Below are 55,325 nucleotides of genomic sequence, written 5' to 3' on the forward strand. Positions count from 1 at the left end.
GAGGGCTGGATTGTCCCGGGCTAGTTGTCGCCGACTCAGGCCGCGAGATACGGCTCACAGACCCGCTCGATTCCCTCTTCGAACGATATTTTCGGCTTCCAGCCGGTTGCCGCCGCGAATTTCGACGCATCCGCCATCGTGTCGTAAACGTAGACGTTCGACGGGATCGGATTCTCGACGTACGACGGTTCGACCGCGGCCCCGAGTTCTTCGTTGAGCAGGTTGACGACCGTGTTGAAGTCGTAGCGCTCGCCGGTCCCGAGGTTGTACGTTCCCGTTAGCTCGGCATCCGCCGCCCGCTCGAGCCCCCGGACGACGTCGGATACGTGCGTGAAATCCCGCGTCTGAGTGCCGTCACCGTAGAGCACCGGTGAGCGGTTGTGAGCGATATCGTCGGCGAACTGGGCGACGACGTTCGCGTACTGGCCTTTGTGACTCTCGGCGCCGCCGTACCCCTGGTAAACCGAAAACAGCCGTATGCCGGCGAGGCTCATCCCGTATCGGTTCGTGAAGTACTCGGCGTAGCGTTCGCGGGCGAGTTTCGACGCCTCGTATCCGGTTTCGGCCTCGACGGACATCGACTCGGAGGACGGCTCCGTTCGGCTGCCGTACACCGACGAGGTCGACGCGTAGACGATCGAGTCACAGCCGTCCCTGCGGGCCTGTTCGACTGTGTTGACGAACCCTTCGACGTTGATTCGCGCGCCGCGGGCCGGTTCCGCCTCGTGCATCGAATACGACGACATCGCAGCCAGATGAAAACAGACGTCGACATCGGTCGGGAGATCCGGATCGAGCACGTTCGCCTCGACGAACTCCACGCGATCAGTCAGATTCGATGGCGTTCCCAGCGAGCAGTCGTCGACGGCGATCACGTCGTTCGCCCGAGCGAGGTGATTGGCCAGATTCGATCCGACGAACCCGGCCCCACCAGTTACCAGCACACGCTGTCCGTCCATAGCCGTCACACACCGCCGATCGACAAAAACCATTGACGTGTTGACGATGACTGATCAACAGAGTTACGACAGCCAACGTAACATCTGAGATCGAAGGCGCTACCCGGTCAACCCATCGGGTTTAAGGAATTCAATTACGAAGGGTTCGCTATGTCATCGATCGAACTCACCCCCAGCCAGAAAAAAATTTTGCGGGCGCTAACGAACCTGCACAAAGAGTCCGAGGATGCGATCAAAGGCGAAGAGATCGCAGCGCAGGTCGACCGGAACCCCGGCACGATCCGTAACCAGATGCAGAGCCTGAAGGCGCTCCAGTTAGTAGAAGGGGTCCCCGGACCGAAAGGGGGATACAAACCGACCGCCGCTGCCTACGAGGCTCTCGAGATCCAGCAGATGGACGAACCCGCCTCCGTCCCCCTCGAACACGACGGTGAGGCGGTCGAGGGCGTCCTCGTCGAGGAGATCGACCTCTCGAGCGTCCACCACCCGGAACTCTGTCGGGCCGAAGTGCACCTCCAGGGCTCGATGAGCGACATCCACGAGGGTGACAGCGTCACCGTCGGTCCGACGCCGCTATCGAAACTCGTCATCGACGGCACCGTCGACGGGAAGGACGATACGAACAACATCCTCATTCTGCGTATCGACGACATGCAGGCGCCGGCAGAAGAGCCGGCACACTGAGCCCTCGTCGCTTCTGTTAGTCTTTCGCCCGATAGCACTCGAGTCACTGCCGAGGCCTGTACGGAACTGTCGGAAAACGGACCGGGGGTCTACTCGTCGCTCGCGTCGTCGGACTCGTCACTCGAGATGACGTCGACGCTCGCGACGGCGTCACCCGCGTCGACGTTCATCAGCGTGACGCCCATCGTGTTCCGGCCGACCGCCGACACTTCGCCCGCTCGCGTCCGCATGATCTGGCCGCGCTCGCTCATCATCACGAGGTGATCGTCCGGCGTGACCGCTTTGACTGCGGCCACGCGACCGTTTCGATCGTTGGTCTTGATGTCGATGAGTCCCTTCCCGTAGCGGGACTGGGTCCGGTACTCCGAGAGAAGGGTGCGCTTCCCGTAGCCGTTTCGCGTCACCGTCAGCAGCGCCCGCTCGTCGCCTTCGTCGGTGGCGACCAGGCCGGCGACGGCGTCGTCGTCCTGGAGTTTGATCCCGTTGACGCCGCGGGCGTTCCGGCCCATCGGCCGAACCTCGCTCTCGTCGAAGCGGATGGTCATCCCCCTCTCGGTCGCGACCACGAGATCCTTCGAGCCGTCGGTCACCTCGACGTCGACCAGTTCGTCGCCGTCCTCGAGGGAGGCGGCGATGATCCCCGTCGAGAGGATGTTGTCGAACTCCTCGCCGGCCGTGCGCTTCACGTAGCCGTGTTTGGTCACCATTGTCACGCACTCGTCGGCCTCGAAGGCGTCGGTGTCGACGATGGCGGTAATGTTCTCGCCCTTATCGAGGTCGAGGATGTTGACGGCGGACTTCCCGCGGGCGGTACGACCCATCTCGGGAATCTCGTACGTTTTGAGCTGGTACACCTGGCCGTGGTTCGTAAAGCACAGCAGGTAGTCGTGGGTGTTCGCCTGGAACACCGTCGTCACCCTGTCGTCGGGCTTGACGTCGGCGCCGATGATCCCCTTGCCGCCCCGGCCCTGCGGATCGAAGGCGTCGGCTGGCATTCGCTTGACGTAGTCGTCCTCGGTCATGACGACGATCACGTCCTCCTCCGGGATGAGGTCCTCGTGGGTGACCGTTCCGTGGTCCTCGACGATCGAGGTCCGGCGGTCGTCGTCGTACTCGTCTTTCACCTCGAGCAGCTCGTCGGTGATCACCGAGTCGAGTTCGACGTCGCTCTCGAGGATCGTCTCGAGGCGTTCGATCTCGGCTTCGACCTCCCCGTACTCGTCTTCGATTTCGGCGGCCTCCATCGAGGTGAGGCTCCCGAGTTGCATCCGGACGATGTGCTCCGCCTGCCGCTCGGAGAAGTCGAACGTCTCGCGCAGGCCCGCTCTCGCAGCCGATCGGTCCTCGGAGTTGCGGATCAACTCGACGACGTCCTCGACGTTCTCGAGGGCCTTCAGCCGGCCCTCGAGGATGTGGGCTCGCTCCTCGGCCTCGTTCAGGTCGTACTCGCTGCGTCGGCGAACGACCTCGCGACGGTGGGAGACGTACTCCTGCAGGGTTTCTTTGAGCGAGAGCACCTTCGGCTGGCCGTCGACCAGCGCGAGGTTAATGACGCCGAACGTGCGCTCGAGGTGGTTCTCTAGCAGTCGGTTCTTGACGACCTCGGTGTTCGCGCCGCGTTTGAGTTCGACGACGACCCGAACCCCGTTGCGGTCGGACTCGTCGCGCAGGTCGGAGATCCCCTCGATATCGCCCTCGTTGACGTCGTCGGCGATCCGCTCGACCATCCGGGCCTTGTTGGCCTGGAACGGGAGTTCCGTGATGACGATCCGCTCACGACCCGATTTCCACTCCTCGACCTCGAACTCCGCACGGACGCGAATCCGCCCGCGACCGCTCGCGTACGCGGAGTAGATGGCGTCGCGACCGACGATGTTCGCCCCGGTCGGGAAGTCGGGGCCCTTGACGTGCTCCATCAGGTCCTCGACGGTCGCCTCGGGGTTCTCGATGAGTTCGATCGTCGCGTCGATCACCTCGCCGAGGTTGTGTGGGGGAATGTTCGTCGACATCCCGACGGCGATCCCCGAGGAGCCGTTGACCAGCAGGTTCGGGAACGCCGCGGGCAGGACGTCGGGTTCCTGGAGGCGGTCGTCGTAGTTCGCAGAGAAGTCGACGGTGTCCTTCTCGATGTCCTCGAGTAACTCCTCGGCGATGGGGGCCATCCGCGCCTCCGTGTAGCGGGGGGCCGCGGGCGGGTCGCCGTCCATCGAGCCGAAGTTCCCCTGGCCGTCGACCAGCGGGTAGCGCATCGAGAAGTCCTGGGCCATCCGGACCAGGGTGTCGTAGATCGCCTGGTCGCCGTGGGGGTGATAGTCACCCATCGTCTCCCCGACGATCGAGGAGGACTTGCGGTGACTCGAGCCCGAGGAGACGCCCATCTCGTGCATCGCGTAGAGGATGCGCCGATGGACGGGCTTGAGCCCGTCCTCGACTCGCGGGAGGGCGCGACCCGCGATGACGCTCATCGCGTAGTCGATGTATGACTGTTCCATCTCGTCTTCGATCCGGACCGGTTCGACGCTTCTGGCGTCGATGTCGGTCGGGTCGGGTACGTCTGAACTCATGTAGATTGCGTAGGTGTGTTTTGAGTAACCGGGTCTAGATGTCGATCCACTCGGCTTCCGGCGCGTGGTCCTTGATGAACTGCTTTCGCGGCTCGACGGCGTCGCCCATCAGCACCGAGAACATCTTGTCCGCGGCGGCGGCGTCCTCGACGGTGATCTGCTTGAGGATGCGGTTCTCGGGGTTCATCGTCGTCTCCCAGAGCTGCTTGGGGTTCATCTCGCCCAGTCCCTTGAAGCGCTGGACCTGGGAGGGGTTGCCGTCGCACTTCTCTTCGACGATCTCGTCGCGTTCGGCGTCGGTCATCGCGTCGTAGGTGTTCCCACGGTAGCGGATCCGGTACAGCGGGGGCTGGGTCGCGTAGACGTAGCCGCCCTCGAGCAGCGGGCGCATGTGGCGGTAGAAGAACGTCAGGAGCAGGGTACGGATGTGTGCCCCGTCGACGTCGGCGTCGGTCGCCATGATGATCTTCTTGTACCGAACGGCTTCGGGATCGAACTCGTCGCCGATGCCAGCGCCGATCGCGGTGATGATGTTGCGGATCTCGTCGTTCTCGAGGATTCGATCGAGTCGGTGTTTCTCGACGTTGAGGATCTTCCCCTTGATCGGAAGAACGGCCTGGAACTCGGGATTTCGGGCCTGTTTCGCGCTGCCGCCCGCGGAGTCACCCTCCGCGATGAAGATCTCGGCCTCGTCCGGGTCTTTCGTCTGGCAGTCAGCGAGTTTTCCGGGGAGGGCGGTGGAGTCGAGGGCGGACTTGCGGCGGGTCAGCTCCTCCGCCTTCTTCGCCGCCTTGCGGGCCTTCGCGGCCTCGACGGCCTTCATCACGATCGCCTGGGCGGTATCGGGGTGTTCCTCGAAGTAGGTGCTCAGCCCGTCGTGCATGCCGCTCTCGACGATTCCCCGCACTTCGGAGTTGCCGAGTTTGGTCTTGGTCTGGCCCTCGAACTGGGGATCGGGGTGTTTGACGGAGATCACTGCGGTCAGCCCCTCGCGGATGTCTTCTCCTCGCAAGTTCTCCTCGAGGTCCGAGAGCAGGTCGTTGTCGGTCGCGTAGTCGTTGACGACGCGCGTGAGCGCGGTCTTGAACCCGGTGAGGTGCGTTCCCCCTTCGCGGGTGTTGATGTTGTTCGCGAAGGCGTGGATCGATCCCTGGAGCTCCTGGGTCGCCTGCATCGCCACCTCGATCTGGATGTTCTGGTCCTCGTCCTCGAAGTAGATGACGTCCTCGTGCATCGGCGCCCGCGTCTCGTTCAGGTAGGTGACGAACTCGCGGATACCACCCTCGTACTCGAAGGTCTCTTCGATGACTTCGCCGTCGGCCGCTTCGACTTCCGCCTCGCGTTCGTCGCAGATCGTGATCCGGACGCCGGAGTTGAGGAAGGCGAGTTCCCGAAGCCGGTTCGAGAGCGTCGAGAAGGAGAACGAGGTCGTCTCAAAGATCTCCTCGTCCGGCCAGAACGTAATCTCCGTTCCGGTGTCTTCGTCGGGATCGAGGTCGCGAACCCGTTCCATATCGCCCTGGGGTTCGCCGCGTTCGAAGGCGTGGGTGAACACGCCGCCGTCGCGTCGAACCTCGACCTCGAGGCGACCCGAGAGGGCGTTGACCACCGAGACGCCGACGCCGTGGAGGCCGCCGGAGACCTGGTAGGACTTGTTGTCGAACTTCCCACCGGCGTGGAGGACGGTGAGGATGACCTCGAGGGCGGGCCGGTCGTACTCCGCGTGGGTGTCGACCGGAACCCCGCGTCCGTCGTCGGCCACGGTCACCGCGCCATCGTCGTGGATGGTGACGGTGATCTCGTCGCAGTGACCTGCCAGTGCCTCGTCGATCGAGTTGTCCACCACTTCGTAAACGAGATGGTGGAGCCCTCGAGAGTCTGTAGAACCGATGTACATCGCCGGCCGTTTTCGCACGGCCTCCAGACCTTCTAAGACCTGGATTTGTCCGGCTCCGTACTCGCTTTCCTGGGACATGAGAAACCTGCTTTCGGTTAGTGGGCGGGGGGTAATAAAAGTCACGTGTACGCGCTCGCGCGCGAGACGATGTTCACTTTCGCTCCGGTAGCGCACACCTTTTAGCCCCACCGCCGATATGAACAGACGATGACGTCGTTTCAGTCGACACTCGGCGAGGAGGAGGGGATCGCCGAAGAGCTGGCGGAAAACCAGCGCGCGATCTCCATCGCCGAGTTCTTCGAGAAGAACAAGCACATGCTCGGCTTCGACAGCGGCGCTCGAGGCCTCGTGACGGCCGTCAAGGAGGCCGTCGACAACGCGTTAGACGCCGCAGAGGAATCGGGCATCCTTCCGGACATCTACGTCGAGATCCAGGAGGACGAGGACTACTACACCCTGATCGTCGAGGATAACGGCCCCGGGCTGACGAAGGATTCCCTCCCGAAGGTCTTCGGAAAGCTGCTCTACGGCTCTCGCTTTCACGCTCGCGAGCAATCTCGCGGCCAGCAGGGGATCGGCATCTCGGCCGCCGTGCTCTACTCTCAGCTGACCAGCGGGAAGCCCGCCAGAATCACCAGCCGCACCCAGGGCTCCAGCCAGGCCCAGTACTTCGAGTTGATCGTCGACACCGACGAAAACGAACCCGAGATCAGCGTCGACCGCGAGACGACCTGGGACCGGCCCCACGGCACCCGGATCGAACTCGAGATGGAGGCGAACATGCGCGCCCGCGGACAGCTCCACGACTACATCAAGCACACCGCGGTCGTCAACCCCCACGCGCGACTCGAGCTTCGCGAGCCGACGGCGCACTTCAAGTTCGAACGGGCGACGGACCAGCTCCCCGAGGAAACCGAGGAGATCCGTCCGCACCCCCACGGGGTCGAACTCGGCACCGTGTTGAAGATGCTGAACGCGACGGACTCCCAGACGGTCTCGGGCTTCCTCCAGGAGGAGTTTACCCGCGTCGGGAAGAAGACCGCCGATTCGGTGATCGACGCCTTCCGCGACCGCCACTACGGTCGCGAGATGTCCTGGTCGCCACCCGGCACCCACGAGTCCGCCGACGTCGAGGCAATCGTCGAGGACGCCACCGTGAACAAGGGCGCCGAACCGACGGCCGCCTTCGCCGCGACGGTCGCCGACGCCGTCTCGAGTCGCGACCGAATCGCTCACCACGAACTCCGGGAGCTGATCGCGACGGCTGCGGAGTCAGCCGAAGCAGAACACGACACCGCATTCGGTGACACCGTCAGGGAGAACGTTCTCGAGGCGGTCTGGACCGCGCTCATCGACGCTGATCCGGCGGCGGAGGGTGCACTCGAGGCTGACGAGACCGGCGATCAGAACGAATCGCGCCTGGTCACCGACCTGTACGCGCTCGCGGATGACGCGACGAGCACGCGAAAGGACGATGAGGTCATCCACGCCTTCGCCGACCGGCTCGCCGGCAAGTTCGCGGACGAGGAAGACGTCCGGCACCGGCTCACCCGGCGGGAACTGCGCGCCTACGTCGACCGCGCCGCGGAACTCACCGAGGAGTACGACGAGGTGGCGTTCGGCGACACCGCCCGCGAGAACGTGGCCGAGGCGATCTGGGACGTGATGGTGACCGTCCCCGACGATCCGCCGCTGGTTCGCGAACTCGCGGAGGACCGCGACGCGACGAGCAATCTCGTCGACGGGATGCGGGCGACCGACATCATGGCACCGCCGACGCGGTGTCTCTCACCGATCACCGACGACCTCATCGAGGCGGGGCTCAGAAAGGAGTTCGAGGCCGATTTCTACGCGGCAGCGACCCGCGACGCCGAGGTTTCCGGCGGCGATCCGTTCATCGTCGAGGCCGGTATCGCCTACGGCGGCGACCTCGGGGCCGAGGGCAGCGTCGACGTCCTCCGGTTTGCGAACCGCGTACCGCTGGTCTACCAGCGCGGTGCGTGTGCGACCACCGACGTCGTCAAGTCGATCGGCTGGCGCAACTACGGCCTCGACCAGCCCGGCGGCTCCGGGCTGCCGAACGGTCCCGCGGTCATCATGGTCCACGTCGCCTCGACGAACGTGCCGTTCACGAGCGAGTCCAAAGACGCCGTCGCGAACGTCCCCGAGATCGAAGACGAGATCGAACTCGCGATTCGCGAGGCCGCCCGCGAACTCAAGAGCTACCTCAACAAGCGCCGGTCGATGCAAAAACGGCGGAAGAAGCAGAACGTCCTGGGGAAGATCCTCCCCGAGATGGCCGAGAAGGTCGCAGAGGTGACCGGCCGAGACGAGCCAGACATTGACGACGCCATCGGCCGCATCATGAACAACGTCGTCGTCGGCCGCCAGATCGAGGCAAACGGCGACGGGAACCGGATCAGCGTCGTCGTCGAGAACCACTCCGGTACGACGGAATCGCTCGAGATCACCGACATCGTCTCCGCCGAGCCGCGGAACCTGAGCAACGGCGCGACCGTCGTCGAGATGGACGAGGAGTGGTTCGTCAAGTGGTCCCCGGACGTTTCGAGTGACGACGAGGCGGTCCTCGAGTACGAGGTCGATGCCGACGCGGCGTTCGATCTGGACGTGAAAGGCGTCGAAGACGAGAAACTCACGGTGTCATCATGAGCACGAAAAACGACGAGCAGGCCAGAGCGCAGTTGATCGATCTCGCCGCGCAGTTCTACGACCAGTTCGAACTGGGCGAGATCCCGAGCATGTCGATTCCGACCCGGACGAAGAGCAACATCGAGTACGACGAGGATAGCGGCGTCTGGGTGTACGGCGACCGACAGTCGACCCGATCCGCGAACTCCGTTCGCGGCGCCCGGAAGCTCCTCAAGGCGGTGTACACCATCGAGTTCCTGGCGAACCAGCTCGAGGAGGACCGTTCCTCGACCCTGCGTGAACTCTACTACCTCTCCGAGAGCTGGGACAACAAGGAGGCCCAGTTCAACGACCAGGACGAGTCGAACCAGCTGATCGAGGACTTAGAGATCGTCTCTGAGGTCACCCGCGAGGACTTCCACATGCGGCCCGAGGAGTCGGGGGCGACGATCATGGGGCCGCTCCACCTGCGCGAGCAGACACGCCGCGGCGAGCGGGAGATCCACTGCCAGGAGGACGTCGGCGAGGGCGGCTACCAGATCCCGAACAACCCGGACACGATCGAGTTTCTGGACTCCGACGCCGAGTTCGTGCTCGCGGTGGAGACCGGCGGTATGCGCGACCGGCTCGTCGAGAACGGCTTCGACGAGGAGTACGGCGCGCTGATCGTCCACCTGAAGGGCCAGCCCGCACGGGCGACCCGACGGATCACCAAGCGGCTCCACGACGAACTCGACCTTCCCGTCACCGTCTTCGCCGACGGCGACCCGTGGTCCTACCGGATCTACGGCTCCGTCGCCTACGGCTCGATCAAGTCCGCTCACCTCTCGGAGTACCTCGCAACGCCAGAGGCCCAGTACATCGGTATCCAGCCCGCCGATATCGTCGAGTACGACCTTCCGACGGACCCGCTGTCGGACTCGGACATCAACGCCTTAGAGAGCGAACTCGAGGACCCGCGCTTCCAGACCGACTACTGGGAGGAACAGATCGAGTTACAGCTCGAGATCGAGAAGAAGTCCGAACAGCAGTCGCTCGCCGCTCGCGGACTGGACTTCGTGACGGAGACGTATCTCCCGGAACGGCTCAGTGAGATGGACGTCATCTAGACGTCTATCGAACCGCGGTTTCGGGAGATGCTGCCGGAACGACTCGAGGCGATGGACGTCAGCTAGGCGCTTCTCGTCCCACGATCAGGCTCGCTCGAGGTCGACGTCGTGATCGGACCCCGGGACGAACTCGCCGGGCCCCGATTCCGTCCGGCACTCGTCCGACGGTGACCCAAAGGCTCGTTTCTCCGCGCTAACGCAGTGACGACAGTAGACGTTCGTCCCTTCTGAGGTCGTCAGCGGAACGCCGAACAGCGCGACTTCGTCGCGGTAGGTTCGCTCGAACCCAGCGCCAACGGAGTCGCCACACTCGATACAGTCCGCGCCGGGGTCGACGATCCGGCGCTCGTCGGTTTCGCGTATTCGGCCGTGTCTGCTTACCGGGCCTCGGTCTGCGAGTCGGCGCTTCGACGGCGGAAATGTGGTGAACCCGGCAATGCTGAAGACGAACGCGAACAGGAACACCAGTGTTGCGAGTACCGTCCCTCCACTCACCATCCAGAAGAACAGCCCGATGGCCGTGAACATCGCGGCAAATCCCCAGAGAAACAGGGTCACTATCGTGCCCATGGCTCGCTCTGCGATCGAGGGACTGGTTCGCTTCGATGAGTCGACAACCCCGTCCGCGTCGACGACCGTCCGTGTCGGGCTTCCGAAGTAGGAGTAGCCGGCATAGAGGACGTTGGCGATCCCCATGGTCCACGTGAGGGTAAACAGCGCGATCACGACGTGGGTCAGCGCACCGCCGAGCGACCGCTTGATCAGCACTGCGTGGCTTCCGGCGTCCTCTTCTACGTCCCACCCTTCGTCCAGTGCAATCCGAATGCGACGCTCGAGGACGTCCCGGTCGGTGAACTCCTCGTCGTCGGACTCCGCGGCCCCGGTGCTCGTGGCGGTCCCGCAGTTCGGACAGAAGTTCATCGTCTCGCAGACTCCCTCGCCGCAGTTCGTGCAGTACGCGGGCGGGGGATCACTGTCCATACGAGCGATACATCTTGCTGATAGCTAAATCCTTCGACAGGACGGCCGCAGAGCGACGAAAATCGGTGTGGTCGAGCTACTCGTCCAGTACGACCGGCACGCCGCGTTTGGCGACGTCGACGACGAACGCTTCCTCGTCCGTCTCGAGCGCATCGAACGTATTGTAGTGGATCGGGAGCACGAGTCCCGGTTCGATGGTCTCGGCGAGGTCGGCGGCGTCGCGGCGGTCCATCGTGAAGCTGCCGCCGATCGGCGGCAGGAGGAGGTCGACCGCGAGTTCCTCGTGGACGGGGAGCACGTCGGAATCGCCGGGCCAGAAAGCGGTCACCCCGTCGATCGTGACGCCGTAGCCACACCCCTCGCCCTCGGGGTGGTAGGGGTTCCCGTCGTCGTCCGTGTAGGGGCCGCTGGCCTCGTTGTACGCCTGGGTCGTGTAGAGGTCGAGCGGGCCGAGCACGAAGCTCTCGTCGCCACGAACGCGTTCGATCTCGTAGGGGAGTTCCTCGGGCTGTTCCTCCACCCGATCGATTTCGTCTGCGTCGATCGCCTCGTGACAGAGCACGATGGCGTCCTCGTGGGCCACCCGCCGGATCCCGTCGGGGTCGTAGTGGTCGTCGTGGGTGACGAGCACGAGGTCGCCGTCGCGGGCGTCGTACTCGTCCAGGACGCCGTACCGGCCGGGGTCCATGTAGACGACCGTGCCGGTCTCGCCCTCGAGGCGGACGGTCGCGTAGCCGAGCCAGTCGACGGTAACGGCACCGAATCTAACGGTCATGGTCGTCACTTCACGCGAGTCGCCGAAAAACGTTCGGCTGGCGGCACGTCGCGGAGTGGTCTCGAGGCGTCGCGATCAGGGGATCCGAACCGTATTCTCGAGCGTGCCCACGCCCTCGATTTCGACTTCGATCTCGTCGCCGTCCGCGAATTTCCCGACGCCTTCGGGGGTGCCGGTGGCGATCACGTCGCCCGGTTCGAGGGTGAGGTAGCTCGTGATCTCGGCGATGAGTTCCGGAATCGGGAAGATGAGTTGCTCGAGCGACCCGTCCTGGCGCTGCTCGCCGTTGACCCACGAGCGGACGGACGCATCGTCGGGAACCTCGTCGGGGGTGGCGAGCACGGGGCCGACGGGGGCCGCCCCGTCGAAGGCCTTCCCGCGGACCCAGTTCTGTTCCTGACGCTGATCGTCGCGGTTCGAGAGGTCGTTGACGCAGGTGAAGCCCTCGACGACGTCTATCGCCCGTGCTTCCGGAACGTCCCGGCACTGTTCGCCGATCACGACCCCGAGTTCGGCCTCGTAATCGATTCGTTCCTTTCCGGCGGGGACGGTGATGGTATCGCCGTGACCCGCGAGCGTGTTCGGCGGCTTGAGAAATAGCATCGGCCGGTCGGGGACGTCGGAGCCCATCTCAGCGGCGTGGTCGGCGTAGTTTCGACCGATACAGACGATCTTCGACGGCTCGGAGGGCGGGAGGACGTCGATCCGGTCGGACTCGAGGTCGTAGCTCTCGTTACCGAAGTGGACGTGCCCGCTGTCTAACTCGCCGCGTCGGACGGCACCCGCCGGGTCGCGAAATCGGACGAACTTCATGACTGGCGAGTCGCGGTACGGCGTCAAAAGGATTGAGGTGCCGGCCGGTCGCACCGATTGGAATGTACACGATAGAGAGGCGGATTCCAGGCAACGGACAGTCGACTCCTGCGGTAGCAGCGTGACGGGGCTCGATCGGCCACCGCGAGTGAGTGTGTGCCAGTCCGGAGACGGAACGGAACGCTTTTTATTAGCCCGAAGTAAGCGTCGAGTGCAGTTCGCTCCGGTGTCCTACGGAGCATCGCGACGTGGGGCTCGGCGCGTACGACGAACGCTCCGTTGGTGTAGTCCGGCCAATCATTTCGGCCTTTCGAGCCGATGACCTGGGTTCAAATCCCAGACGGAGCACTTCTCGGCGAACAACTCGTGAGCGGCGACTGCGCCCTGGATTTAAATCAGAGAAGTCACACGCAGCGTAGCGAGTACGTCTTCGCGTGGTTCAAATCCCAGTCGGATTTTTGCGAACGTACTGGATCAAAAGCCGACGCTCAGGGGTCCAATTACGCTCTCGGAATCCTCTGAGACCGTATGCACGACTCGACCGATCGCTGCGTTTCGGAGAAGACGAAACGACTCGAGTGCAGTCCGCTCAGAGATCGCTTAGCGGTTACTCGGCGAGTGCGTCGTCGTACTCGCCGGCGTCGACCTTCGCCTTGAACTCGCGGGCGTCGACGCCCTCGATGGTGACGCCCATCGACGCGCAGGTGCCGACGACCTCCTTGGCGGCGTTTTTCGTGTCGTAGGCGAGCAGATCCGGTTTCTTCTGCTCAGCGATTTTCGTGACCTGATCGATCGAGAGGTCGGCGACGAACTCCTTCTGGGGTTCGCCGCTGCCGGTGTCGAAGCCGGCTTCGTCTTTGACGAGCGCGGCGGTCGGGGGGACGCCGACGTCGATGGTGTAGGAGCCGTCGTCGTCGTAGTCGACGGTAACGGGGACTTCGGTGCCGTCGAATGCGGCGGTCTGGTCGTTGATGTCAGAGACGACCGCCTGGACGTCGACGGGGGTCGGACCGAGCTCGGGGCCAAGCGGCGGGCCGGGGTTGGCCTGGCCGCCGGGGACGAGCACTTCGATAGTTCCAGCCATATCTCACAGAACCCGCGCGCGAGTTTTAAGGGTTGCTTCTTCGTGCCGGCTGCCCTGCAGCACACCCGAATCAACGGTCTGAAGCCCCCTCCCGACCGGTAAACGGCGCCACGAGCCATCCCCGGGAACGGTCGGGTGGACCGCACCCGAATCCCGCTTCTCACTCGGTGCCTGAGTGGCGGTCGCTCACCAGTGCTCGGTGTCTCAGAGATGTAACGCGTCCCGCACGTGATGCCTGGATTCGGTAACGTCTTCCTGAGCGAATGCCCGTTCGAGGTGCCCCTCGATGCTGATCTGGCTCGTCGCCTCCCGTGGAACCGATCCCCCACGCCGGCCCTTGTCAGTAGCAGGCGTTACTATAATCTCGAGCAACATATCAATCTGAATCACTATATCTATTGTCTATCGGTTGGACTTTCAGCATATTATTCGGGAAGAGTCTTGCTGCCGTTAACGGTCCAACGAGTGCCGAAAGCCGGTATTCCCTCCCGCGTCGATACCCGCTCTCACCCGTGGCTCCACTCGACGCTGTCCCGTGTCGCGAACGGAAACTGCCATGATTTAAGCAACGGCGCAACGCCCGTTCGAATGCGCAATGAAACTCCACGAGTATCAGGCGAAGCAAGTCTTCGCCGACGCCGGGATTCCGACGCCGGATTCACAGCTCGCGTCGGACGTCGACGGCGTGTTGACCGCAGCCGAGGAGATCGGCTACCCGGTCGCAATCAAGGCCCAGGTACAGGTCGGTGGCCGCGGGAAAGCCGGCGGGATCGAGCTCGCCGAGGACGAGGACGAAGCCCGCGAGGCCGCGGAGTCCATCCTCGGGATGGACCTCAAGGGTTACCACGTCGACCGCGTGCTGGTCGAACAGGCAGTCGACTTCACCGACGAACTGTACGTCGGGATCACGATGGACCGCGGGGAGGGCAAACCCGTCGCGATGGTCTCCACGAAAGGCGGCGTCGATATCGAAGAAGTCGCCGAGGAGACACCCGAAGCGATTGCCCGGGAGCATATCGACCCCGCGTTCGGGATGCATCCCTACCAGGCTCGCAAGGCGGTCTACGACGCCGAGGTCGACCGCGATCTGGCGCGCGACGTCTCGAGCGTTCTCACCACGCTCTACCAGCTCTGGGACGACCGCGACGGCGCCGATGCCGAGATCAACCCGCTGATGGTCACGAGCGACGACGAGGTCATCGCGGCCGACGCCGTGATGAACATCGACGAGGACGCGCTGTTCCGCCAGCCCGAGTTGGCAGAGATGGAAGAGGAGGCGGCGGGCGGCGACGAACTCGAGCAGAAAGCCGACGAGTACGACTTCGATTACGTCCGCCTCGAGGGCAACGTCGGCATCATCGGTAACGGCGCCGGCCTCGTGATGACCACGCTCGACCTCGTGGACCACTACGGCGGCGAGCCCGCCAACTTCCTCGACGTCGGCGGCGGCGCGAAGGCCGACCGGATCGCGAACGCGCTCGACATGGTGTTCTCCGACGAGAACGTCGATTCGGTCGTCTTCAACATCTTCGGGGGCATCACCCGCGGCGACGAGGTCGCCAAGGGGATCAACGAGGCGCTCGAGCAGTTCGACGAAATTCCCAAGCCCGTTGTCGTCCGCCTGGCGGGAACCAACTGGGAGGAAGGCATGGAGATTCTGAACGAGGACCTCGTGACGGTCGAACAGACCCTCGAGGACGCGGTTCAGCGTGCCGTCGAGTACGCTGAGGAGGGACAAGCATGAGCGTACTAGTCGACGACGACACCCGCGTCGTGGTACAGGGAATCACCGGCGGCGAAGGGAAGTTCCACGCCGGTCAGATGATCGAGTACGGCACGAACGTCGTCGCCGGCGCGGTGCCGGGGAAGGGCGGTCAGGAGGTCCACGGCGTCCCGGTCTACGACACCGTCGATCAGGCAGTCGAGGAAGAGAACGCTGACGCCTCGGTAATCTTCGTGCCGCCCGCGTTCGCGGGCGACGCCATCTTCGAGGCGCTCGACACGGATCTCGACCTCGCCGTCGCCATCACCGAGGGCGTTCCGACCCAGGACATGGCGAAGGTGAACAAGCGGCTCACCGAGACGGACACCCGACTCATCGGCCCGAACTGTCCCGGTCTCATCACCCCCGGCGAGGCCAAGCTGGGAATCCTCCCCGGGAACATCTTCTCCGAGGGGAACGTCGGTCTCGTCTCCCGTTCCGGGACCCTCACCTACCAGGTCGTCGACAACCTCACCAAACGCGGCATCGGCCAGACCACCGCCATCGGCATCGGTGGCGACCCGATTATCGGGACCGACTTCGTCGACGCGCTCGAACTGTTCGAGAACGACCCCGAGACGGACGCCATCGTCATGTGCGGCGAGATCGGCGGCGAGGACGAGGAGGAGGCTGCCGCGTTCATCGACGAACACGTCGACACGCCCGTCGCCGGCTTCATCGCCGGTCGCACCGCGCCCCCAGGCAAACGGATGGGCCACGCGGGTGCGATCGTCTCCGGTTCCGGTACCGGCACCGCCGAGAGCAAGATCAACGCGCTAAACGACGCAGGCGTTCCCGTCGGCGATACGCCCGAGGAAGTCGCCGACAACGTCGAGGACCTGCTGTAGGACGCCGACGCAATCGCCCGGCGCGTTCTTGCGGTTTTGCGGGCGTCTCGATCGCATCTTCACCGTCTATTGACTTTTGAAACGGAGAAATTGGTTTGTCCGACGGTTGGGTACTGATGTTCAGGGGAGATAGATGGTAGCACCAGACAGACTACAGTTGCTCGTCGATCTTTCGAACGGGACGACCGACGAGTACGCACCGACTGTCGACGAAGAGACGGGAGACGTATCGTATCCGGAAGCACGACGAATCGTCGGGGAGGAAGACCGCGAAGCGCTCGAGGAACTCGCCGCTGCTGACCTCCTCGCGGTGCGGTTCGAGGAGAAGATATATCTCTGTCCCGGCTGCGAGGCGGAAGGAATGCAGTATACGACGGTCTGTACGCACTGCGAGTCACCGCACGCGATCAGCACGGAGCTGCTGACCCACCCCGAATGTGACACGACGCGACCGCGATCGGAGTTCCTCGTCGACGACGGCGATCTCGACTGTCCGACGTGCGATCACAGCGTTCCCAGCGACGAACTCCACGGCTCGTGGGGACACGCCTGTCACGACTGTGGACAGTGTATGGACAGCCCGGAGCCACGACTCCACTGTCGGTCCTGTGGCCGCCTGTCGTTGCTCGAGAACGGGATCGAACGGGCCCTCCGCCGCTACGACCTGGATGTGACCGGCGAGAAGTGGCTCGAGGGTCAACTCGCCGCCAGGGACGCCATCACGACCGCACTCGAATCACGCGGCTACGAGACCAGGACGGACGAACCCGTCGAAGCGGAGGAGATGGGCAAGCACGTCCACGTCTACGGTGAGGACCCGCTACTCGATCGGGTCGTCGTCGCGGACGTTCACGACCGCGCGACGCTCGCGGACGTGGAGCGGCTGCTCGAGGCCGCCGGCGGCGCGGACGCGATACTGGTAACGACCTCGGGAACGATAGACGAACGCGCTGCAACCGTCGCCCGCAAGAAGGGGGTACAGATCCTGACCGCGAACGGCGACGGCGAACTCAGACGCGACGTCGAGGTCGCCGACGATACAGTCGGACAGACACTCATTCAGCGATTGACGTCGGCGGTTTCCCAGTGAGCGAGGCGGCGAGCGGTTCGTTCCCGTATTAGAGCAGTGATCGGAGCAGCGCCCGCAGCCGACCGAACAGTGCGGGGCGGGCGTCGGTCGCATCCTGATCGGAGCCGTCCTCGGTCGGCGCTACCTCCTCGTTCGAGGCTGACTCCAGCGGGTCGTCGGTGGTCGGCTTCGACCGGGACTCCGTCGGTTCGCTGGCTTCGTCACACAGGTCCGCCGACGAGGCGCTCCGGTCGCTATCGACCGTCATCGACTCGTGGCTACCGGTCGGTTCTGCGTTCGCCACCGCTGGGTCCCGTGACTCGTCGTCGAGTCCGCCGCTGTCGATCCAGACGAACTCCTCGCCCTCCCGTCGGTCGGTCAACAGGAGTTCCTCGAGCGCAGCCTCCGCCGCGAGTAGGTCGTCGCTCGTTCCCTGCTCGGGTGGCTCAGCCGGTTCGTCCGCGCTGGCGATGATCTCCTCGGGGGTCTCACCCGAGAGGACGTCGCTGTCCTCGTCGACCCCCTCGTCTCGAAGCTGTGTGAACAGTTCGGCTGCCGTCGTCTCGGTCTCCCCGTCCGTTTCGACACGTTCGGTATCGTGTCGTCGGTCGGTCGGTTCGTCCGCGAGTGGTTCAGTTCGAATCGGACCGAACAGGTCGTCCGCACTCGAGGTGAGGTCGAACGCCCGGTCGCCCGAATCGGTGTCGGTGTCCGTCATGGGTCACTTGCTACCACTCTCTTGGCCAAAAACTTTAAATTTCGGGAACGTGCGGGACGGATAACATAGTTCGGCTACCCCCTGTGTGATAGGCAGCGACCAGCGATACGGGGAGTTCGCTGTGGGTCTAGGCGGTCGCGAAACGGTTGTTGGAAGAACGAACTCTCACTGCGAACGTGAGCGCAGCACACCGTTCCGGACGGTAACCCTGTCTTCACCGACCCAAGGCAGCGACTACTAACGGTCGGGACCATCGAAACCAGTGGCGTGAGCACACAGCGCCGACGGTGTCTCGGACTGTTCGCACTCGCACTCGTTCTGCTTAGCATCGCCATCGGCTACCTGGTCGTCTTCGACGAAACCATCGGAGACTACTTCCTGATCGTTGCGAGCCTGTTCGTCGCCTGGATCGCGTTTTTCTACTGTGCCAGCCGGTTGATCGACTGGGGATGACGATACCGCCACCACCGCCTCGAGCGCGGCCCCTGTCTGCGGGGCGAACCGTGAACGTAATACCACGTGACTGTGACCCTCTATCCGGATGGAAAACCGCGGATTCGACCTCGAGACCCGTCTCGAGAACCTCGAGGAAGCCGGCCGCAGACGGACGCTGTCGCCCGCCGATCGCGTCGCAGAACGCGGCTATTTCGCAGCACCGTCGGGCGGGAAGCTCCCCGTGCTCGACTCTGAGGAGGCACTCGTGTTCGCCTCGAACAACTACCTCGGCCTGACGAGTGACCAGCGCGTCCAGAACGCGGCGCGACAGGCGGCGGCAACGGTCGGAACCGGCTCGGGTGCGAGCCGCTGTCTGTCGGGCGATACGATGGTTCACCACGATGTCGAGCGACTGCTCGCCGAGACGCTGCGAACCGAGCGTGCGCTCGCGTTTTCCTCGGGATACGCCGCCGCCGTCGGGACGTTGTCCGCGCTCGAACCGGACGTGATCTTCGTCGACGAGTACAACCGTGTGGGAACCGCCGACGGCTGTCGGCTCACCGACGCCGAGGTCGTTCGCTACGACCACTGTAGCGTTCCGGATCTGGAGGACCAGCTGTCTGCCCGCGCGGATCGCGCAGGGTCTGCGTCCGAATCCTGGCTGGTCGTCACCGATTCGGTGTTCCCGACCGACGGTACCGTCGCCCCGCTCTCTGGTCTCTGTGACGCCGCCGAGGCGTTCGGCGCGTGGACGATGGTCGACGAAACCCACGCCACCGGCCTCTACGTCGGCGGCGGCGGTATCGTCCAGGCCGACGGCCTCGAGGATCGGGTCCACGTTCAGCTGGGATCGCTCGCGACCGCACTCGCCAGCCAGGGAGGGTACGTCGCGGGCGACGAGGCACTCATCGACTGTCTCGTGTCCGAGGCAGGATCGTTCGCCCGTTCCGCAGGGCTGGCACCTCCCGCGGCCGCGGCCGCAAGCGAGGCCCTCCACGTCTCGCGTCACGACGATCCGCGAGAACGCCTCTGGGACAACGTCTCGCACCTTCGCGACGGTCTCCAGTCGATCGGATTCGACGTTCTCGGGGACTCGCACATCCTCCCGGTGTTCGTCGGCGACCACAGAGGAGCGCTCGCGTTCGAGACGGCGTTGCGCGATCGCGGCGTCGTCGCGGCGACGGTCGGCCCGCCGCAGGTGCCGGCAGGCTCGAGTCGGCTCCGGCTCACTCCCATGGCAACCCACGACGAAGCGGACGTGATGGCCTGTCTCGAGGCCTGCCAGGCCGTCGGTGAGGAACGCGGATTGCCGTAGATTTTCGCGTGTCCGCACGCCTCAGAAGAAGTCGCTCAGGCCGGCCTGATCGTCGTCGGGCTGGTCGCCATCGCTGGTATCCTCCGCCCCTTCCGTCGCCGCCTCCTCGTCGGCCTCGTTCGAGGCCTCGAGAGTTTGCTGTGTCTCCGTTTCTTCGTCGCCGGCCGCCGCGTCGTGGCCGCCGTCGCCGTCGTTCGACTCGACCGCCGCCAGGAAGGCGTTCCCGGAGTGGGCGACGGCCTGTTCGGTCGTTAGCTCCTCGGCGTCCTCGACGACCGACTGGACCTTGTTCGTGTCCGCGCCGCTTCCGGTGACGAACGACACCTCCGTGGCGTCGAGTTCGTAAGCGGCGGCCATCCGAACGGTGAGGTCGCGGTTCTTGCAGTGGTGGGTCATCCTCTCGAGGAACGGAACGACCTCCCGGCGGGCCGTGGCGACGCTCGTCCCCTCGCGCTCGGCGATCCGCTCGGCGATCGAGTCGCGGGTGTCCCGGCTGCCGCGGGTGCGGCCGAGTTTCGACCAGTAGCTCGGCGGTCCGTAGCGGGTCCAGCCGCCCTTGGGTTCGCGTCTCGAGGCCGCGACGCCCGCGGTCATGTTGTCGGTTGCGTACCGCCAGTAGGAGTAGTTCTGGGTGGCCCGCACCCGCCCGAGCCAGCGGTCGGCGTTGGCCATGAACCCGTAGGCGTCGGCGAGTTCCGCCCCGGCGTAGTCCTTCGGAACGTTGTCCTCGATCCAGTTGAGCAGGTCGTCGGGCGTCTCGTCGACGTCGTAGGAGGCGTACAGCGCGCCCTGGGCGTCCTCCTCCTTGATGAGGGCGTCGAGGAAGTCGAAGATTCCCTCCGTCGTGTCGCGTTCGCTCGTAACGACGTCGTCGACGGTGAGCGTCTCCGCCTCCTCGGCGACTGCCTGGAGGTCGTTCACCGCCGAGCGGAGGTCGCCCGACGTCGATTCGGCGATTTTCTCGAGGGCCGCGTCCTCGAACTCGATCCCCTCCTTCCGGCAGATGTCCCGCAGGACGGGGACGATAGAGCGGGCGGAGACGTCGCGGAACTCGATAGTCTCGCAGGCGTTGCGAAGCGACTGGCTCATGTCGTAGAACTCGTTGGCGACGAGGATGATCGGCTGGTTCCCTTCCTTGACGAGGCTCGTCACCGCGCGGGAGCCGCCGTAGTCGGCGTTGCCGTGGAAGTTGTCGGCCTCGTCCATGACGACCAGCCGCCGACCTGACTCCCCAGCAGTGAGCGTCCCGCTCTTGGCCGCCTCGCCGGCCACTCGCTCGATGACGTCGGCCTGGCGGTTGTCGCTCGCGTTGAGTTCCATCACCGGCCACCTCAGGTCGTTGGCCAGCGCGTGGGCGGCCGACGTCTTGCCGACGCCGGGGCTCCCGTGGACGATGACCGCCTTCCGGTGGTCGTCCCAGCTCTCGGCCCACTCGCGAAGCTTGTCTCGAGCCTTGTTGTTTCCGCGTACCTCCGAGAGCGTGGTCGGACGGTACGTCTCGGTCCAGTCGGTCATTGTCCGGTATTGGAAGGAGGCGCGTTTAGTGGTTCCGGAGCGTCACTCCTCGACGCCCGTCTTCAGGTCGAGACGGGACGTGATGTCCTCGTACGCGTCGTCGCTGGAGACGATGGTATCCCCGTCCGATTCGACGAGGTGAAGCGCGTCGAACGGCGTGAACCCGTGGTCTTCGACGTAGGTTGCTGCAGTGACAACGGTATCCACGTCGCCGCGTACCTGGACGAGGGCGGCAGCGTTCGTGACGACGCGTTCCGTATCTCGTTCCTCGCGATAGGCGACCAGAAGGAGTTCGATGAGCGTGAACTGTGACGTCCACAACTCGTCCTGATGCTCACGATACACGGTTTCGGCGGCGCCACCGAGCCAGTCTTCGTCCTTGATGAGCGCGAGGAGAAGATCCGTTTCCGCGTACATCTATCGTCCGGCCTCGTCGAGGGCCGCTTTCCGTGCCTCTTCGCGAAGCTCGTCGGGCGACTTGTCGACGCCCGAAAACTCGTCTCTGAGCGCGTCGAGCGGGTTTTCAGCGACGGGAACTAATTTAATTCCGTCGTGAAGCTGAACGATATAATAGCGCTCGCCGTATCGCTCACGTACTTCCTTCGGGAGCGTCAGACGGCCGCGGTCGTCTAACGACGCATCGGACATACGCCGACGTACGATGGGAGAAGGTAAAAATATTCCCCGGGACGGCCGAGATACCCATCGCCCAACTCACCTAACTGGGCTCATCTCACCATTTACGAAAGACCAGCTACGTGGATTCGACGCGTCCAGAACATCGAATCCACATCATGTTTTATCGAATTCTCGATCCAGTCGGTCAGTATCCGGTATTCAGAGGGGGCGCGTTTAGTGGTTCCAGAGCAGGGCCCCCACCGCTCGCTCCGACAGTCACTCGAGCGACCGCGCCACCATCTCTCCCCAGTGTGAAAAGCCGTAGCGCTCGTAGAACGCCTGCGCCCGGTCGTTCTCGCGGTCGACGTCGAGGACGAGCCGCTCGAGGGGAAGTTCCTGTCCGCGAGCGGTCTCGAGGACGGCGTCCATCAGATCGTCGGCGATCCCGCTGCCCCGGTGAGTCTGCTCGAGGTAGATCTCGTTCAATACGGCGGCGTCCCAGATATGCGAGAGAGACGACGGAAGGACGAACGCGTAGCCGACGAGTTCCCCGTCGAGTTCCGCCATCGACACGGCCCCCGGCTCCTCGGTGACGCAGCGGTCGACCCACTCGAGGTAGCTCTCCCGGTAGTCGTCCGTCAGTTTCGCCGCGTAGACCGCCGCCTTCTCCTCGCCGCCGGTGTCGCCGCCGAGTCCGAGTTCGAACTCGCGTTTGAGCGCCCACAGCCCCTCGGCGTCGGTTCCCGCCTCGTACGGACGGACTTCGTGAGTCATGGTAGCGCGTTCGGTCGAGCACGTCCTTGCTCTATCGGTTGGCTCGTAGCTGACCGACCGTCTCCGATAGCTACTTGAGTCGACCCCATGACCCCGTCACATGGGCGGACGAGGGCCGCGTCGAGAACTCGCGGAGAAGATCGCCGGCGAGATCACTTTGAGCGACGACCCCGGTGCCACGCTCAGAAAGTGGCGCACCGACTTCGACGTCTCGCAGACGGATCTCGCGGCCGAACTCGAGGTGTCCTCCTCGGTGATCTCCGACTACGAGAGTGGCCGCCGGACGAGCCCCGGCATCGGCGTCATCCGACGGCTGGTCGAGGGGCTGCTCACGATCGACGAGCGCCGCGGCGGCGACCGCATCCGTCAGTACGGTCGGGTCCTTTCCGCGGGCTTCGAAAGCGACGTCGTCTACGATCTGCGGGAGTACGCGACCACGATTCCGCTCTCGGAGCTGTACCACCAGGCCGGCGCGACCGAGATCGCCACGGGGAGCACCGACAGCGTCAGCGGCCACACCGTGATCAACAGCATCCAGGCGATCACCCGGCTCTCGAGCGAGGAGTTCTTCCGGCTCTACGGCCAGAGTACCAACCGCGTACTCGTCTTTACCGACGTCACCCGGGGCGAATCGCCGCTCGTTGCGCTGCGGGTCGTCAACCCGACGCCGAACGCGGTAATCCTCCACGGCCTCGACGAGGAATCGCTGTGGGAGCACGCCGCGGATCTCGCCCGGATCGACGGCTACTCGCTGGCCGTGACGACCGACCCCCTCGAGGACGTCCTCGAGTCGCTCATCGCTCTCGAATAACGATGGCGCTCGATCGGAGCGAACGGCTCACTGCGGGCCTTCTCGCCGTGTTTCTGGTGACGATCGCGGTGGTCTCCGTCGTCGATACGTTGTTCGTCTGGGTCGTCTGGAGCACGGCGATGATCGCAGTGGCTGGAAGCGCACTGGTGTTGTTGAATCGGGAGAAAGCCGCCGGATAGCGGCGGAGTCGGGACCGCTCAGGCGATCTGGTCTTCGTACTCGTCGGCGGTCAACAGCGCCTCGAGTTCCGCGTCGTCCGAGGGCTCGATCTCGAGCATCCAGCCGTCGCCGAACGGATCGTCGTTGACGAGTTCGGGCGCGTCGAACAGCGCCTCGTTGATAGCGCTCACCTCGCCGCTGACCGGCGCGTACAGGTCGGAGACGGCCTTGATCGATTCGATGACGCCGAAGGCGGTTTCGGCCTCGAGATCGTCGCCCTCGTCGGGGAGTTCGACGAAGACGACGTCGCCCAGTTCGTCCTGTGCGAAGTCGGAGATGCCGACGCGAACGCCGTCGTCGGTTTCGAGCGCCCACTCGTGCGATTCCATGTACCGTCGGTCGTCGGGAATATCGAAGCTCATTATACTGTGTCGATGAACGGGGTGGTTTCAACTCTTGCCTTTTTGGACTGGCCGCGGACGACGACGCGAAGGGTCGTCCCCGTGTCGGCGTACTCGACGGGGACGTAGCCCAGTCCGATCGGGACGCCGAGGGTCGGACTCATCGTTCCGCTGGTGACCTCGCCGATCACCCGGTCGTCGGGGTTGGTGATGTCGTAGCCGTGGCGGGGCACGCCGCGGTCGATCAGTTTGAAGCCGACCAGTTTCTCCTCGGCGCCCTCCTCCTTGACGCCCTCTAAAGCGTCGCGACCGACGAACTCGGTGTCGAGTTTGACGGTGAAGCCGATGCCGGCCTCGTAGGGCGTTCTGGGATTGGACTCGAGATTGAAGTCCTGGCCGGCGAGCAGGTAGCCGGCCTCGATCCGCAGGGTGTCGCGAGCGCCGAGGCCGCAGGGCTGGCAGTCGAACGCCGACCAGACCGTCTCCGCGTCGCCCCACGGGACGATGAACTCGTAGCCGTCCTCGCCCGTGTAGCCGGTTCGGGCGGTCCAGCACTCGACGCCCTCGACGGTTGCGTACCTGGCCTCGAACCGACCCAGGTCGCCGATCGGTTCGTCGACCGCGTCGGCGACGAGGTCGCGGGCGTTCGGCCCCTGGACGGCGAACATCGCGTACTCGTCGGTCTGGTTGTCGACGGTCGCCTCAAGCTCCCACTCGTTTCGGTGGCTGATCCAGCGCTCGTGCATCGCCTCGTCGTTGCCGGCGTTGGGAACGAAGAGGTACGCGGGGTTGCCGGCGTCGTCGGGCAGTCGGTAGACGACGGTGTCGTCGATGATAACGCCCTCCTCGGTGGTGATCGCGGCGTACTGCGAGTCGCCGATATCGAGCGCGCCCACGTCGTTCGACGTGAGTCGCTGCATCAGCGTCCTCGAGTCGGGACCCGTGACGGTGATCTCACCCATGTGAGAGACGTCGAAGATGCCCGCCTCCTCGCGGACGGCCTCGTGTTCCGTACGGATCGAGTCGAATTCGACCGGCATATCCCAGCCGCCGAACTCGGTGAACTTCGCCCCTCGCTCGTCGTGGAGCCCACGCAACGGCGGCGTCTCAAGCGGCATAGTTTGGGGGACACTCTCGGGGTAGTAATGTCTTTTTGTCGGTGTCCGTCTCGAGACAGTGTCCGAGCGTGAAAAAAGCGATCCGCGGGCGGAGACGAGAGTGAAGGGACCGAAACGGCGTTAGCCGGAGTACTCCGTGATCGTCAGGGTGTACTCGCCGCTGCCGTCCCAGGAATCAACGAGCATGTACAGCGCCGTCGACGTATCGGGGTTGTCGATGACGATCTGCTCGTCGCTGCCCCAGTTGTAGGAGATGTGGTCGTAGTCGCTGGTCGTCGGACACTGGGCGCGGCCCTCGTTCGCGTAGAGGTCGAAGGTGGCGCCGGACGGTCCATTCAGGTCGATGACGACCTGGCTCGGGTTGTCGAAGTTCCAGGCGTACGACCAGCAGTCGCTGTCCCAGGAGCCGCCGAGGGAGTCGGTGACGGAGGTGGTCTCCTCGTCTCCGTCTCCGCCGTCGCCGCCGTCGTCATCGTCACCGCCGTCGTCACCCGGTTCCGTGTTGACCGCGTTGTTGGCGTCGACTCGTCCGTACCCCTGTTCGTTGCTCGAGAGGCCGATGTTGACCGCGGTCGACTGGAGGTGCGATCTGAGCTGTTCGTTCGAGAGTCCGGGGTGGGCGGACAGCGCGAGACCGGCGACGCCCGCGACCACTGGCGACGCCATGGAGGTTCCCGAGAACGAGTCGTAATCGTCCCAGTTGACCGTCGACAGGACGCTGCTACCCGGCGCGGCGAGTTCGATCTCCGACCCCACGTTGGAGTAACTGGCGAGGTTCTCGTTGCTGTCGAGCGCGGAGACGGCCATCACCGTGTCGTAGGCTGCCGGATAGGAGACGCTGCCGCCGTAGTCGTTCCCCGCGGCGGCGACCAGCAGCGAGCCCTGGTCGTGGGCGTACTGACAGGCGTTGTCCATCGTGCTCGAATAGCCGCCGCCACCGAGGGACATGTTGATGACCTCCGCACCCTGGTCCCCAGACCACTGGATCGCGTCGGCGATATCGGAGAGCGATCCGCCGCCGCTCTCGTCGAGTGCGCGCGCAGAGAGCATCGAGCAGTTCGAGATGCCCGCGTGACCGGTCCCGTTGTCGGTGCCGCCAGCGGCGATGCCGCCGACGTGGGTCCCGTGGTTCTCGCTTTGTTGGACGGGATACGGATCGCTGCTGTTGCCCGCGAAGTCGTACCCGTAGTTAGAGACGCTGCCGTCCATGTTCTCCTGGAGGTTCGGATGGTCGTACTGGATCCCCTGGTCGATGACCGAGATCGTGACCGACGAATCACCGAGCGTCGTTCCCCAGGCACCCTCGCAATTGACCTGCTGTGGGGCGTACTGGTCGCTGTACAGCGGGTCATTCGGCGTGTAGAACGCCTCGAGCGTTTCGTTGTCCTCGGCGTACGCGACCTCCCGGTTCTTGAGAACGTTCCGCTTGAAGTTCTCTCTGGCCTGTTCGGAGGCGTTCGACGGGAACTTCACCGCGACGTAGCCGAGCGTTTCGTTCGTGTGGACGATATTCGCGTTGCTCGGAATTAGGGGTTCGACCGTCGACTCGGCGTCCGAAACGGAATCGTCGACGCCCACGAGAATTTCGTCTTTTTTCGGCCCCGGCTCACGGCCGGGGGTTGCACTGACGACGCCATTGAGACCGAAGAACGCCCCGAGTGCGCCCGCTGTTTTCAGTACGCTTCGTCGATCAAAGCCAGGGTTGCCATCCTTTGCCATGATACGATATCACCAACCACGATGGTATATTAATTTCTTGTGAAACTCTTGGAAATTTATGTCAGCGTTCCGATGGTTATGGAAATCACCATTAGGAATACTCTAGGGCTATTATAGTTACGTCTTGTCCACTGGTTGAGGAATATATTCGGTATAGTAAACTCTACAATAGTTTCTTAGCATGGATACTAATGCAGTTTGACCACACCCCGCGGTGTTCTGCCGATTGGCCGGATTCGTAGTCACTGATCATCCCGGGTTGTAAACAGAACAACTGTTTCACTGACGGCGTATACCCTCGAGACACGTCCGCTCGAGACGGTTTCCGGGCAATTATTGCGAAAACGGTCCCGCGTCGGTCGGCGATCCGTCACACCTTTTTACTCGAGAGTACCTCCGAAAGAGTATGCTCGAGCGCGTTCGCGCCCGCTTCGCCGACACCGACGACACACCGACGGTTGGGCTGTTCATCGACGGGCCGAACGTGTTCCGAGAGGAGTTCGACGTCGACCTCGACGACCTGCGCGACCTCGGCAGATCGCTCGGCCGGACGAGCGTGCTCCGTCTCTACCTCGACGAACACGCCACACCCGGCCTGATCCAGGCCGCCGAAGCGCGGGGGTTCGAGGTGATCATCACGAGCGGCGACGTCGACGTCAAACTCGCCGTCGACGCGACCGCCCTCGTCGCTGAAGGACGACTCGACGTGCTGGCGATCGGCTCCCGGGACACCGACTTTAAACCCGTCCTCGAGTACGCCGGCCGCGCGGGCGTCGAAACCGTTGCAATCGCTCCCGGCACTCACGGCCGCTCGGACGCCCTCCAGAACGCCGCCGACGAGGCGATCACGCTCGGAACGTAGGACGATCGCACTCGACCCATAGGACGGTCACGTTCGACTCGAAGAGCCAGCTGAAGCGGTGACTTTTCCCGGCAGGCTCGCCGAGTGGTTGCCATGACCGACGTCGACACGCCGATCCTCGACAACCACCTCCACATCGACCCCGACAACGGTCGGGGCCTCGAGGCGGTCCGGGACTTCGCACGCGTAGGCGGAACACACCTTCTGATCGTGAACAAACCCTCCTGGCACCTGGGCGTCGAGGCCGAAACGGGCGAGGACTTTCGGCCCGTCTTCGAGCGAACCCTCGAAATCGTCGCCGACGCCTCGGCGGAACTCGAGGGAAGAGCCTGGCCCGTTCTGGGTGTCCATCCCGGCCTCGTTTCTCGGCTGGTCGACGACCGCGGGTTCTCGCCCGACGAGGCCCGAGGGATCATGCAGGGCGGAATCGACGTCGCAGCCGAGTACGTCCGATCGGGGGAGGCACTCGCGCTCAAGTCCGGTCGTCCACATTACGACGTGAGCGACGACGTCTGGGACGCCTCGAACGCGGTGATGCGTCGGGCGTTCGAACACGGGGCCGACCGCGAGTGTGCCGTCCAGCTCCACACCGAGGCCAGCGAGGATCTCACCGACGTCGCCGCGTGGGCCGAAGACGCCGGCCTCCCCGCCCACCGCGTCGTCAAACACTACGCGAGCGGGCGCCTCGAGGGACCGACGCCGAGCGTGATGAGCGAGAAGGATCGCCTCGAGGTCGCCGCCGAAACGGGGGAGCCGTTTCTCATGGAAACCGACTTCGTCGACGACCCCGACCGGCCGGGTGCCGTCCTCGGCCCCAAAACGGTTCCCCGCCGGGTCCGGTGGCTGCTCGAGAACGACCACGGGGATGCCGTCAGGAACGCCCACGTCGAAACCCCCGCGCGCGTCTACGGGATCGACACGGAAACGCGCCGCAACTGACGTACAGAGGCGGTGTACTCTGCTTCTCTCACACGCACAGGTAGAGAAAGGCATTTCAAGCGGCCGGTATAGGTATCCGTATGAGCAATCCCCCCACCGAGTACTATTCGGCGGAACGCTGGCAGAACTGGATCGACCGTATCAACGACGAGGAGATCGATCCGGAAGACGAGTCCTCCGCTCGGCTGCTGTTGAACCTCCAGGACGATACGGCGATCGCGATCGCGAAGATCGTCTCCGCCTACGACGACGGGGAACTCGAGCAGGAACAGGCGCTCTCCGAGATCGCCGACGTCCGCGAGATCGTTCTCGCCGAGGTCGACATCGACGACGAGGAGACGCGAATGCTCGTCGACGGCGTCCAGACGAGTCTGGTCTGTGTCTTCTTCGCCGCCGAGGAGTACGTCGCGGGCGGACCGGCCGAGGAGGGGAGCATCGACGACTATCTCGGCGCTGCCGCCAACGCCGAGGCCGAGGAGGATCTCGACGCCGCACTCGGCTACGCGGCCCAGGCCGGCACGCTGATCATCGACGGGGAGGAACTCGACGTCTCGATCGCCGAAGAGCTCGAGTACGGGCTCGTCACCGAGTGGATCAACGGCCTCGACAGCCTCCAGAGCGCGATGAGCGACCCCGAAGTCGTCGAGGAAGACGAGTAAACTGGTTTTCGGCGGGAGTAGTCAACCACGACAGGGTTTCCGCCGCCGCCGTGCGTCCGCAACCGCTGTTCGACAGCCGTCGAAACCACGAACGACACACACTTGTGGCCCCATCGGTATGTACGGCATATGACTGCAGTCGGTATCGACGCCGTCGAAATCTGGACCGGCAACCTCAAACTCGATCTCCCGGGGACGTTCGCCCCGCAGAAGGGCGAGGATCCGGAGAAGTACACGAAGGGGCTGGGGCTGAACGCCTCCTCGTTCCCCGACAGCTACGAGGACATCGTGACGATGGCCGCCAACGCGGCACACCGACTGATGGAGCGCAAGGGGCTGGAACCCGACGACATCGGCCGGATCGACGTCGCCACCGAGAGCGCCTTCGACAACTCGAAGCCGGTTTCGACGTACGTCGCCGGCTGTCTCGAGCAGGTGTTCGAGGGCGACTTTCACCACGCCAACAAGGGCGAGCGCAAGTTCGCCTGCATCGCGGGTACCCAGAGTTTAGACGACGCGTACAACTGGATCCGTGCGGGTCGGAATCGCGGGCGCGCGGCGCTCGTGATCGCGACCGACACGGCGCTCTACGCCCGCGACGACGCGGGCGAGGCGACCCAGGGCGCCGGCGCCGTCGCCATGCTCATCGACGAGGACCCCTCGCTCGTCGAACTCTCGACCCACCAGGGGTACGGCAGCGCCGACGAAACCGACTTCCTCAAACCCAACCAGCAGTTCCCGAGCGTCGACGGCAAGCGCTCGGTACAGGTCTACCTCGCACGCATGCGCGAGGCGCTGATGGACTACGAGTCCGTCGCCGGCGACATCCACCCCGACGACGTCCGCTTCGTGCCGTTTCACACGCCGTTCCCGGGGATGGTCCGCAAGGCCGGCCTTCTGGGCTACCGGTACATCACGCGCGACACCGCCATCGAGGAGGAACTCGCCGAGGAGATCGGCCACCAGCCCCGAATGGAGGCGTTCGACACGGAGGAAGCCTACCACGACGCTGTCAGGGAGTACACGGACGCCCTCAAACGGACCGACCGCTACCGGGAGTGGTACGCGGAGACGATCGACCCCACGCTGACGATCTCCCGTGAGGTCGGCAACTGGTACACCGGTTCGGTTCACGTCGCCCGCGTGAGTGCGCTGAAACACGCCCTCGAGGCCGACGAGGACGTCACCGGCGAGACGCTGATCGTCGGCTCCTACGGAAGCGGTGCACAGGCGGAGGTTCACGCCGAGACGGTCCAGGACACCTGGCGCGAGGAGATCGAGGTGCTGAACGTCGACGACCAACTCGAGTCGCGATACGATCTCTCCTGGGAGGAGTACGAGGAGGTCCACGACGTCCACAACCACGAGATGGACGTCGACGTCGAGGAGTTCACGGCTCCGGAGTCCGAGTTCGTCTTCGACGGCTGGGGACGAATGGGCGAGCGAAAGTATCGGTTCGTCGAGTAGCGACTTTTCCCGACACCCAACGCGCTCCGGGGACGCCTCCGACGAGGCAGCACTCGGGCCGAACTCCGTCGCCCCCTCATGTCGTTTCTGAACTCGACCGTCGATCACACCCGTTGATGCGGCGGTGGGGAGTCCCACCGTATCCATGCGACCGAAAGAGGTGTGTTCATTACCCCGTGTTCGTAACTACCGACTATCGTGTCTCGGATCGAAACCCGCAGTCGGCGGTCGGGGAGTATATCGCGGCCCGAGACCCTCGCACGACGATCAGATTACTACCATGCACGGATCACACGCTACGGGGAGCCCGTACGCTCCCCACACCGATGACGATACGGCGGCAATGCTCGAGGCGATCGGAGCCGCATCGGTCGACGAGCTCTTCGACATCCCCGAGGAGGTGCAGTTCGACGACGAGTTCGGAATCGATGCCCGCAGCGAGCGGGAGACACGCGAGCTCGTCCGGTCGATTCTCGGGCGAAACGACGATCTCACGGAACTGCTCGGGCGAGGCCACTACGGCTACTACGTCCCGTCGTTGGTCGACCACCTCGCCGACCGTTCCGAATTTCTGACCTCCTACACCCAGTACCAGCCGGAGGTGTCCCAGGGCTTTCTCCAGGCGCTGTTCGAGTACCAGTCGCTGCTGGTCGAACTGACGGGCCTCGAGATCGCGAACTGCTCGATGTACGACGCTGCGACGGCCCTGGGGGAGGCCGCGACGCTGGCCGACCGCGCCCGCGAGACGAGCGGCCACCGCGTACTCGTCCCCGATCTGTTGCTCGAGGGCCGACGAAGCACTCTCGAGAACTACGTCGCCGGCACCGATCTCACGATCGAGACCTATCCGACCGACGACGCGACCGCCGACCTCGAGGGGCTCGCGGAACTGGTCGAGGAGGACGTCGCGATGATCTACGCGGAGAACCCCACCGTTCGAGGTGCGATCGAAGAGCGACTGTCCGAGATCGGCGACCTCGCGGCCGACGCGGAGGCGCTGTTCGTCCTCGGTACCGACCCCGTTGCGCTCTCACTGCTCCAGCGCCCGGCGGACGTCGGCGCCGACGTCGTCGTCGGCGACGCGAGCGTCCTCGGCCTGCCCACGAGCTACGGGATGGGGCTCGGACTGTTCGCCACCCACGAGCGATTCCTCCGGCAGGTACCGGGACGGCTCGTCGGCGTCAGTGAGGACGCGACCGACCGCCGCGCGTTCACCCTCACCCTCCAGACCCGCGAACAGCACATCCGCCGCGAGCGGGCGACGAGCAACATCTGTACGAACCAGGCGTGGGTCGCCCTCCGGACGGCGATGCACGTCGCCTCCCTCGGCCCGTCGGGAATGGTCGACCTCGCGAAGCAGGGCGTGACTCGAGCCGACGACCTCGCCGAACGGGTCGACGAGATCGTCGGCGTCAAAGCGCCGGTTCACGACCGCTGGCACTTCCGGGAGTTCGTCGCCCACGTCGACCAGCCCGCACAGGCTGTGGCAGACGATCTCGAGGACCGCGGGTTCGCCGTCCACGTCGTCGGCGAGCACGAACTCCAGTGCTGCGTTACGGGGGTCAGCGACGCGAAACTCGACGCGTTCGTCGACGCGCTCGCGGAGGTGGCTCGATGAGCGACGACCGCAGTCCCGGCGAGCAGGCGCCGGGCGGCCAGTCCCGGTACGATCAGGCACGGTACGTCCGCAACGGCCAGTACGAGCCGTTGCTCTCTGAGAAAGACCGGACGAGCGTCGAGATAGACGAAACTGACTCGCCGCTTCCGGACGACCTCACGCGGGACGGCCTCGAGCTACCCGAACTCTCCGAACCCGAACTCGCGCGCCACTACACGCGCCTCTCCCAGATGATCTACGGGATCGATAGCGGCCCCTACCCGCTGGGATCGTGTACGATGAAGTACAACCCGAAGTTCACTGAGGACGTGGCGGCCCTGCCGACGGCCGCGGTCCACCCCGACCGCTCCGAGGCGTCGATCCAGGGCACCCTCGAGGTGCTGTATCGACTTCAAGACTACCTCGGTCGAATCGGCGGAATGGACGCCGTCACGCTCCAGCCGCCGGCGGGCGCGGCCGGCGAGTTCGTCGGCATTCGCGTCGCGGCGGCCTATCACGCAGCCAACGACGAAAACCATCGTGACGAGGTGATCGTCCCCGAGTCTGCCCACGGCACCAACTTCGCCACCGCGGCGCTGGGGGGGTACGACGTCGTCTCGCTGCCCAGTGACGACGACGGTCGGGTCGACCTCGAGGCGCTCGAGGCCGCTCTCTCCGAGCGCACTGCGGCGCTGATGCTCACCAACCCGAACACGCTCGGGCTGTTCGAGCGCGACATCGCCGAAATCGCCGACATGGTCCACGACGTCGGCGGGCTGCTATACTACGACGGGGCAAACCTCAACGCGCTGCTCGGGCGCGCCCGCCCGGGCGATATGGGCTTCGACGTGATGCACTACAACGTCCACAAGACGTTCGCGACGCCCCACGGCGGCGGCGGTCCCGGCGCCGGCCCGGTCGGCGTTACCGAGGAACTCGCCCCGTTCCTGCCCTCCCCGCGGGTGCGCGAGCGGGACGACGGCGAGAGCGGCTACGAACTGTTCGATCCCGAGCAGTCGATCGGTCACGTCCACGGCTTCCAGGGCAACTGGCTCGTCCTGCTCAAGGCCTTCGCCTACATCGCTCGGCTGGGCGACGAGGGGCTCGGCGACGCCAGCGCGAAGGCCGTGCTCAACGCGAACTACCTCGCGAGTCAGATCGACTACGAGGTGCCGTACGGCCCGTTCCACCACGAGTTCGTCGCCAGCGCGGGCGACCAGGACGCGGCCGACGTCGCAAAGCGGATGCTCGACTACGGAGTGCACCCGCCGACGACGAAGTGGCCCGAGATCGTCCCCGAGGCGCTGATGACCGAGCCGACGGAGGTCGAGAGCAAGGAGACGCTGGACCAGCTCGCCGCCGCGTTCTGCGCGGTCGCCGACGAGGGGGACGAGGTGCTCGAGGCCGCCCCCGAGCGAACCGCCGCCCGGCGAATCGATCAGACGAGCGCGGCGCGCAACCCGCGGCTCTCCTGGCAGGCGCTGACCGACGACAGCTCGTAACGCCGACCCCCTGCTGTTGGGTGCTCAATCGCCGGCTCGTGTCGGGATAATAGCCGGTAGAAATAGATCTCTCAGATCAATCTAGCCTGGACGAATATTGTCCTAGATCGTTTGAGCTAGTACACTCGAGTAGAAATTCGACCTTTCGGTTGGAGTTACCCAAAATACCTTCACTCAGGTTGTGATATCGGCCGGGTGAGGTATGAGGAATAACGACCACTCGAGACGACGGTTCTTACAGCTGACGGGCGTCGGAATCGCTGGCGCGGCTGCGGTTGGCGGCGTGCCGGTCGGTGCCGACGACGGCGACTGGGTCAGCAGCGAGTCGCCTACCGAAGAAACCCTCCACGATGTCGTCGGGACGAGCCAGGGTCCGTTCGCCGTGGGCGGCGGTGGCTACGCGCTGCTCCGCCGCGAGGACGGCTGGGACGCAGTCCTCGAGCGTGGACCGACGACGGAATCGAACCCGCTGCGAAGCGTCGACGCGACCGACGACGGCGACCGCGTCTGGTTCGCCGGCGGGAGCGGCGTCGTGGCGGTGTACGACGTCGAGGACGAGCAGTTGACCGACTACTCCGCGCCGATGGAGAAAACGAGTACCTGGGAAGCCGTCGCTGTCGCCGGCGACGCCGGTGCCGAGACGGTTCACCTGGTCAACGGCTCCGGCGAGTACCTCGGCGGGACCGTCACCGACGACGGCGGGGTCGACTGGGGCGAGGTGATCGAACCCGGTGGCGGCTCGAGCGCCCTGGGCATCGACTTCCTCGACAGCGAGACGGGGTACGTCTGCGACACGACCAGCCAGGTGTACGAGACGACCGACGGTGGCGAAAGCTGGGAGACGATCGGCATCGGCGGCGCCGGCGTAGGACTCCTGGATATCGCGGCGGCCGCCCCGGACGATATCAGCGTGGCCGCCGAGGACGGGATCATCTACCGTTACGACGGTGCGAACTGGACGCCCATCACCGTCGGCGAAGGGACGGTCCACGCCGTGGACCGAACCGAAGACGGCGGACTGGCAGCGGGGAGCGAGGGTGCGACCTACAACTACGACGGCGGCGACTGGACGCGGGTCGACACGCCGACAGAGAACGCGCTGTACGGGGTTGCTCTCGATACGTCTGGCTCCTTCCCGGACGTCGCGGCTGGCGACGGGGGTACCATCGTCGAGCGCGGCGAATACGACGGTGATCCGATAGAGGAAGAGGAACCAGCGCCGTGGGTCCAAGCCGACTCCCCGATAGAGGGAACGCTCCACGACACCGTCCACGCGGACGGCGCGTACGCGGTCGGCGACGAGGGGTACGTCCTCGAGCGAACGACTGACGGCGAGTGGTCGATCGCCGTCGAACGCGGCCCCACCGCCGAGGGGAACGTGCTCAACGCGGTCGCCTCGACTGATCTCGGCGGGGCAGTCTGGTTCGCTGGCGGCAGCGGCGTTCTCGGCGAGTACGACACTGCCGAGGGGCTGCTCACCGACTACTCCGCGCCCGAGGAGAAGACGAGCACCTGGGAAGCCATCGCCGTCACCGGGGTCGCGGGCGAAGAAACCGTCCATCTGGTCAACGGCTCCGGCGAGTACTTCAGCGGGACGAAGCAGGCCGACGGCAGCATGGAATGGAACGAGGTGGTCGAACCCGGCGGTGGCTCGAGCGCGCTGGGAATCGACTTCCTCGATTCCGACACGGGGTACGTCTGCGACACGACGAGCCAGGTGTACAAAACCGAAGACGCCGGCGAAAGCTGGGAGACCGTCGGCATCGACGGCGCCAGCGTCGGGTTGACCGACGTCGTTGCCCGAAGCGAGGACGAGATCTACGTCGCGGGCGGCGACGGCACCGTCTTTCGGTACAACGGCGCCGTCTGGACGAAGCTCTGGGCCGGCGGCAGCGAGTTGCTCGCCATCGACGCGACCGATGACGAGGTGGTAACGGCCGGTTCCGAAGGGACGGTGTACGAACGGCTGACTCGCGAGTGGAAGCGAGCCGAAACCGGCGTCGAGACGACGCTCCGTGGAATCTCGCTCGACGACACGGGACTCTCGCCCGCCGTGACGGTCGGAACCGACGGCACCATCCTCGAGCGCGAGACGGACGAAGCGGACGAGGGAGACGGCGACCTCGAGCCGATCGGGGACGCCGACTACCCGCCGCAGGACCTCACCGACGACGGGCTCTACGAGGACGTCGACGGCGACGACGAGCTGACCGAGGACGACACGCAGCTGTTCTACGACCACCTGGACGATCCGACGATCCAGGAGAACCCCGAGAAGTTCGACTTCAACGGCGACGGCGAGGACGAGGTCGACCTGCTCGACGTACAGGCCCACTACCAGCTCGTGGAGGAGGAGTAACCCATGTCACGACACGATACGACACCAGCACCCGATCCGAACCCGACTGTGGTCCGTCTGGACCCGGCGGACAGACGAATCGAGCCGGGAACCGAAACGACGATCGACGTGATCGTCCAGCGAATCGACGAGGAGGGCGTCGGCGTCTACGATCTCACCGTAACGGTCGACGGTCCCGCGACCATCGAGGACGCCACGGCGGGCGGAGACCCGAGAGAGTCACTGACGACGACCGAAATCGACGAGTCGGGCACCGAAGCGAAAACGAACGCGATTTCGGCGAGCGTCGACGGTCCCGGGCGCGAGCCGATCGCGACGCTGTCGGTTCGCGGCGACGAGGACGGCGACGGCCACGCCTCGCTCTCGCTCGAGGTCCGGACGCTCGGGACGGAAGCCGGCGATACGTACGACGTCCAGAAAGAAATCGGCGCGGACGTCCTGGTTCGCTCGCGCGGACGCGGGAGACACTAACACTACGGATCCGCCCGAGAACGGCTAGACCGGCGGTCATCGTTTCGCGGGTGACTGCCGGGTTGCCGCGTCGTCACCGTGCAGAACCTGCACACCATGGCCACGGAGCACGGCCTACGAGTTCTAACGGAGCGAGCAGGGAGACCCCCGGGATCGAGTGTGGTCGCTGCCGAGTCGCCGGTACTCCTGGCTCGTCTGCTCAGTCAGTATCGCGACATTCTGTTTATCTATACCTCTCGCGTCACGGTTCACACGGTAGCAGCCTTCCACCCGATGGACAGACGCCGCGTTCGACCAGAGCCACCTCGGGCAGGCACCGGTACGCTGCCGGTCGACCAGAATCCATCCCCAAAAGACGTTCATGGGAGGACAGTTCCTCGTTCTGAGTTCGATACTCGAACCGGTTAGGCGGCGCTCGAGTTGATCCCGTTGATCGTCACGAATCCGTAATCGCAGTCCGGACAGTGCCACTTGATCTTCTCACCGAGGTGGAGTGTCGTACTCGCCGCGCGGTAGAACGTTCGCTCCCCGCAGTTGGGACACTCGTGGTCGCGTTCCTGAGCCATATCCTCCCGTCGTGTGCCGAGCGAGTTTAACGTACTGATTTGGTCGTTCGACGATCGATGCGCGCCCGAGCCACGACTGATACACCATATGGCAATATACAGAATTGGCCCCGACGGTCGGGAGTCTCGACAGCGGAATTAAGTACGGAGCCGCCTTCGCCTCGGGTATGCCGATCTACACCGGGCGCGGTGACGACGGGGAGACGGATCTGCGAGATATGAGCCGCGTTTCGAAGGCCAGTCCACGGATCGAGGCCTACGGAACGGTGGACGAACTCAACGCGCTCGTCGGAACGACCCGCCCGACGGGCTACGCGGACGTCGACGAGAGGCTGGAAGCCGTCCAGAATCACCTGCACATCGTCCAGGCCGACTTCGCCAATCCCGACCCCGAGGAGGACGACCCCGCCGTTCGTGCGGCTCACGTCGAGGAGATCGAATCGTGGATCGACGCTTTCGACGAGGAACTCGAGCCGCTTCGATCGTTTATCCTTCCGACCGGAAGCGAGTCGGGGGCGAAACTCCACCACGCGCGGGCGGTCTGTCGGCGGGCCGAGCGGCGGGCGGTCGCCCTGGCGAGCGAAGAGGAGATCAACGAGCAGGCGGTCCAGTACCTCAATCGCCTTTCGGACGGTCTGTTCACGATTGCCCGCGTCGTCAACCAGCGTGACGGCGAACCCGAAGCGAGCCCATCGTACTGACCGCGCCGCCGAGTCTAATATCAGTCGGAATAACAGTCACAGATGTATTTCTGTCTTCCGCAAAAATGATTTAATTGGTCCCGTCGTAAGTTCGACCACTCTCATGAGCAAACACTTCGACGACGCTCAGTACTACCTGAAACGAGCGGGTGAACACGCGAAACTCGGCGTGAAAGAGAAACTCGAACCGATCGAGGCGAAGGTCCGAGAGCTGACGGGGCGCGAAAAGGAGCCCGAACCGGGTCGCGTCGAGGGCCTGATCGACGATGTGAAAGACGCCGAGAAAAAGGCGGAAGGCGACGCTCGGGAGGCGCTCGGGAACGCTCGAGAAAGACTCGAGGAGTACCGGTCGAAGGAGTAGCCGCGTCGCTCGCTTTTGAAAGGAAGTCTTAAGTTCGATGCACGGGTACCAACGGGTGCGGGTTGGTGATCTAGTCCGGTTATGATACCTCCTTCACACGGAGGAAGTCGGCAGTTCAAATCTGCCCCAACCCACTACTTCTGTCGCGAGCAACTCCGCGAGCGACAGGATTGTGACGTTGGGCAGTTTGAACCAGGCGAGTCGCGCGCAGCGAAGCGAGCACGTCTCGACGAGGTTCAGATCTGCCCAAACCCACCACTTCTACCGCGAGCGGCGTCGTACTGCTAGGCAGATCTGAACCGCCTGCCCCGGTCTCTGACCTAACTCTGCTCGTTCCGTTTCTGACGGAACGGATTCCGTGGAGCGATGCTCTGGCCCGCAACGCAGCCGGCTGCGAGGACGGGGGTATCCTCGCCGAAGCTGTCCTACTCGAGACTCGCGTGCTCGAGTCGATACCCCTCCTCGGTCCGTTTGACGTCGTCGACCGCGGGGAGTCGAAGCCGTGACTCCATCTTCGTCATCACGGGCGTCTCGTAGTGGTCGGCATCGTACTCGAGGTCCGACCCGTCGGCCCGTCGCTCGGCGACGAACTCCCGGTGGCGCTCGAGGCGCTGGCGGCTGACCTCCCGCGAGAGCGCCGGTACGTCGTCGACGCGCTCGTCGAAGACGGAGACGAAGGCGTCCTCGAGTTCGACCCCGACCGAGTGACGTCCCGCACACATCGCAGCGAGACCGGTCGTTCCGGTGCCGAAGAAGGGGTCGAGAACGGTGTCGCCGTAGATCGAGTACATACAGAGCAGTCGGTAGGGGATCTCGAGGGGATACGCCGCGGACCGCTCCCGGAGGTCGTCGTCCCCGGCCAGCGACTGGAGTTCACCGCGAACGTCCGACCAGACGTCCGAGAACCAGCGATTGCGCTCCTCCCAGAAGTAAGCGGCCTCGTAGCGACGGTCGGCGCCGGGCGGGAACGACCGGCTCTCGGACCCCTTTCGGAAGATCAGGATGTACTCGTGCTCGAGGGTGACGTAGGCGTTCGGCGGGATCATCCCGCTTCCCATGAACTTCGCGGCGCTGTTGGCGGGCTTTCGCCAGAGCACGTCCGGAAGCGGATCGAAACCCCGTGATTCGAACGCCTCGAGCACGCGAGCGTGATTCGGATAGACACGAAAACTATCGTCGATCGACCGGGTTGCGTCGCCGACGTTGATGCAGGCGATGCCGCCGTCGACCAGCACGCGCTCGACCTCGTCCCAGACACGATCGAGCTGGGTGTGCATGGCGTCGAACGCCCGGCGACCATCGCCGGCCTCGAGCGCCTCGCCGATCTCGGAATCGAACGCCGCGAACAGCTCGTCCCACATCTCGATCATTGGATACGGCGGCGACGTGACGACGAGTTCGACCGATTCGTCGGGGACCGAGAGGTTCCGGGAGTCACCGACGATGACGCGGTGGGTCGTCTCCATTGCTCACACTGTCGGCGTCGGCCCCTTAGCTCCTTCGTCAACTGGGAAAAGTAGAATTCGGTCCCGCCTGCTCAGCGAAACAGACTCCTCACTCTTCGATTTCGTTCTCGTTTTCGTCTTCGTCTTCGAACTCCGCATCCTCCTCGTCGACCGATTCGGAGTCGACGGCGGGTTCGAACTCCTCGATCGGCTCCCACTCGTCCTCGTCGTCGGATTTGAGACGGCGTCGAATCAGCGCGATACCGGCCAGCGCACTCAACGCGAGTACGAGACGGGGCAGTTTGCGCCCCGATTCTTCGGCTTCCGCGTCGGCTTCCTCGACCGCAGCGTCGGCCTCCTCCTCGTCTACGGCGTCAGTTTCCGCTTCCGTCTCTTCTTCCTCGGCGAACTCCTCGATGATCTCGGGCTCGTCGATGTCTTCGAGGGGCGTCTCCTCGAGATCGCCCTGCTGACGTCCGGCGAGATAGCCGACGGCCGCCCCGAGGCCGACGAGCGCGCCCACCAGCGGCAGGGTCGGTTTCGACTCCTGTTCGGTCCCTTCCGACTCCTCGACGGCTTCGAGGATCTGTTCGCGCATCGGTGACTCCATTCCCTTGCCGACTGCTTCCTTGACGAGACGCTCAGAGAGGCTCTCTTCCTGTTGCTCCTTTTCGGGCATATTGCGGTGGACGACATCCCTGTAAATAGTTCTGTCCAACGTTTCGATCAGTTTGGCCCAACTCGCTCGAGTTACTGACTGCCTAACGGGTGATGAACGGAAGCTAATACGTTGTTAACCGGTCTCCGGAAGCCGATAACCATGGGATTAGTTCGCACATCTGATGAATTCGATCTCGACGGCTCACCGAACTGTACCAAGCGATTACCGGTCGAAACCGACGGCGACGGCCGGTCACAGCGGAATGCCGATCGCCTCGAGCGCCTCGAGGCCTCGGAAGCCGTAACCGAACACGAGGATGGCCGGAACCGCGCCGGCGACCGTCGCCCGAAGCGGGGTCGTACCGTGAACGACTCGCAGACCGACGATCAGTAGGACCGCGCCGTAACACGCGAGAACGGCCCGGAGCTCCGGGATCGGGACGCCAGCGAGCGCACAGGGGGCCGTCGAGTACGCGATCACCTGGACGGTCTGGCTGATTCCGGCCCGGTTTTCGACGACGACCATCAGAGCGAGCGTCTGGATCGCGGAGACGAGGTGCAGTCCAAGGGGCGCGACGAGCAGGACGACGATGCTGAGCCAGAAGAGGCCGGCGAGCGGACGCGAGATTCCCTCGATCGAGTAAACGCCGGGGACGAGCAGAAATCGGGTCGTCTCCGAGACGAGGACGACCGCCATCAGAAACGTCAGTCCGGGTGCCTGATCGCCGGGAGCGACGGCTGCCCGGAAGAACCGGTGTGGCCGGACGAGCACCTCGATCCAGGCGCGCAGGAGGGCTCTCGGGCCACGGTCTCGACCGCCCTCGGGGTTCTCGATCCAGCGGGTCATTCTCAGTCGGTCCGGAGCGTGTGGCAGTGGCGACAGCGCGCCTCGTAGGACTCCTCGGCGCCGACGAGGATCGTCGGGTCGTCGACGTGGGCGGGGTCGCCGTCGACCAGCCGCTGGTTGCGGGTGGCGGGTTCGCCACAGACCGCACAGATGGCGCGGAACTTCTCGACGTACTCCGCGACGGCGATCAGTTGTGGAAGCGGTTCGAACGGTTCCGCGCGGAAGGTCTGGTCGGTGCCGCTGACGATGACGCGCCGGCCGTCGGCCGCGAGGCGCTCACAGCAGTCCACCAGCGACGTCTCGAAGAAGTTCGCCTCGTCGAATGCGACGACCTGCTCACCGTTGAGTTCCTCGAAGACCCTCTCGAGATCCGCGTCGGGGTCGACCGCGAGCGCCTCCCACTGGCGGCCGTCGTGGGAGCCGACGCGGTCGGTACCGTAGCGATCGTCGAGAGCGGGGGTGAAGACGGCGACGTCCTGACCGGCGATCTCCGCGCGTCGAAGCCGCCGAAGCAACTCCTCGGTCTTCCCGGAGAACATGCTTCCGGTGACGACCTCGATCCACCCACTGTTCGTGATCGCGTGCATCGAGTCGAATCGGGGCAAGCGACGGTTAAAGGGTTTGCCAATTCACTTCCTCGAACCGGACACGGAAGCTAACTCTGCGGTGAGATAATGTCTTCCATAACAATACCATCGTGGCGAGCACCCGATTGTATGAGTGTTATCCGGCGACCCGGGCTGTTTGCCCGGAGCACCCGCAATCGTCTCGCCGGACTAACTGCTGGCGTCGCTGCAGCGGCTGTCGAAGCAGTGACCGTGGGGCTGTGGTTCGTCGTCATCGCGGTCGAACCACGAACCGCAGTCGCCGCGCTGTTCGGACTGTGTATCCTGTTCTGTGGTGCGCTGCTCAGAGCGGTCGTCTTCGAGGTCGCGACGGCCACTCTCCGGAGCCCCTTCCGACCGGATCGGCTCGCTGTCGCCCTCGCGTTGACCGCAAGCTGGCTCTGTTGGCTCTTCGTGGCCGAAACGATCGACGGACGGACCGGCGTCCTCGTCGCAGGGCTTACGCTGGCGGCCTTGCTCGCCGTCCAGCAGGGACTCGAGTCCCGGGTGTTCGGGCCGAACGAGCTCCGAGCCCAGTCGCGAAGCGAGCGGACGATCGCAGCCGTTGGTCCGGCCGCGCTCGTCGCGACCGGGGCGACGATCCTGCTCGCGTCGGCCTGGTTCACCGAGTGGGCCGTGACGACGCCGCTCTCGCTCGATGTCGTGGACGTCGTACTCCGAATCGAGGCGTTCCAGATCGGCGTTCTCGTCTTCGGGCTGTTCGCGTTCCTCGCTCAACAGCGACGATTTCAGCGGCTGTTGGCACCCTGACCGGGTCGGCGACGCTGTCGGTTACTTCCCGCGAGCCCCGACGTTCTGGTCGCTCTCGAAGGAGTTCGGATCGGGTTCGATCCGCGCGTACTGAACCGCCCGACGCCCCAGCGTCGCGACGCGCTCCTCGAGCGAATCGTCGACGAACCGGCCGCTCTCGATCGCCGAACTCGGGCGCGGAATCGCCACCTCGTGGGGGATCACCCACGCGTTGAGCGCCCGACACACCGACCGCAGGTGCTCGAGGGCGGTCACCGGAAACGCGCCGCCAGAGACGGCGAGCAGGCCGACGGTCTCGTCTCTGAACTCGTCGAACCCGCAGTAGTCGAGCGCGGCCTTCAGCGGCGAGGAGTACGAGCCGTGGTACATCGGCGTGCCCAGAACGATCGCGTCTGCCCCACGGACGCGTGTCGCGAGGTCGTCGGCGTCGCCGGCCGCCTCGCGGTCGACGTCTGGATCGAACGTCGGCAGCTCCCACTCTCGCAGGTCGAGCAACTCGGTTTCGGCGCCGCTGCGTTCGGCTTCTTCGAGAACCCGCTCGAGGGCGATCCGGGTGTAACTCTCCTCGCGTAAGCTGCCACAGACCGCGACGACTCGAACCGGCTCCGTGACACCTTCCGCCTCGTGTTCCGTCGAATCCATACAGCCTCGTCACGCTCCGGCGGCAAAAACGTCCGCTCCGCGGGGCTACCGGCGGAGCCAAGCGACGGTTTCGCTCTCGCGCTCGTCGACCGTCACCAGTCCGTCCGCCGAGAGGTCCGAGAGCAGTCCCTCGAGCCACTCCCGACCGTGGGTGCCCTCCGGGCTGTAGTCGACGCGAACCCGGTGTCCGAGATCGTCGAGCGGGAGTTCGTCGTACTCGCGGAGGGTTTTGATCACGCGCCCGCGGAACTGTCGACGGCTTCCCTCGAAGCTCGGCTGGGTGGGGACGTCGGGCGCGGTGAAGTCACCGCTCGCGTAGGCCCCACACCACTCTCGCCACGGACAACCGACCTCGTCACAGCGGGGCTGCTTGGTACAGGCGACACCGCCGAGTTCCATGATCGCGTTGTTCCAGATTCGAGAGTCCCCCTCGGGCATGAGCCGGTTCGCGACGTCCTCGAAAACCGCGTCGTCGTCGGGAACGTCGAAGGCGCGGTAGCAGACCCGCTTGACGTTCGTATCGACGACCGCGTTACCGTTGTTGAACGCGAAACTCGCGACCGCGTTGGCGGTGTAGGGTCCGACGCCCATCAGCTCCTCGAGCTCGCCGGGGCTCTCCGGAAACGCCCCGTCGTACTCAGTTTCGACCTGGCTGGCGGCCTCGTGGAGGTACTTCGCCCGGTTGTTGTAGCCGAGGCTGTGGCTCGTCCAGAACCCGACCACGTCCGCCCGGTCGGCCGTCGCGAGGTCGGCGGTCGTCGGCCACCGCTCGAGGAACTCCACCCAGGCCTCTTCGACGCGCTCGAGCTGGGTCTGCTGGCTCATCACCTCGCTGACGAGGATGGCGTAGGGGTCGTCGGTTCGCCGCCAGGGAAACTCGCGGTGGTCGCCCTCGTACCACTCGATCAGCGCCTGCTGGACGGCCTCGAGATCATCGGGCAACTGGACGTCGGCCTCGGTCATCGGCGGGGGTTAGGAGGGCTGGCGTTTAGGCCCACTGGTGTGGACCGACGGGCGCGCGCGGGCCGCCCGCCGGCGACGGCACGAAAGGACTATCCGACGGGATTGACTCCAGCCGAATATGAGCCTGGACGATCTCGACGACGATCTCACCGACGCCTACGCCGACCTCGGCGACGAACTCGCCGTCTCGCTCGACCGCGAGACCAGAAACGAACTCGCCTTGCTCGAGTGTGCGCTCGGTCCCGACGAGTCCGACGAACTGCTCCGTCGGGCGGTCCACATGCTGTTCCAGACCGCCGTCGACACCGGCAATCTCGACTTTCACCTGCGCTCGAGCTACGACGTCACCTACGACGAGTACCTCTCGGGGATGACCTACGGGGAGATGACGGGGGCGGACCAGTATCCGACGCTGGACGACGAGCGCCGGTACCAGTTCTAGGCGTTCGACCGCGCTCTCGGACGCACGTCGTCTCCCGAGCCGAAACGCCGTTCCGTCCGTCAAAGATTTACGCGCCCCGGTCGCAGACGACGACATGAGCGACCCTGCCGCGGGCGGCGACTCCCCGCCGCCGAGCGACGCTTTCCAGGCGCTCGGCAACGAGGTCCGGATGGGCGTCGTGCGGACGCTGTCGGCCGACGGGCCGTGCTCGTTCTCCGCGCTGTACGCCGACAGCGGCGTCGACACCTCGGCGGGCTTCGCCTACCACCTCCGCCAGCTCGACGGCGAGTTCGTCCGCAAACGGGCCGACGATCGGTACGAACTCACCTACGCGGGCCGGGAGGTCGGGCGAGCGATCCGCGCGGGAACCTACACCGACAGCGTCGACCGCGATAGCCTCGCCCTCGAGGAGCCGTGCCCGTTCTGTGCCGAACCGGCACTCGCGGCACACGTCTCGGACAACGTCTCGCAGATCGCCTGCGAGGCGTGTGACTCGCCGGTGCTCTCGCTGTCGTTTCCGCCGAGCGGCTACGCGACGCGAGACGCCGACTCGATCCCGGCAGCCCTCGATGCCTACCACCGCCGTCGGCTGCTGACGTTCGCCGACGGCGTCTGTCCGGAGTGTGGCGGGGCTACGACGGCGGGTGTCGAACCCGCGACCGAGCCCCAACCGGACCGAACCGACGACCACGGCCCCGTCCAGCTGGCCTTCGATTGTGATCGCTGCGGCGTGGCACTCCGGTGTCCCGTCTCGCTAACCGTTCTCGACCACCCGGCCGTCGTCTCGTTCTACCACGACCACGGCGAGGACGTCCGTCAGCGCCCGCTCTGGAACGTCGGCAGCGAGTGGCGCGAACGCGTCGTCTCGCGCGATCCGTGGTGTATTCTCGTCAGTTCGCGACTCGAGGACGAGTCGTTGACCCTGTACGTCGGCGGCGACGGCACCGTCGTCGAGAGCCGCCGCCGGGCGGTCGACGAGCGGGCGTCCGAGTCGGAGGGAGCCGACGCACGGGCAGACTCGAGCGACGACCGTACCGAAGACGGCGCGGCGGTCTGATCTGCGGCCGCGTCACGCGGGGGCTCTCCCCACGGAGCGACCAGCGCGAGCCAGTCGCTGCCGACACGAGCCGGTAACTATCGTAGCCACTGAAAGTCAACGCACACCTGATCGCACAGCCGTCGTCCGATCAGTGTGTAAACCGTTTCAGTCGTTACTATGCGTGAGCCCGGCGTCGGTGAGCGCCTGTGCACGCCGGGCGGGAGTGAATCGCTCGATTCCGTCGGTGTCGATCGTCGCGATGTCGACCGCATCCGCCGACAGCGCAGTTTCGCGGTTGTCGGCGAGCGCCTGAAGCGCCACCCGCAGGCCGGCGTGTTCGTCGAGGTCGTCCGCGTAGGCCGACTCGAGGCTCGCCCGGATCGCCTCGCTGTCGCTGCCGACGGCCGTGGCGCGCCACCGTCTCGCCAGGCCGGACGGGTCGAGTTCGTAGAGTCGCGGCTCCGCGTCGACGCCGCCGACCAGCAGAGCGGTCCCGAACGGGCGGGTGCCGCCGGTCTGGGTCGACTCCTGGACGTAGTCCGCGAGCGCCGTCGCGACCGGTTCGACCCCCGGTGGCTCGCCGTATCGGAGTCGCTCCCCCTGGGCGTACTGGCGGGCGTAGTCGACGAGGCGTCGACCGTCGGCGACGTGTCCCGCCGTCCCGGCGACGAGCCGGCCGTCGACGTCGTGCAGTTTCTCGACGCTATCGGGAGCGAGCAGCGGCGAGGGTGCGCGGCTCTCCGTGACCAGCACGACGCCGTCGGCCGTCTGTACCCCGACCGCCGGCGCGCCGCGTGCGACCGCCTCGCGGGCGTACTCCACCTGGTAGAGCCGACCGTCCGGCGAAAAGGTGGTCGTTCCGCGGTCGTAGGCTCCCTGGTTCGACTGCATTAGCTCGCCCCCCGGACGTCGATTTCGACGCCCGATTCCGTGACGGACGCTGCGGTGACGCCGTCCCCGCTGGCGGTGTCGCGCTCGCTCGCGGCCTCGACGGCGGCGACCGCGGTCGAGACGGCCTCCTCGAGTTCGAGGTCGCCGCCGACCCGGCGCTCGAGGACGCCGTAGGCGACCTGCATCCCGCTGCCGCCGGCGGCATATGCGTCTTCCATGACGCTGCCGCCGCCGTCCAGTTCGTAGACGTGGCCGCCGGTTTCGTCGACGCCACAGAGCAGCGGGGAAACGGGGCTCCCGCGAACGAGTGTGCCCGCCGTCCGCGCGAGGGCGGTCATGCTCATCGGCTCACCCCGGCGGGAGGCGTACAGACTCGCCTCCGCACGGAGCCGTTGAACGAGGTCCTGGGCCGGGCCGACCGATCCCGAGATCGCCATCGCGGCGGTCGGGTGAACCGTCGAGATTTTTCGGACGTCCTTGTTCGCGGTGAACCGGCCGCCGAGGCTCATCCGTTGATCCGCGGCCATCGCGACGCCCTCGCCCGCTCTGATCCCCACGATGGTCGTCCCCGTGGTAAACCGAGGGCTGTCGGCGGCAGCCGACTCTCCTTTCTCCTTCCGATACGTGGAAGCGAAGCCGCTCGACCCGTCGAACTGCTGATCGTGTCCGGTCATCACTCGAGTACTCGGCCTTCGGGAAGATGTATGTTAGCTAAAATATATTTTAGCCGGCCGAGAATGCACTGGTTGGTCCAATCTATATACTCGGTGTCGGTGTCGAACGACTGTATGAACACTCAGTTTCTCGTCCCGTTGCGGGATTTCGGCGTCCGCTCGCTCGTGACCCACGCTATCATGGCGATCGCCTTCGTGGGGGCGCTCGTCAGCGGCCTGTTCGTCGGCGGCGACCTCGGCGTCCTTTCGTTCGTGGCGCTGCTCAACTTCACCGCCGGCGTGTGGGTCTGTCAGTCAATTCACTCGCTGGGTCACGCGACGACCGACGACGAGTACGACGGCGTCCTGGAGGTGCTTTCGAGGTATGTCCGCTAACTCGTCGATTCCGGGCAGCCGGTTCGCTCGGCTGTTGACGCTGATCGCGGCGGTGACGACCGTCTCGCTTCTGACCTCGGCGAGCGTGCTCCCCGACGACGCGCTCTCGATCGCGGTCGTCGCGATCGGAAGCATCGCCCTCGTGACGGCGATGACCGGATTTCTGATCGCTGCAGGGTCGTCCTACGACGCGTCCGAACGAGCCTGGCAGCAGCGAGTCGACGGCGAACGGGGCGACAGACAGCGGTAGCGACCTACGCCATCTCCGCTGCGACGTCGTCGATCGCCTCGAGGAACAGCTCCGCGCCGAGGTCGATCTCGCGGGCGGTGACGTCGAGCGGGGGCAGCAGCCGCAGGGTCTTGTAGCCACAGCCGAGGGTGAGCAGGCCGCGTTTCATCGCTGCCTCGACGACCGCCTCGCGGCGGGCCTTGGTGTCGAACTCGACGGCGAGCATCAGGCCGCGTCCGCGGACATCGGTCAGTCCGGGAGCTTCACCCTCCTCGAGTCGCTGCCGGAGCTGATCGCCGCGCTCGCGGACGTTCGCGAGGAGGTTCGCCTCGCGGATCGCGTCGATCGTGAGCACGCCCTGCAGCGAGGCCATCATGTCGCCGGCACCCCAGGTCGAGGAGATCCGTCCTTTTTCCTCGGAGAAGACGTCCGAACGGGAGATGGTTGCACCCACGCGAAGCCCCTTCGCACTCGTTATCACGTCGGGGGTGACCGGGAGGTGGTCGATCCCCCACATCTCGCCGGTGCGGCCGAGGCCCGACTGGATCTCGTCGGCGATGATCTTCAGGTCGAAACGGTCCCGGAGGTCGGCCAGGTCCTGCGCGAAGCCGTCGTGAGGGACGCGGTAGCCACCCTCGCCCTGGAGCGGTTCGAAGATCAGGAAGGCGACCTCGTCGGGGTCGATAACGCCCTGCTCGGGGTCGAGTTTGTCGGCGACGACGTTGCCGCCGGGGCCGTCGGTCCGCCACTGGGTGTCGTACATCTCCTGGGTCGACGGGTAGGGGACGCTAACGACGCCCGGCACCTCGGGGTAGCCCTTTCGGTGGACGGCCTTGGAGCGGTTGAGCGAGAGAGCACCGAGGGTCCGGCCGTGGAACGCGCCGTCGAAGGTAAAGGCGCGGTGGCCGCCGGAAGCGTAGCAGATCTTGATCGCGTTCTCGACGGCCTCAGCGCCGGAGTTCGAGAGGAACACCCGATCCATGTCGTACTCGCTCGTGAGGTCGACCAGCCGCTCCATCAGCTGAGTCGGGCCGGGGAAGTCGGCGTTTTCCGGGCTGCCGCCGCCGCTGACGTAGAAGTCCTGGCCGGCGATCTTGAGGGGATCGACCAGATCGAACTCTCGAAGTTTGTCGACGATCAGTGGGTTGTTGTATCCGAGCGGTGCCGCCGCGACGTGACTCGTAAAGTCCATGAGCACGTTCCCGTCGACGTCCGTACAGAACGGTCCAACCGCCGGCGCCTGCGCGTCCCAGACGAAGTCGTAGACGTACGTGCTCGGCGCCGAGAACTGGTGATGATACTCCGCCCAGCGTTCGGCACGTGCTCCGGGAACAGTATCTACCTCGGGAACGACAGTCTCTCGGTCCATGGAGGATCTGCGCAAGCAAATGATTAAAAATATTCGTTGTGGTTCCCGAAACTCTTAGACGACGACCACGATAGAGGCGACCGCCCCACCAACCAGCAACACGACGCTGTACAGCACGACCCGGTTTCTGAAGCGGGCATTGGCCGACGTCCCGGCCAGTACAGCCTTCACGACGATGCTCGACACCGTCGCCAGCAGGATGGCGATGGTCGCCTCGGCGGACGAGAGCTGGCCACCGCGATAGAGGACGACGGCCGACGTCGTCGCCCCGGCGCTCGAGATCAGCCCGCTCGCGGCGGCCGTCGCGTAGAATCCGAGCGTGCCGAACCACGTTTCGGCGAGCGAACCGAATACGAGGACGACGAAGAACACTGCCCCGAACCCGAGCGCGTTCTTCAGCGAGAACGGGTTCTCGAGGTTCATCGGCGCCGATTCGCGCCAGTCGGCGGTGAGTCCGGCGATCAGAACTGCAAGCACCACGACCGTCCCGAGCGGGACGATCGCCTCGAGCAGCGGCGAGACGCCGCTCCCGACGGTGAACGCGACGGCGATCCCGAGGTTCCGTACCGCCATCGCCGCGTCGGCGAGCAAGATCGCGGCGACGGCGTAAGAGGCGGCGTCGGGGCGCTGGCGGACGTGGTCGAGCATCGTCCCGACGACGGCCGTCGAGGACGCCAGCCCGCCGAAAAAGCCCGTGACGGCGATCCCCCGCCCGCCGTACGTCGAGACGATCGCGTAGTTGATGATCCCGATCCCGGCGACGGCGACGACCATGAGCCAGATAACCTGGGGCTCGAGCGGTACCGTCACGCCGCCGAGGGTGAGATCGTACGCCGATGGCAAGAGCGGATAGACCACGAACGCGAGGATAGCGAACTCGATCGTCGAGCGCATCTCCTCGCGGCTGAGCCCCCACGCGAACTCGTGAAGCTCCCGTTTGAGGACCAACAGCAGCGAGGAGAGCACCGCGACGGTAACGCCCTCGAGAATGAACTCCGCGGCGACCAGTGCGCCGACTCCGTAGGCGACGAGCATCGAGACGGACGTCGTCAGGGAGAGCCCCGTCCCCTCGTCGCCGAGGAGTCCCTGAATGGCGAGCAACACCCCCTGGACGATGACGAGCAACCCACCGAGCACCAGCAGGCCCTCGCCAACGTCGGCCTCGAGGACGAGGATCGTGAACACCGCACCGAGGAGGCTGATCAGCGAGAACGTTCGGATGCCGGCGGACTTCTGGGACCACTCGCGCTCCAGGCCGAGGAACAGTCCGAGTGCACCGGCGAGCGCGATCCGGACGACCGTCTCGTCGAGCGGTGCCTCGAGAAGCTGTAACGAGACTTCGTTCACTGCCGACAGTTCGACGTATCGGTACTTAACCGCCGCGACCCCGGAACGATTCCGTACCGTGATCGATACTGGTCGTGAAACGGGTTACCCATCGATCGCAGTCAGCCGGCCGAAACGGTCGGTTTCGACCGGCGAGTCGCAACCGAGGGTACAATGACTTTCAACGACTACGCAAGCGGTGTCCCGTCTCGCGGACAGTAGTCGTCGCTCGTCTCGGTCGTCTCGTACCCACAGCGGGGACAGCGTCGTGTCCGCGGAGGGTCGTCGCTGGTGTTCCGATCTCCGATACCGGGAACGAGAAACGGAACGAACGGGAGAAACAAGAAGAGTAGAACCGTCTCGAAATACAACCAGGCGGCGATGCTCGCGGCGAGGTCCGACCGCCAGGCCTGCCAGCGCGGTTATCAGTCGGGACGAACGCACGTACTACAGGTCGACGTACTGTCCTTCCCACTCGCGACGGGCCTCGAGTTCGCGTCGGCCGCGGCGGGTGAGCGTGTAGAAGTTCGTCCGCCGGTCGCGACGCCCCTTCTCGACTAACCCCTTCTCGACTAACGTATCGAGGTTGGGGTACAGCCGACCGTGGTGAATCTCCTTTTCGTAGTACTGTTCGAGTTCGTCCTTAATAGCGAGCCCGTGGGGCTCTTCTTCCCCAGCAATGACAAAGAGCAGGTCACGCTGGAATCCTGTCAGGTCGTACATTGGGTAAGTACCGGTCGTACTTACTGTCGAATTTTAATAAGTATGTCGGGTCGTTTCGGCCTGAACACCGATATTACCATCGACATCGGTCTTTTTCAGCGTCTGGAAAATGATGCGAACGATGACGGGTATTCGACCACAATCGTATAACTCGAAATTCATGTCTGCAAGTGGGATAGTTTCACCGTGAACAGTTGGAACACCGGTGACTCTCGAGTGATCTGTGGTAAACAGGAAAGCAGATCGCGTGACGTGAAAAGGGTCACGCGATCGCTTGCCGCCCTGAATTGGTCCCCGCTGACGCTTCGGCCCTCCAAGCGAAGCGTCATGTGAAGAAATTCGCTCTCCGTACTTAAATGTACCGACAACGTCTTCGGATATGATACGTCCTCGCCGACTCAGATGTGTTCTTCCTCGAGAACCCACCCGAGTGCCCGTTTATAATGGGTAAACATCTGTCTGACCCCGTCGTGGCGCATCTCCTCGCTCTCGAGTTGTTCCGTGAGATATTCGTACTGCTCGCGGATTTCGGCTTCGTCGCGCATACTACCCGGTACGAGGGGCGAGGATGAAACCTCTGGCGGCGGCGGCTCGGCGCTTACTCCTTACGGCCCCCATCCGTTTCACCGGAAAGATCCGCTTTTCGAGCGGTCAATGGTTGTTTCGAGAGCAGGTCACAGTCGAACGCCGGCCGCTCGACGTAGTGCCAGACGAGCATGTGTCGGCGTCCACCGGTCAACCCGGCCGTGCCGACGTCGGTTGCGGTGAACTGAGTGGGTAACTCCTCGAATAATCGGCGACACTGATCGAAAGAGTCGAACACCTTTCGATGACCGGCGGAACTGGCGCCGCGTCTCGAGACGACGTAGGAACCGTCGGTGCGGTGATGGCCGACCGTATGGCAGAATTCGTGGGTTTCGGTGAGCGCATCCGACAGCCGGTCGCGCAGTCTGGCGGCCTCGCGTCTGGTGAGTTCGTAGTCGTTCGCTCCGAGAACGAGGCGGAGCCGGTCGTCGGTACCGACGGTGACGCCGACGTCAGTGCTGCCGGAGAATTTCTCGATCAGGAGACTGGTAGCTCCGTGTCATCGTACCTACCCGTTCGGGCACCACGCACGAAAAGATTCCGGCAGCGACCGCTCGTTGTGGACGAGACGCAAAAAGCGGGGGATCCGTGGGCGTACTTCCCAACGGGGTGTCGATTACTCGTCGGCGGCGCCGTCGTCGCCGTCGTCCATCATACCGTTTCCGAAGGTGAGCGTGACCTCCTCGTCGTCGCCGTCGATGGTGACGTCCTCGTCGGTTTCGTCGCCGTCGTGTTCGGCGTAGACGGTGTAGTCACCGTCCTCGAGGTCGGTGAACTCGACCTCACCGTCTTCGTCGGTCTCGTCCTCCCACTCGGCGTCCGTCTCGTCTTCACCGGCATCCTCGCCGTTCTCGTCGGTTGCGTTCTCTTCGCCGTTCTCGTCGGTTACGTTCTCTTCGCCGTTCTCGTCGGTTGCGTTCTCTTCGCCGTTCTCGTCGTCGGTATCCTCTCCGTCGTCCATCAGTCCACCGTCCTCCTCGAGCCAGACGGTGGCACCTTCGACGGGTTCTTCGTCCTCGTCTTCGACGGTAACGGTCAGCGTGTACGTCTCGTCCTCGTCGTCCATTCCGTTCTCGTCATCGTCGGCCATTCCGTTCTCGTCCTCGTCGTCGTCCATCGGATCGTCGGCGGCGCCGTTTTCGTCTTCGACGCCGTTAGCGCCTTCTTCGTCGTCACCGGGACCTTCGTCGGTACAGCCGGCCAGCGCAAGGGCACTTGCAGTTCCTGCAGCGGCAACGAACTTTCGTCGACTTAGTCTACGTCGGGACATATATCCGGATAGTACGGTCCCATCTGTTGGCCTGCGGCCTGCAACTGCCGTACATTAATCACATGTTGACTATGCGGTAAAATAAGATGACTGTGTTGGATTCGAGACGTTCCGCGGTGATAATTCGTCCCTGGCCCGCCACCGACTGGAAACGTGTCACTGTCCAGGAAGTCCGACACCCACGATACCCGGGTCCAACCTGCGTGTTCGGGCGTGTGTGACCGCTTCGCTCAGAAGATAATTGTACACCGCGTTCGATGGTGGCAGCGTGAAGCGCCGTGCCATCGTGGGGTTCGCTTTCGCTGCCGTCGTCCTCACCGCGCTCGTCAACGTGATCGGAAGCGAGGAGATCATCTCGGAACTCGCGACCGTAAACTATCGTTACCTCGCTCTCGGGGTCGTCTCGGGTGTCCTGGCGCTTACGTTTCGTGGTTTCGTCTGGACGGAGTTTCTCCGGCACGTCGACGAAACGATGTCGCGTACCCGTATCGGTGCGATTTTCCTGACGGCCATGTTCGTCAAGTACGTCACACCGTACGGTCAGGTCACGACTGAGCCGTTCGTCGCGTATCTCGTTTCTCAGGAGGGGGAGATGGCGTACGAAGACGGTCTCGCCGGGGTTATCTCCGCGGGTCTGCTGAACTACGTCCCCTACTACACGTTCGGCTTCCTGGGAGTTCTCTGGATCGGAAGCGCCGAAATCGTCGGGGGCGATATGGTCACGCAACTCGTCGCCTTCGTCATCCTGTTCGCCGTCGGCGTCGTCGTCCTGTACGTCGCCGTAAGACACCCGCCGGTCGTCTACCGGCTGGCCCTCGAACTCGCCGCGCTCGGTCGCGGATCGATCGGACGATTCTCGGATCGGATCAGGGGTGCACTCGCAGAGGACATCGTCCGCCGGCGACTCGACGGGTTCTACGGGACCATCGACACGATCACGTCGGACAAGCGGTTGCTCGCGACCGGCGTGCTGTCCGCTCACGCCGGGATGCTATTTCTCATGCTGCCTGTGTATATCGGAGCCAGCGCACTCGGCTACCGGCTCAGCTTCGCCGTTGTTGCAGTCACCGTCGCGCTCGGCAAACTCGGCTCGATCGTTCCGGCGCCCGGCGGAACCGGTGGCGTGGAGGCGATCGTCACGGCGGGACTGACCGCTCTTGGCAACCTCGACTGGGCCGTCGCTTTCACTGTCGCGCTGCTCTACCGGCTCTGTACCTACTGGCTCACGGTCGGCGTCGGAGGGTTCTGTGCGACCGCCTTCGTCTTCAGAGACTGAGCCGGCGATGGGACTTTTTGTCTGGTTCGAGTAGCCCTCCCCGATGAAGATCCGTGGCGAGCGCGAGTGCACCGAGTGTGACACCCGCTGGTCGTACTACGAAACCGGCAGCGTCGGCTGTCCCGCCTGTGGTAGCCTCCGGAGCGTGGGCCTCGACGAGCGAACCGAACACACCGACATGGACGTGCCGTTCGATCTCACCGCGGTCCGCAACGAGGTCGACGGGGCGTCGACGCGGGAGCTCGCCACGCAGGCGCGACAGCGGTGTCGCGAGTACATCCGCAAGCGCGGGTTCATCAGGGGCGGCGAGTTACGCGAACTCGACGACACCGCTCTCGCTGCGAGAGAGCTCAGCCACGTCGCTGACGTCGTCGCTCGGGTCTCCCGGCTCGAGGACGCCGAAGAGCTCTACTTCCTGTCGTTGCTCGCCGACGCCGACGACGGCACCCGACCCGACGTCGAGGACGTGCCCCGATCGTTTCACGGCCCGCGGGGACTCGCGTACGCGAGCGCCGTCGACGAGTACAGAGACGATATCCGGACCTGGGTCGCCGATCGTTCGACGACCCCGACCGAACGGAGTCTCCTCGAGTCACTCGGCGATCACGTCAGACGGGTCCAGATGCTCGACGGCGACGTCGAGCCGGCAACCGCGGAGCGCCTGATCGAGGCGACCCGCGACCTCGCGAACGGACTCCGCGGCGACGACGCGGCCCTCGTCCGGGCGGAAGACCGTTTCGAACGACTCGAGTGACGTAGTCCGCAAACGTTCACGAACGGCAACCATCTTTGTCTCCCACCTCGAACCGCTGTCAATGGACGAGTCACGGTTCGAAGAACGACAGCGCCACCCGCCGTGGCTCCTGACCGCGGTGATCGCCTGTTCGATGCCGGCCGTCGTTCTCGTGGCGATTGCGGTCCTCGACGACGCA

General features: G+C 64.7%; 57 protein-coding genes, 2 tRNA genes and 1 pseudogene (2 of these 60 only partly in view). 30 read left to right on the forward strand and 30 right to left on the reverse strand.

Annotated elements, in window-relative coordinates:
• A protein-coding gene (locus AC6I6S_RS01140) for a ZIP family metal transporter (RefSeq protein WP_497947881.1) crosses the window boundary here: on the forward strand, positions 1–24 show its end. The gene continues 933 nt to the left of window position 1, outside the view; 24 of the gene's 957 nt are visible here — the last part of the coding sequence; its start codon lies off the left edge, out of view; the stop codon is at positions 22–24.
• Positions 25–35: 11 nt separating this feature from the next.
• On the opposite strand, the gene AC6I6S_RS01145 is transcribed toward AC6I6S_RS01140, so the two are convergent.
• The gene (locus AC6I6S_RS01145) at positions 36–959 is read right to left on the reverse strand and encodes an NAD-dependent epimerase/dehydratase family protein (protein WP_497947882.1); all 924 of its coding nucleotides are present in this window, start codon (positions 957–959) and stop codon (positions 36–38) included.
• 150 nt (positions 960–1,109) lie between these two features.
• On the opposite strand from AC6I6S_RS01145, the gene AC6I6S_RS01150 reads away from it, so the two are divergent.
• Positions 1,110–1,643 (forward strand): Rrf2 family transcriptional regulator, encoded by a 534-nt coding sequence (locus AC6I6S_RS01150; protein ID WP_497947883.1) that lies wholly within the window; start codon positions 1,110–1,112, stop codon positions 1,641–1,643.
• 89 nt (positions 1,644–1,732) lie between these two features.
• Here AC6I6S_RS01150 and gyrA read toward each other — a convergent pair whose 3' ends face one another.
• Together gyrA and gyrB are read right to left on the reverse strand one after the other, a co-directional pair.
• Entirely contained in the window at positions 1,733–4,207 is a 2,475-nt protein-coding gene (gyrA, locus tag AC6I6S_RS01155) for a DNA gyrase subunit A (protein ID WP_497947884.1), read from the reverse strand.
• A 34-nt stretch (positions 4,208–4,241) separates the two neighbouring features.
• A complete protein-coding gene (gene gyrB / locus AC6I6S_RS01160) occupies positions 4,242–6,182 on the reverse strand; it encodes a DNA topoisomerase (ATP-hydrolyzing) subunit B (protein WP_497947885.1) in 1,941 nt (646 codons plus the stop codon).
• A 129-nt stretch (positions 6,183–6,311) separates the two neighbouring features.
• Here gyrB and AC6I6S_RS01165 point away from each other — a divergent pair, with 129 nt between their 5' ends.
• Positions 6,312–8,774, forward strand: coding sequence for a DNA topoisomerase VI subunit B (locus tag AC6I6S_RS01165; RefSeq protein WP_497947886.1), 2,463 nt, complete (start codon positions 6,312–6,314; stop codon positions 8,772–8,774).
• On the forward strand, positions 8,771–9,862 hold the full coding sequence (locus tag AC6I6S_RS01170) for a DNA topoisomerase IV subunit A (RefSeq protein WP_497947887.1): 1,092 nt from the start codon (positions 8,771–8,773) through the stop codon (positions 9,860–9,862). Before AC6I6S_RS01165 ends, AC6I6S_RS01170 begins: the two co-directional genes overlap by 4 nt.
• 84 nt (positions 9,863–9,946) lie before the next feature.
• On the opposite strand, the gene AC6I6S_RS01175 is transcribed toward AC6I6S_RS01170, so the two are convergent.
• The 3 genes from AC6I6S_RS01175 to AC6I6S_RS01185 form a co-directional block, all read right to left on the reverse strand.
• Positions 9,947–10,843, reverse strand: a complete 897-nt coding sequence (locus AC6I6S_RS01175; protein ID WP_497947888.1) for a zinc ribbon domain-containing protein — start codon at positions 10,841–10,843, stop codon at positions 9,947–9,949.
• 76 nt (positions 10,844–10,919) lie between these two features.
• Positions 10,920–11,618, reverse strand: a complete 699-nt coding sequence (locus AC6I6S_RS01180) for an MBL fold metallo-hydrolase (RefSeq protein ID WP_497947889.1) — start codon at positions 11,616–11,618, stop codon at positions 10,920–10,922.
• Positions 11,619–11,693: 75 nt separating this feature from the next.
• Positions 11,694–12,431, reverse strand: coding sequence for a fumarylacetoacetate hydrolase family protein (locus AC6I6S_RS01185; RefSeq protein WP_497947890.1), 738 nt, complete (start codon positions 12,429–12,431; stop codon positions 11,694–11,696).
• Between the two features lie 273 nt (positions 12,432–12,704).
• Between AC6I6S_RS01185 and AC6I6S_RS01190 the strand changes: the two genes are divergently transcribed.
• Positions 12,705–12,779, forward strand: a tRNA-Glu gene (locus AC6I6S_RS01190).
• Positions 12,780–13,038: 259 nt separating this feature from the next.
• On the opposite strand, the gene AC6I6S_RS01195 is transcribed toward AC6I6S_RS01190, so the two are convergent.
• Entirely contained in the window at positions 13,039–13,515 is a 477-nt protein-coding gene (locus AC6I6S_RS01195) for a 50S ribosomal protein L11 (protein WP_497947891.1), read from the reverse strand.
• Between the two features lie 595 nt (positions 13,516–14,110).
• Here AC6I6S_RS01195 and sucC point away from each other — a divergent pair.
• The 3 genes from sucC to AC6I6S_RS01210 all read left to right on the forward strand — a co-directional run bounded on the left by sucC (position 14,111) and on the right by AC6I6S_RS01210 (position 17,215).
• Positions 14,111–15,259 carry an ADP-forming succinate--CoA ligase subunit beta gene (gene sucC / locus AC6I6S_RS01200; protein ID WP_497947892.1) on the forward strand — a complete coding sequence of 383 codons (1,149 nt, stop codon included), beginning with the start codon at positions 14,111–14,113 and terminating at the stop codon, positions 15,257–15,259.
• Complete coding sequence (gene sucD / locus AC6I6S_RS01205; RefSeq protein WP_497947893.1) at positions 15,256–16,125, forward strand: succinate--CoA ligase subunit alpha; 870 nt, start codon at positions 15,256–15,258, stop codon at positions 16,123–16,125. Before sucC ends, sucD begins: the two co-directional genes overlap by 4 nt.
• A 133-nt stretch (positions 16,126–16,258) precedes the next feature.
• Positions 16,259–17,215, forward strand: coding sequence for a TackOD1 domain-containing metal-binding protein (locus AC6I6S_RS01210; RefSeq protein ID WP_497947894.1), 957 nt, complete (start codon positions 16,259–16,261; stop codon positions 17,213–17,215).
• A 28-nt stretch (positions 17,216–17,243) separates the two neighbouring features.
• Here the strand turns inward: AC6I6S_RS01210 and AC6I6S_RS01215 are convergent, their stop codons facing one another.
• Entirely contained in the window at positions 17,244–17,912 is a 669-nt protein-coding gene (locus tag AC6I6S_RS01215; protein ID WP_497947895.1) for a hypothetical protein, read from the reverse strand.
• A gap of 267 nt (positions 17,913–18,179) precedes the next feature.
• Between AC6I6S_RS01215 and AC6I6S_RS01220 the strand changes: the two genes are divergently transcribed.
• Complete coding sequence (locus tag AC6I6S_RS01220; RefSeq protein WP_497947896.1) at positions 18,180–18,365, forward strand: hypothetical protein; 186 nt, start codon at positions 18,180–18,182, stop codon at positions 18,363–18,365.
• An 88-nt stretch (positions 18,366–18,453) separates the two neighbouring features.
• Positions 18,454–19,662, forward strand: a complete 1,209-nt coding sequence (locus tag AC6I6S_RS01225; protein WP_497947897.1) for an aminotransferase class I/II-fold pyridoxal phosphate-dependent enzyme — start codon at positions 18,454–18,456, stop codon at positions 19,660–19,662.
• A gap of 21 nt (positions 19,663–19,683) precedes the next feature.
• Here AC6I6S_RS01225 and AC6I6S_RS01230 read toward each other — a convergent pair whose 3' ends face one another.
• From AC6I6S_RS01230 to AC6I6S_RS01245, 4 genes are all read right to left on the reverse strand, one after another.
• Positions 19,684–21,177, reverse strand: coding sequence for a replication factor C large subunit (locus AC6I6S_RS01230; RefSeq protein ID WP_497947898.1), 1,494 nt, complete (start codon positions 21,175–21,177; stop codon positions 19,684–19,686).
• Between the two features lie 42 nt (positions 21,178–21,219).
• The gene (locus AC6I6S_RS01235; RefSeq protein WP_497947899.1) at positions 21,220–21,594 is read right to left on the reverse strand and encodes a PIN domain-containing protein; all 375 of its coding nucleotides are present in this window, start codon (positions 21,592–21,594) and stop codon (positions 21,220–21,222) included.
• Positions 21,595–21,825, reverse strand: coding sequence for an AbrB/MazE/SpoVT family DNA-binding domain-containing protein (locus tag AC6I6S_RS01240; RefSeq protein ID WP_497947900.1), 231 nt, complete (start codon positions 21,823–21,825; stop codon positions 21,595–21,597).
• 246 nt (positions 21,826–22,071) lie between these two features.
• Positions 22,072–22,569, reverse strand: coding sequence for a GNAT family N-acetyltransferase (locus AC6I6S_RS01245; RefSeq protein ID WP_497947901.1), 498 nt, complete (start codon positions 22,567–22,569; stop codon positions 22,072–22,074).
• Between the two features lie 100 nt (positions 22,570–22,669).
• Between AC6I6S_RS01245 and AC6I6S_RS01250 the strand changes: the two genes are divergently transcribed.
• Entirely contained in the window at positions 22,670–23,380 is a 711-nt protein-coding gene (locus tag AC6I6S_RS01250; protein ID WP_497947902.1) for a helix-turn-helix domain-containing protein, read from the forward strand.
• Positions 23,381–23,382: 2 nt separating this feature from the next.
• Entirely contained in the window at positions 23,383–23,559 is a 177-nt protein-coding gene (locus tag AC6I6S_RS01255; protein WP_497947903.1) for a hypothetical protein, read from the forward strand.
• Between the two features lie 18 nt (positions 23,560–23,577).
• Here the strand turns inward: AC6I6S_RS01255 and gcvH are convergent, their stop codons facing one another.
• From gcvH to AC6I6S_RS01270, 3 genes are all read right to left on the reverse strand, one after another.
• On the reverse strand, positions 23,578–23,961 hold the full coding sequence (gcvH, locus tag AC6I6S_RS01260; RefSeq protein WP_497947904.1) for a glycine cleavage system protein GcvH: 384 nt from the start codon (positions 23,959–23,961) through the stop codon (positions 23,578–23,580).
• The gene (gene gcvT, locus AC6I6S_RS01265) at positions 23,961–25,058 is read right to left on the reverse strand and encodes a glycine cleavage system aminomethyltransferase GcvT (RefSeq protein WP_497947905.1); all 1,098 of its coding nucleotides are present in this window, start codon (positions 25,056–25,058) and stop codon (positions 23,961–23,963) included. The genes gcvH and gcvT overlap by 1 nt, the downstream gene beginning before the upstream one ends.
• A gap of 120 nt (positions 25,059–25,178) precedes the next feature.
• Complete coding sequence (locus AC6I6S_RS01270; protein ID WP_497947906.1) at positions 25,179–26,777, reverse strand: S8 family peptidase; 1,599 nt, start codon at positions 26,775–26,777, stop codon at positions 25,179–25,181.
• A gap of 406 nt (positions 26,778–27,183) precedes the next feature.
• On the opposite strand from AC6I6S_RS01270, the gene AC6I6S_RS01275 reads away from it, so the two are divergent.
• The 8 genes from AC6I6S_RS01275 (at position 27,184) to AC6I6S_RS01310 (ending at position 36,633) form a co-directional block, all read left to right on the forward strand.
• Positions 27,184–27,639, forward strand: a complete 456-nt coding sequence (locus tag AC6I6S_RS01275; protein ID WP_497947907.1) for an NYN domain-containing protein — start codon at positions 27,184–27,186, stop codon at positions 27,637–27,639.
• A 93-nt stretch (positions 27,640–27,732) separates the two neighbouring features.
• Positions 27,733–28,578 carry a TatD family hydrolase gene (locus AC6I6S_RS01280; protein ID WP_497947908.1) on the forward strand — a complete coding sequence of 282 codons (846 nt, stop codon included), beginning with the start codon at positions 27,733–27,735 and terminating at the stop codon, positions 28,576–28,578.
• A gap of 80 nt (positions 28,579–28,658) precedes the next feature.
• The gene (locus AC6I6S_RS01285; RefSeq protein ID WP_497947909.1) at positions 28,659–29,237 is read left to right on the forward strand and encodes a DUF2150 family protein; all 579 of its coding nucleotides are present in this window, start codon (positions 28,659–28,661) and stop codon (positions 29,235–29,237) included.
• A gap of 129 nt (positions 29,238–29,366) precedes the next feature.
• The gene (hmgB, locus tag AC6I6S_RS01290; protein WP_497947910.1) at positions 29,367–30,704 is read left to right on the forward strand and encodes a hydroxymethylglutaryl-CoA synthase; all 1,338 of its coding nucleotides are present in this window, start codon (positions 29,367–29,369) and stop codon (positions 30,702–30,704) included.
• A 280-nt stretch (positions 30,705–30,984) separates the two neighbouring features.
• Entirely contained in the window at positions 30,985–32,322 is a 1,338-nt protein-coding gene (gene gcvPA, locus AC6I6S_RS01295) for an aminomethyl-transferring glycine dehydrogenase subunit GcvPA (protein WP_497947911.1), read from the forward strand.
• The gene (gene gcvPB / locus AC6I6S_RS01300) at positions 32,319–33,803 is read left to right on the forward strand and encodes an aminomethyl-transferring glycine dehydrogenase subunit GcvPB (protein WP_497947912.1); all 1,485 of its coding nucleotides are present in this window, start codon (positions 32,319–32,321) and stop codon (positions 33,801–33,803) included. Before gcvPA ends, gcvPB begins: the two co-directional genes overlap by 4 nt.
• A 202-nt stretch (positions 33,804–34,005) precedes the next feature.
• Positions 34,006–36,162 (forward strand): WD40/YVTN/BNR-like repeat-containing protein, encoded by a 2,157-nt coding sequence (locus AC6I6S_RS01305; RefSeq protein ID WP_497947913.1) that lies wholly within the window; start codon positions 34,006–34,008, stop codon positions 36,160–36,162.
• 3 nt (positions 36,163–36,165) lie between these two features.
• Entirely contained in the window at positions 36,166–36,633 is a 468-nt protein-coding gene (locus tag AC6I6S_RS01310) for a hypothetical protein (RefSeq protein ID WP_497947914.1), read from the forward strand.
• Between the two features lie 404 nt (positions 36,634–37,037).
• On the opposite strand, the gene AC6I6S_RS01315 is transcribed toward AC6I6S_RS01310, so the two are convergent.
• Positions 37,038–37,199 carry a DUF7838 family putative zinc beta-ribbon protein gene (locus tag AC6I6S_RS01315; RefSeq protein WP_497947915.1) on the reverse strand — a complete coding sequence of 54 codons (162 nt, stop codon included), beginning with the start codon at positions 37,197–37,199 and terminating at the stop codon, positions 37,038–37,040.
• Positions 37,200–37,366: 167 nt separating this feature from the next.
• On the opposite strand from AC6I6S_RS01315, the gene AC6I6S_RS01320 reads away from it, so the two are divergent.
• From AC6I6S_RS01320 to AC6I6S_RS01330, 3 genes are all read left to right on the forward strand, one after another.
• Positions 37,367–37,900 carry a cob(I)yrinic acid a,c-diamide adenosyltransferase gene (locus AC6I6S_RS01320; RefSeq protein WP_497947916.1) on the forward strand — a complete coding sequence of 178 codons (534 nt, stop codon included), beginning with the start codon at positions 37,367–37,369 and terminating at the stop codon, positions 37,898–37,900.
• A 103-nt stretch (positions 37,901–38,003) separates the two neighbouring features.
• On the forward strand, positions 38,004–38,261 hold the full coding sequence (locus AC6I6S_RS01325) for a DUF7553 family protein (protein ID WP_497947917.1): 258 nt from the start codon (positions 38,004–38,006) through the stop codon (positions 38,259–38,261).
• A 59-nt stretch (positions 38,262–38,320) separates the two neighbouring features.
• A tRNA-Val gene (locus AC6I6S_RS01330) sits at positions 38,321–38,395 on the forward strand.
• Between the two features lie 291 nt (positions 38,396–38,686).
• On the opposite strand, the gene AC6I6S_RS01335 is transcribed toward AC6I6S_RS01330, so the two are convergent.
• From AC6I6S_RS01335 to AC6I6S_RS01350, 4 genes are all read right to left on the reverse strand, one after another.
• Positions 38,687–39,727 (reverse strand): DNA-methyltransferase, encoded by a 1,041-nt coding sequence (locus AC6I6S_RS01335; RefSeq protein WP_497947918.1) that lies wholly within the window; start codon positions 39,725–39,727, stop codon positions 38,687–38,689.
• Positions 39,728–39,815: 88 nt separating this feature from the next.
• Positions 39,816–40,385 carry a hypothetical protein gene (locus AC6I6S_RS01340; protein WP_497947919.1) on the reverse strand — a complete coding sequence of 190 codons (570 nt, stop codon included), beginning with the start codon at positions 40,383–40,385 and terminating at the stop codon, positions 39,816–39,818.
• 234 nt (positions 40,386–40,619) lie between these two features.
• Positions 40,620–41,213 carry a YIP1 family protein gene (locus tag AC6I6S_RS01345; protein ID WP_497947920.1) on the reverse strand — a complete coding sequence of 198 codons (594 nt, stop codon included), beginning with the start codon at positions 41,211–41,213 and terminating at the stop codon, positions 40,620–40,622.
• A gap of 2 nt (positions 41,214–41,215) precedes the next feature.
• Positions 41,216–41,800 carry a thymidine kinase gene (locus AC6I6S_RS01350; RefSeq protein ID WP_497947921.1) on the reverse strand — a complete coding sequence of 195 codons (585 nt, stop codon included), beginning with the start codon at positions 41,798–41,800 and terminating at the stop codon, positions 41,216–41,218.
• 129 nt (positions 41,801–41,929) lie between these two features.
• On the opposite strand from AC6I6S_RS01350, the gene AC6I6S_RS01355 reads away from it, so the two are divergent.
• On the forward strand, positions 41,930–42,589 hold the full coding sequence (locus AC6I6S_RS01355; protein ID WP_497947922.1) for a hypothetical protein: 660 nt from the start codon (positions 41,930–41,932) through the stop codon (positions 42,587–42,589).
• Positions 42,590–42,610: 21 nt separating this feature from the next.
• Here the strand turns inward: AC6I6S_RS01355 and AC6I6S_RS01360 are convergent, their stop codons facing one another.
• Both AC6I6S_RS01360 and AC6I6S_RS01365 read right to left on the reverse strand, forming a co-directional pair.
• A complete protein-coding gene (locus AC6I6S_RS01360) occupies positions 42,611–43,231 on the reverse strand; it encodes an NADPH-dependent FMN reductase (protein ID WP_497947923.1) in 621 nt (206 codons plus the stop codon).
• A 45-nt stretch (positions 43,232–43,276) separates the two neighbouring features.
• On the reverse strand, positions 43,277–44,194 hold the full coding sequence (locus tag AC6I6S_RS01365; RefSeq protein WP_497947924.1) for an HhH-GPD family protein: 918 nt from the start codon (positions 44,192–44,194) through the stop codon (positions 43,277–43,279).
• Positions 44,195–44,312: 118 nt separating this feature from the next.
• Here AC6I6S_RS01365 and AC6I6S_RS01370 point away from each other — a divergent pair, with 118 nt between their 5' ends.
• Positions 44,313–44,636, forward strand: coding sequence for a ribbon-helix-helix protein (locus tag AC6I6S_RS01370; RefSeq protein ID WP_497947925.1), 324 nt, complete (start codon positions 44,313–44,315; stop codon positions 44,634–44,636).
• Positions 44,637–44,730: 94 nt separating this feature from the next.
• Positions 44,731–45,693: a winged helix-turn-helix domain-containing protein gene (locus AC6I6S_RS01375; protein ID WP_497947926.1), complete on the forward strand. Its 963-nt coding sequence runs from the start codon at positions 44,731–44,733 to the stop codon at positions 45,691–45,693.
• 147 nt (positions 45,694–45,840) lie between these two features.
• Here AC6I6S_RS01375 and AC6I6S_RS01380 read toward each other — a convergent pair whose 3' ends face one another.
• Both AC6I6S_RS01380 and AC6I6S_RS01385 read right to left on the reverse strand, forming a co-directional pair.
• Positions 45,841–46,566 carry an archaeal proteasome endopeptidase complex subunit alpha gene (locus AC6I6S_RS01380; protein WP_497947927.1) on the reverse strand — a complete coding sequence of 242 codons (726 nt, stop codon included), beginning with the start codon at positions 46,564–46,566 and terminating at the stop codon, positions 45,841–45,843.
• A complete protein-coding gene (locus AC6I6S_RS01385; protein WP_497947928.1) occupies positions 46,566–47,240 on the reverse strand; it encodes an Ntn hydrolase family protein in 675 nt (224 codons plus the stop codon). The genes AC6I6S_RS01380 and AC6I6S_RS01385 overlap by 1 nt, the downstream gene beginning before the upstream one ends.
• Before the next feature lie 114 nt (positions 47,241–47,354).
• Here AC6I6S_RS01385 and AC6I6S_RS01390 point away from each other — a divergent pair.
• Positions 47,355–47,865: pseudogene (locus tag AC6I6S_RS01390) on the forward strand (hypothetical protein).
• Positions 47,866–47,869: 4 nt separating this feature from the next.
• On the opposite strand, the gene AC6I6S_RS01395 reads toward AC6I6S_RS01390, so the two are convergent.
• The 6 genes from AC6I6S_RS01395 to AC6I6S_RS01420 form a co-directional block, all read right to left on the reverse strand.
• A complete protein-coding gene (locus AC6I6S_RS01395; protein WP_497947929.1) occupies positions 47,870–49,213 on the reverse strand; it encodes an aminotransferase class III-fold pyridoxal phosphate-dependent enzyme in 1,344 nt (447 codons plus the stop codon).
• A 54-nt stretch (positions 49,214–49,267) separates the two neighbouring features.
• Entirely contained in the window at positions 49,268–50,560 is a 1,293-nt protein-coding gene (locus AC6I6S_RS01400; protein WP_497947930.1) for an MgtC/SapB family protein, read from the reverse strand.
• Positions 50,561–50,986: 426 nt separating this feature from the next.
• Entirely contained in the window at positions 50,987–51,262 is a 276-nt protein-coding gene (locus AC6I6S_RS01405) for a PadR family transcriptional regulator (RefSeq protein ID WP_255167254.1), read from the reverse strand.
• A gap of 398 nt (positions 51,263–51,660) precedes the next feature.
• The gene (locus AC6I6S_RS01410) at positions 51,661–51,807 is read right to left on the reverse strand and encodes a DUF8555 family protein (protein WP_497947931.1); all 147 of its coding nucleotides are present in this window, start codon (positions 51,805–51,807) and stop codon (positions 51,661–51,663) included.
• Positions 51,808–51,860: 53 nt separating this feature from the next.
• On the reverse strand, positions 51,861–52,328 hold the full coding sequence (locus tag AC6I6S_RS01415; RefSeq protein WP_497949279.1) for a DUF7528 family protein: 468 nt from the start codon (positions 52,326–52,328) through the stop codon (positions 51,861–51,863).
• 135 nt (positions 52,329–52,463) lie between these two features.
• On the reverse strand, positions 52,464–53,117 hold the full coding sequence (locus tag AC6I6S_RS01420) for a hypothetical protein (RefSeq protein WP_497947932.1): 654 nt from the start codon (positions 53,115–53,117) through the stop codon (positions 52,464–52,466).
• A gap of 268 nt (positions 53,118–53,385) precedes the next feature.
• Here AC6I6S_RS01420 and AC6I6S_RS01425 point away from each other — a divergent pair, with 268 nt between their 5' ends.
• The 3 genes from AC6I6S_RS01425 to AC6I6S_RS01435 form a co-directional block, all read left to right on the forward strand.
• Complete coding sequence (locus tag AC6I6S_RS01425) at positions 53,386–54,393, forward strand: lysylphosphatidylglycerol synthase transmembrane domain-containing protein (RefSeq protein WP_497947933.1); 1,008 nt, start codon at positions 53,386–53,388, stop codon at positions 54,391–54,393.
• A gap of 43 nt (positions 54,394–54,436) precedes the next feature.
• Positions 54,437–55,147 carry a DUF7117 family protein gene (locus AC6I6S_RS01430; protein ID WP_497947934.1) on the forward strand — a complete coding sequence of 237 codons (711 nt, stop codon included), beginning with the start codon at positions 54,437–54,439 and terminating at the stop codon, positions 55,145–55,147.
• Positions 55,148–55,208: 61 nt separating this feature from the next.
• On the forward strand, positions 55,209–55,325 hold the 5' end (the start) of the coding sequence (locus tag AC6I6S_RS01435; RefSeq protein ID WP_497947935.1) for a hypothetical protein. It continues 360 nt past the right edge of the window; 117 of the gene's 477 nt are visible here — the first part of the coding sequence; it begins with the start codon at positions 55,209–55,211; the stop codon falls past the right edge of the window.

It is taken from the genome of Natrononativus sp. DTA114 (assembly GCF_059736515.1).

Coding starts and splice junctions, on each gene's coding strand:
- AC6I6S_RS01145 (WP_497947882.1), bottom strand. CDS start 959: ATGGACGGACAGCGTGTGCTGGTAACTGGTGGGGCCGGGTTCGTCGGA.
- AC6I6S_RS01150 (WP_497947883.1), top strand. CDS start 1,110: ATGTCATCGATCGAACTCACCCCCAGCCAGAAAAAAATTTTGCGGGCG.
- gyrA (WP_497947884.1), bottom strand. CDS start 4,207: ATGAGTTCAGACGTACCCGACCCGACCGACATCGACGCCAGAAGCGTC.
- gyrB (WP_497947885.1), bottom strand. CDS start 6,182: ATGTCCCAGGAAAGCGAGTACGGAGCCGGACAAATCCAGGTCTTAGAA.
- AC6I6S_RS01165 (WP_497947886.1), top strand. CDS start 6,312: ATGACGTCGTTTCAGTCGACACTCGGCGAGGAGGAGGGGATCGCCGAA.
- AC6I6S_RS01170 (WP_497947887.1), top strand. CDS start 8,771: ATGAGCACGAAAAACGACGAGCAGGCCAGAGCGCAGTTGATCGATCTC.
- AC6I6S_RS01175 (WP_497947888.1), bottom strand. CDS start 10,843: ATGGACAGTGATCCCCCGCCCGCGTACTGCACGAACTGCGGCGAGGGA.
- AC6I6S_RS01180 (WP_497947889.1), bottom strand. CDS start 11,618: ATGACCGTTAGATTCGGTGCCGTTACCGTCGACTGGCTCGGCTACGCG.
- AC6I6S_RS01185 (WP_497947890.1), bottom strand. CDS start 12,431: ATGAAGTTCGTCCGATTTCGCGACCCGGCGGGTGCCGTCCGACGCGGC.
- AC6I6S_RS01195 (WP_497947891.1), bottom strand. CDS start 13,515: ATGGCTGGAACTATCGAAGTGCTCGTCCCCGGCGGCCAGGCCAACCCC.
- sucC (WP_497947892.1), top strand. CDS start 14,111: ATGAAACTCCACGAGTATCAGGCGAAGCAAGTCTTCGCCGACGCCGGG.
- sucD (WP_497947893.1), top strand. CDS start 15,256: ATGAGCGTACTAGTCGACGACGACACCCGCGTCGTGGTACAGGGAATC.
- AC6I6S_RS01210 (WP_497947894.1), top strand. CDS start 16,259: ATGGTAGCACCAGACAGACTACAGTTGCTCGTCGATCTTTCGAACGGG.
- AC6I6S_RS01215 (WP_497947895.1), bottom strand. CDS start 17,912: ATGACGGACACCGACACCGATTCGGGCGACCGGGCGTTCGACCTCACC.
- AC6I6S_RS01225 (WP_497947897.1), top strand. CDS start 18,454: ATGGAAAACCGCGGATTCGACCTCGAGACCCGTCTCGAGAACCTCGAG.
- AC6I6S_RS01230 (WP_497947898.1), bottom strand. CDS start 21,177: ATGACCGACTGGACCGAGACGTACCGTCCGACCACGCTCTCGGAGGTA.
- AC6I6S_RS01235 (WP_497947899.1), bottom strand. CDS start 21,594: ATGTACGCGGAAACGGATCTTCTCCTCGCGCTCATCAAGGACGAAGAC.
- AC6I6S_RS01240 (WP_497947900.1), bottom strand. CDS start 21,825: ATGTCCGATGCGTCGTTAGACGACCGCGGCCGTCTGACGCTCCCGAAG.
- AC6I6S_RS01245 (WP_497947901.1), bottom strand. CDS start 22,569: ATGACTCACGAAGTCCGTCCGTACGAGGCGGGAACCGACGCCGAGGGG.
- AC6I6S_RS01250 (WP_497947902.1), top strand. CDS start 22,670: ATGGGCGGACGAGGGCCGCGTCGAGAACTCGCGGAGAAGATCGCCGGC.
- AC6I6S_RS01255 (WP_497947903.1), top strand. CDS start 23,383: ATGGCGCTCGATCGGAGCGAACGGCTCACTGCGGGCCTTCTCGCCGTG.
- gcvH (WP_497947904.1), bottom strand. CDS start 23,961: ATGAGCTTCGATATTCCCGACGACCGACGGTACATGGAATCGCACGAG.
- gcvT (WP_497947905.1), bottom strand. CDS start 25,058: ATGCCGCTTGAGACGCCGCCGTTGCGTGGGCTCCACGACGAGCGAGGG.
- AC6I6S_RS01270 (WP_497947906.1), bottom strand. CDS start 26,777: ATGGCAAAGGATGGCAACCCTGGCTTTGATCGACGAAGCGTACTGAAA.
- AC6I6S_RS01275 (WP_497947907.1), top strand. CDS start 27,184: ATGCTCGAGCGCGTTCGCGCCCGCTTCGCCGACACCGACGACACACCG.
- AC6I6S_RS01280 (WP_497947908.1), top strand. CDS start 27,733: ATGACCGACGTCGACACGCCGATCCTCGACAACCACCTCCACATCGAC.
- AC6I6S_RS01285 (WP_497947909.1), top strand. CDS start 28,659: ATGAGCAATCCCCCCACCGAGTACTATTCGGCGGAACGCTGGCAGAAC.
- hmgB (WP_497947910.1), top strand. CDS start 29,367: ATGACTGCAGTCGGTATCGACGCCGTCGAAATCTGGACCGGCAACCTC.
- gcvPA (WP_497947911.1), top strand. CDS start 30,985: ATGCACGGATCACACGCTACGGGGAGCCCGTACGCTCCCCACACCGAT.
- gcvPB (WP_497947912.1), top strand. CDS start 32,319: ATGAGCGACGACCGCAGTCCCGGCGAGCAGGCGCCGGGCGGCCAGTCC.
- AC6I6S_RS01305 (WP_497947913.1), top strand. CDS start 34,006: ATGAGGAATAACGACCACTCGAGACGACGGTTCTTACAGCTGACGGGC.
- AC6I6S_RS01310 (WP_497947914.1), top strand. CDS start 36,166: ATGTCACGACACGATACGACACCAGCACCCGATCCGAACCCGACTGTG.
- AC6I6S_RS01315 (WP_497947915.1), bottom strand. CDS start 37,199: ATGGCTCAGGAACGCGACCACGAGTGTCCCAACTGCGGGGAGCGAACG.
- AC6I6S_RS01320 (WP_497947916.1), top strand. CDS start 37,367: ATGCCGATCTACACCGGGCGCGGTGACGACGGGGAGACGGATCTGCGA.
- AC6I6S_RS01325 (WP_497947917.1), top strand. CDS start 38,004: ATGAGCAAACACTTCGACGACGCTCAGTACTACCTGAAACGAGCGGGT.
- AC6I6S_RS01335 (WP_497947918.1), bottom strand. CDS start 39,727: ATGGAGACGACCCACCGCGTCATCGTCGGTGACTCCCGGAACCTCTCG.
- AC6I6S_RS01340 (WP_497947919.1), bottom strand. CDS start 40,385: ATGCCCGAAAAGGAGCAACAGGAAGAGAGCCTCTCTGAGCGTCTCGTC.
- AC6I6S_RS01345 (WP_497947920.1), bottom strand. CDS start 41,213: ATGACCCGCTGGATCGAGAACCCCGAGGGCGGTCGAGACCGTGGCCCG.
- AC6I6S_RS01350 (WP_497947921.1), bottom strand. CDS start 41,800: ATGCACGCGATCACGAACAGTGGGTGGATCGAGGTCGTCACCGGAAGC.
- AC6I6S_RS01355 (WP_497947922.1), top strand. CDS start 41,930: ATGAGTGTTATCCGGCGACCCGGGCTGTTTGCCCGGAGCACCCGCAAT.
- AC6I6S_RS01360 (WP_497947923.1), bottom strand. CDS start 43,231: ATGGATTCGACGGAACACGAGGCGGAAGGTGTCACGGAGCCGGTTCGA.
- AC6I6S_RS01365 (WP_497947924.1), bottom strand. CDS start 44,194: ATGACCGAGGCCGACGTCCAGTTGCCCGATGATCTCGAGGCCGTCCAG.
- AC6I6S_RS01370 (WP_497947925.1), top strand. CDS start 44,313: ATGAGCCTGGACGATCTCGACGACGATCTCACCGACGCCTACGCCGAC.
- AC6I6S_RS01375 (WP_497947926.1), top strand. CDS start 44,731: ATGAGCGACCCTGCCGCGGGCGGCGACTCCCCGCCGCCGAGCGACGCT.
- AC6I6S_RS01380 (WP_497947927.1), bottom strand. CDS start 46,566: ATGCAGTCGAACCAGGGAGCCTACGACCGCGGAACGACCACCTTTTCG.
- AC6I6S_RS01385 (WP_497947928.1), bottom strand. CDS start 47,240: ATGACCGGACACGATCAGCAGTTCGACGGGTCGAGCGGCTTCGCTTCC.
- AC6I6S_RS01395 (WP_497947929.1), bottom strand. CDS start 49,213: ATGGACCGAGAGACTGTCGTTCCCGAGGTAGATACTGTTCCCGGAGCA.
- AC6I6S_RS01405 (WP_255167254.1), bottom strand. CDS start 51,262: ATGTACGACCTGACAGGATTCCAGCGTGACCTGCTCTTTGTCATTGCT.
- AC6I6S_RS01410 (WP_497947931.1), bottom strand. CDS start 51,807: ATGCGCGACGAAGCCGAAATCCGCGAGCAGTACGAATATCTCACGGAA.
- AC6I6S_RS01420 (WP_497947932.1), bottom strand. CDS start 53,117: ATGTCCCGACGTAGACTAAGTCGACGAAAGTTCGTTGCCGCTGCAGGA.
- AC6I6S_RS01430 (WP_497947934.1), top strand. CDS start 54,437: ATGAAGATCCGTGGCGAGCGCGAGTGCACCGAGTGTGACACCCGCTGG.